Source organism: Streptomyces sp. NBC_01298 (assembly GCF_035978755.1).
GTDB lineage: Bacteria > Actinomycetota > Actinomycetes > Streptomycetales > Streptomycetaceae > Streptomyces.
The window spans coordinates 1,137,031-1,192,428 of record NZ_CP108414.1; the positions used below are offsets into that span (position 1 = coordinate 1,137,031).

At 72.1% G+C, this 55,398-nt stretch carries 52 protein-coding genes and 1 pseudogene (2 of these 53 cut by a window edge); 22 read left to right on the forward strand and 31 right to left on the reverse strand.

What is annotated here, in order from left to right; all coding sequences use genetic code 11:
• The 3 genes in view from OG730_RS05220 to OG730_RS05230 are tightly spaced (at most 1 nt apart) and all read right to left on the reverse strand, a layout consistent with a single transcriptional unit that may run on beyond the window.
• Positions 1-637: the 5' portion of a succinate dehydrogenase/fumarate reductase iron-sulfur subunit gene (locus tag OG730_RS05220; RefSeq protein WP_327303063.1), read on the reverse strand. The gene continues 110 nt to the left of window position 1, outside the view; only the first 637 of its 747 coding nucleotides appear in the window; its start codon is at positions 635-637; its stop codon lies beyond the left edge, outside the window.
• Positions 634-2,586, reverse strand: coding sequence for a fumarate reductase/succinate dehydrogenase flavoprotein subunit (locus tag OG730_RS05225; protein WP_327303064.1), 1,953 nt, complete (start codon positions 2,584-2,586; stop codon positions 634-636). The genes OG730_RS05220 and OG730_RS05225 overlap by 4 nt, the downstream gene beginning before the upstream one ends.
• Before the next feature lies 1 nt (position 2,587).
• Entirely contained in the window at positions 2,588-3,292 is a 705-nt protein-coding gene (locus tag OG730_RS05230; protein WP_327303065.1) for a succinate dehydrogenase, read from the reverse strand.
• Between the two features lie 94 nt (positions 3,293-3,386).
• Between OG730_RS05230 and OG730_RS05235 the strand changes: the two genes are divergently transcribed.
• A complete protein-coding gene (locus tag OG730_RS05235) occupies positions 3,387-4,265 on the forward strand; it encodes a LysR family transcriptional regulator (RefSeq protein ID WP_327303066.1) in 879 nt (292 codons plus the stop codon).
• Between the two features lie 35 nt (positions 4,266-4,300).
• Here OG730_RS05235 and OG730_RS05240 read toward each other — a convergent pair whose 3' ends face one another.
• Positions 4,301-4,882 carry a hypothetical protein gene (locus OG730_RS05240; RefSeq protein WP_327303067.1) on the reverse strand — a complete coding sequence of 194 codons (582 nt, stop codon included), beginning with the start codon at positions 4,880-4,882 and terminating at the stop codon, positions 4,301-4,303.
• 4 nt (positions 4,883-4,886) lie between these two features.
• Positions 4,887-5,534, reverse strand: coding sequence for a TetR family transcriptional regulator (locus OG730_RS05245; RefSeq protein WP_327303068.1), 648 nt, complete (start codon positions 5,532-5,534; stop codon positions 4,887-4,889).
• Between the two features lie 105 nt (positions 5,535-5,639).
• Here OG730_RS05245 and OG730_RS05250 point away from each other — a divergent pair, with 105 nt between their 5' ends.
• Complete coding sequence (locus OG730_RS05250) at positions 5,640-6,731, forward strand: FAD-dependent monooxygenase (protein WP_327303069.1); 1,092 nt, start codon at positions 5,640-5,642, stop codon at positions 6,729-6,731.
• A 25-nt stretch (positions 6,732-6,756) separates the two neighbouring features.
• Here the strand turns inward: OG730_RS05250 and OG730_RS05255 are convergent, their stop codons facing one another.
• Positions 6,757-8,946 (reverse strand): putative bifunctional diguanylate cyclase/phosphodiesterase, encoded by a 2,190-nt coding sequence (locus OG730_RS05255; protein WP_327303070.1) that lies wholly within the window; start codon positions 8,944-8,946, stop codon positions 6,757-6,759.
• On the reverse strand, positions 8,943-9,773 hold the full coding sequence (locus tag OG730_RS05260) for an SAM-dependent methyltransferase (RefSeq protein WP_327303071.1): 831 nt from the start codon (positions 9,771-9,773) through the stop codon (positions 8,943-8,945). The genes OG730_RS05255 and OG730_RS05260 overlap by 4 nt, the downstream gene beginning before the upstream one ends.
• 961 nt (positions 9,774-10,734) lie before the next feature.
• Here OG730_RS05260 and OG730_RS05265 point away from each other — a divergent pair.
• From OG730_RS05265 to OG730_RS05275, 3 genes are all read left to right on the forward strand, one after another.
• On the forward strand, positions 10,735-10,881 hold the full coding sequence (locus OG730_RS05265) for a hypothetical protein (protein WP_327303072.1): 147 nt from the start codon (positions 10,735-10,737) through the stop codon (positions 10,879-10,881).
• A gap of 40 nt (positions 10,882-10,921) precedes the next feature.
• Positions 10,922-11,692, forward strand: coding sequence for a bestrophin-like domain (locus tag OG730_RS05270; protein WP_327303073.1), 771 nt, complete (start codon positions 10,922-10,924; stop codon positions 11,690-11,692).
• 216 nt (positions 11,693-11,908) lie between these two features.
• Positions 11,909-12,535: a hypothetical protein gene (locus tag OG730_RS05275; RefSeq protein WP_327303074.1), complete on the forward strand. Its 627-nt coding sequence runs from the start codon at positions 11,909-11,911 to the stop codon at positions 12,533-12,535.
• A 145-nt stretch (positions 12,536-12,680) separates the two neighbouring features.
• On the opposite strand, the gene OG730_RS05280 is transcribed toward OG730_RS05275, so the two are convergent.
• On the reverse strand, positions 12,681-13,196 hold the full coding sequence (locus OG730_RS05280; RefSeq protein WP_327303075.1) for a hypothetical protein: 516 nt from the start codon (positions 13,194-13,196) through the stop codon (positions 12,681-12,683).
• A 353-nt stretch (positions 13,197-13,549) separates the two neighbouring features.
• Between OG730_RS05280 and OG730_RS05285 the strand changes: the two genes are divergently transcribed.
• A complete protein-coding gene (locus OG730_RS05285; protein WP_327303076.1) occupies positions 13,550-14,239 on the forward strand; it encodes a class F sortase in 690 nt (229 codons plus the stop codon).
• 72 nt (positions 14,240-14,311) lie between these two features.
• Here the strand turns inward: OG730_RS05285 and OG730_RS05290 are convergent, their stop codons facing one another.
• Complete coding sequence (locus OG730_RS05290; RefSeq protein WP_327303077.1) at positions 14,312-15,232, reverse strand: polysaccharide deacetylase family protein; 921 nt, start codon at positions 15,230-15,232, stop codon at positions 14,312-14,314.
• 128 nt (positions 15,233-15,360) lie between these two features.
• Positions 15,361-18,675: a bifunctional lysylphosphatidylglycerol synthetase/lysine--tRNA ligase LysX gene (gene lysX / locus OG730_RS05295; protein ID WP_327303078.1), complete on the reverse strand. Its 3,315-nt coding sequence runs from the start codon at positions 18,673-18,675 to the stop codon at positions 15,361-15,363.
• A gap of 99 nt (positions 18,676-18,774) precedes the next feature.
• Between lysX and OG730_RS05300 the strand changes: the two genes are divergently transcribed.
• Both OG730_RS05300 and OG730_RS05305 read left to right on the forward strand, forming a co-directional pair.
• Complete coding sequence (locus tag OG730_RS05300; RefSeq protein WP_442814829.1) at positions 18,775-19,269, forward strand: universal stress protein; 495 nt, start codon at positions 18,775-18,777, stop codon at positions 19,267-19,269.
• A gap of 181 nt (positions 19,270-19,450) precedes the next feature.
• On the forward strand, positions 19,451-20,176 hold the full coding sequence (locus OG730_RS05305) for a DUF4328 domain-containing protein (RefSeq protein ID WP_327303080.1): 726 nt from the start codon (positions 19,451-19,453) through the stop codon (positions 20,174-20,176).
• A 24-nt stretch (positions 20,177-20,200) separates the two neighbouring features.
• On the opposite strand, the gene OG730_RS05310 is transcribed toward OG730_RS05305, so the two are convergent.
• Positions 20,201-21,427 carry a CapA family protein gene (locus OG730_RS05310; protein ID WP_327303081.1) on the reverse strand — a complete coding sequence of 409 codons (1,227 nt, stop codon included), beginning with the start codon at positions 21,425-21,427 and terminating at the stop codon, positions 20,201-20,203.
• Between the two features lie 292 nt (positions 21,428-21,719).
• On the opposite strand from OG730_RS05310, the gene OG730_RS05315 reads away from it, so the two are divergent.
• The 4 genes from OG730_RS05315 (at position 21,720) to OG730_RS05330 (ending at position 24,909) form a co-directional block, all read left to right on the forward strand.
• The gene (locus OG730_RS05315) at positions 21,720-22,259 is read left to right on the forward strand and encodes a sigma-70 family RNA polymerase sigma factor (RefSeq protein ID WP_327303082.1); all 540 of its coding nucleotides are present in this window, start codon (positions 21,720-21,722) and stop codon (positions 22,257-22,259) included.
• Between the two features lie 57 nt (positions 22,260-22,316).
• Positions 22,317-22,979: a class I SAM-dependent methyltransferase gene (locus tag OG730_RS05320; RefSeq protein ID WP_327303083.1), complete on the forward strand. Its 663-nt coding sequence runs from the start codon at positions 22,317-22,319 to the stop codon at positions 22,977-22,979.
• Between the two features lie 261 nt (positions 22,980-23,240).
• Positions 23,241-23,705: a hypothetical protein gene (locus OG730_RS05325; protein ID WP_327309154.1), complete on the forward strand. Its 465-nt coding sequence runs from the start codon at positions 23,241-23,243 to the stop codon at positions 23,703-23,705.
• A gap of 289 nt (positions 23,706-23,994) precedes the next feature.
• Positions 23,995-24,909 (forward strand): hypothetical protein, encoded by a 915-nt coding sequence (locus OG730_RS05330; RefSeq protein ID WP_327303084.1) that lies wholly within the window; start codon positions 23,995-23,997, stop codon positions 24,907-24,909.
• Positions 24,910-24,942: 33 nt separating this feature from the next.
• Here the strand turns inward: OG730_RS05330 and OG730_RS05335 are convergent, their stop codons facing one another.
• From OG730_RS05335 to OG730_RS05355, 5 genes are all read right to left on the reverse strand, one after another.
• Positions 24,943-25,350: a hypothetical protein gene (locus OG730_RS05335; RefSeq protein ID WP_327303085.1), complete on the reverse strand. Its 408-nt coding sequence runs from the start codon at positions 25,348-25,350 to the stop codon at positions 24,943-24,945.
• Between the two features lie 68 nt (positions 25,351-25,418).
• Positions 25,419-26,279: an Fpg/Nei family DNA glycosylase gene (locus OG730_RS05340; RefSeq protein WP_327303086.1), complete on the reverse strand. Its 861-nt coding sequence runs from the start codon at positions 26,277-26,279 to the stop codon at positions 25,419-25,421.
• A gap of 45 nt (positions 26,280-26,324) precedes the next feature.
• A complete protein-coding gene (locus OG730_RS05345) occupies positions 26,325-26,630 on the reverse strand; it encodes a hypothetical protein (RefSeq protein WP_327303087.1) in 306 nt (101 codons plus the stop codon).
• Positions 26,631-26,706: 76 nt separating this feature from the next.
• On the reverse strand, positions 26,707-28,770 hold the full coding sequence (locus OG730_RS05350; protein ID WP_327303088.1) for a SpoIIE family protein phosphatase: 2,064 nt from the start codon (positions 28,768-28,770) through the stop codon (positions 26,707-26,709).
• Between the two features lie 7 nt (positions 28,771-28,777).
• The gene (locus OG730_RS05355; RefSeq protein WP_327303089.1) at positions 28,778-30,076 is read right to left on the reverse strand and encodes a DUF6777 domain-containing protein; all 1,299 of its coding nucleotides are present in this window, start codon (positions 30,074-30,076) and stop codon (positions 28,778-28,780) included.
• Positions 30,077-30,250: 174 nt separating this feature from the next.
• Between OG730_RS05355 and OG730_RS05360 the strand changes: the two genes are divergently transcribed.
• Genes OG730_RS05360 through OG730_RS05370 form a run of 3 tightly spaced genes read left to right on the forward strand, consistent with a single transcriptional unit; the run spans position 30,251 to position 33,284 of the window.
• A complete protein-coding gene (locus tag OG730_RS05360; RefSeq protein WP_327303090.1) occupies positions 30,251-31,264 on the forward strand; it encodes a YndJ family protein in 1,014 nt (337 codons plus the stop codon).
• Positions 31,261-31,863, forward strand: coding sequence for a DUF1990 domain-containing protein (locus OG730_RS05365; RefSeq protein WP_327303091.1), 603 nt, complete (start codon positions 31,261-31,263; stop codon positions 31,861-31,863). The genes OG730_RS05360 and OG730_RS05365 overlap by 4 nt, the downstream gene beginning before the upstream one ends.
• Positions 31,821-33,284, forward strand: a complete 1,464-nt coding sequence (locus OG730_RS05370) for a lipase maturation factor family protein (RefSeq protein WP_327303092.1) — start codon at positions 31,821-31,823, stop codon at positions 33,282-33,284. The genes OG730_RS05365 and OG730_RS05370 overlap by 43 nt, the downstream gene beginning before the upstream one ends.
• Here OG730_RS05370 and OG730_RS05375 read toward each other — a convergent pair.
• Positions 33,270-34,253 carry an NAD-dependent epimerase/dehydratase family protein gene (locus OG730_RS05375; RefSeq protein ID WP_327303093.1) on the reverse strand — a complete coding sequence of 328 codons (984 nt, stop codon included), beginning with the start codon at positions 34,251-34,253 and terminating at the stop codon, positions 33,270-33,272. The two genes, OG730_RS05370 and OG730_RS05375, sit on opposite strands and share 15 nt — an antisense overlap.
• A gap of 231 nt (positions 34,254-34,484) precedes the next feature.
• Complete coding sequence (locus OG730_RS05380) at positions 34,485-34,661, reverse strand: hypothetical protein (protein ID WP_327303094.1); 177 nt, start codon at positions 34,659-34,661, stop codon at positions 34,485-34,487.
• Between the two features lie 312 nt (positions 34,662-34,973).
• Here OG730_RS05380 and OG730_RS05385 point away from each other — a divergent pair, with 312 nt between their 5' ends.
• Complete coding sequence (locus OG730_RS05385) at positions 34,974-35,333, forward strand: hypothetical protein (RefSeq protein ID WP_327309155.1); 360 nt, start codon at positions 34,974-34,976, stop codon at positions 35,331-35,333.
• 72 nt (positions 35,334-35,405) lie between these two features.
• On the opposite strand, the gene OG730_RS05390 is transcribed toward OG730_RS05385, so the two are convergent.
• Complete coding sequence (locus OG730_RS05390) at positions 35,406-36,893, reverse strand: SDR family NAD(P)-dependent oxidoreductase (protein WP_327303095.1); 1,488 nt, start codon at positions 36,891-36,893, stop codon at positions 35,406-35,408.
• Between the two features lie 200 nt (positions 36,894-37,093).
• On the opposite strand from OG730_RS05390, the pseudogene OG730_RS05395 reads away from it, so the two are divergent.
• A pseudogene (locus tag OG730_RS05395) lies at positions 37,094-37,822 on the forward strand (DMT family transporter); the annotation flags it as partial.
• A gap of 231 nt (positions 37,823-38,053) precedes the next feature.
• On the opposite strand, the gene OG730_RS05400 reads toward OG730_RS05395, so the two are convergent.
• Positions 38,054-39,307 (reverse strand): transglycosylase family protein, encoded by a 1,254-nt coding sequence (locus OG730_RS05400; protein WP_327303096.1) that lies wholly within the window; start codon positions 39,305-39,307, stop codon positions 38,054-38,056.
• A 207-nt stretch (positions 39,308-39,514) separates the two neighbouring features.
• Between OG730_RS05400 and gndA the strand changes: the two genes are divergently transcribed.
• Positions 39,515-40,960: an NADP-dependent phosphogluconate dehydrogenase gene (gene gndA, locus OG730_RS05405; RefSeq protein ID WP_327303097.1), complete on the forward strand. Its 1,446-nt coding sequence runs from the start codon at positions 39,515-39,517 to the stop codon at positions 40,958-40,960.
• Between the two features lie 352 nt (positions 40,961-41,312).
• On the opposite strand, the gene OG730_RS05410 is transcribed toward gndA, so the two are convergent.
• The 6 genes from OG730_RS05410 to OG730_RS05430 all read right to left on the reverse strand — a co-directional run bounded on the left by OG730_RS05410 (position 41,313) and on the right by OG730_RS05430 (position 46,032).
• Complete coding sequence (locus OG730_RS05410; RefSeq protein WP_327303098.1) at positions 41,313-41,675, reverse strand: GNAT family N-acetyltransferase; 363 nt, start codon at positions 41,673-41,675, stop codon at positions 41,313-41,315.
• 14 nt (positions 41,676-41,689) lie between these two features.
• Positions 41,690-42,109, reverse strand: coding sequence for an aspartate 1-decarboxylase (panD, locus tag OG730_RS05415; RefSeq protein WP_327303099.1), 420 nt, complete (start codon positions 42,107-42,109; stop codon positions 41,690-41,692).
• 90 nt (positions 42,110-42,199) lie between these two features.
• Positions 42,200-42,433 (reverse strand): hypothetical protein, encoded by a 234-nt coding sequence (locus OG730_RS05420; protein WP_327303100.1) that lies wholly within the window; start codon positions 42,431-42,433, stop codon positions 42,200-42,202.
• The gene (locus tag OG730_RS44225) at positions 42,430-42,783 is read right to left on the reverse strand and encodes a serine hydrolase (RefSeq protein ID WP_442814832.1); all 354 of its coding nucleotides are present in this window, start codon (positions 42,781-42,783) and stop codon (positions 42,430-42,432) included. The genes OG730_RS05420 and OG730_RS44225 overlap by 4 nt, the downstream gene beginning before the upstream one ends.
• Before the next feature lie 87 nt (positions 42,784-42,870).
• Complete coding sequence (locus OG730_RS05425) at positions 42,871-44,454, reverse strand: alpha/beta fold hydrolase (protein WP_327303101.1); 1,584 nt, start codon at positions 44,452-44,454, stop codon at positions 42,871-42,873.
• 12 nt (positions 44,455-44,466) lie between these two features.
• A complete protein-coding gene (locus OG730_RS05430; RefSeq protein WP_327303102.1) occupies positions 44,467-46,032 on the reverse strand; it encodes an alpha/beta fold hydrolase in 1,566 nt (521 codons plus the stop codon).
• 255 nt (positions 46,033-46,287) lie between these two features.
• Here OG730_RS05430 and OG730_RS05435 point away from each other — a divergent pair, with 255 nt between their 5' ends.
• On the forward strand, positions 46,288-47,184 hold the full coding sequence (locus tag OG730_RS05435) for a DUF4436 family protein (protein WP_327303103.1): 897 nt from the start codon (positions 46,288-46,290) through the stop codon (positions 47,182-47,184).
• 34 nt (positions 47,185-47,218) lie between these two features.
• Here the strand turns inward: OG730_RS05435 and OG730_RS05440 are convergent, their stop codons facing one another.
• From OG730_RS05440 to OG730_RS05460, 5 genes are read right to left on the reverse strand one after another with little or no spacing between them, the layout of a single operon-like run.
• Complete coding sequence (locus OG730_RS05440; RefSeq protein ID WP_327303104.1) at positions 47,219-47,926, reverse strand: ABC transporter ATP-binding protein; 708 nt, start codon at positions 47,924-47,926, stop codon at positions 47,219-47,221.
• Positions 47,923-48,669, reverse strand: coding sequence for an ABC transporter ATP-binding protein (locus tag OG730_RS05445; protein ID WP_327303105.1), 747 nt, complete (start codon positions 48,667-48,669; stop codon positions 47,923-47,925). The genes OG730_RS05440 and OG730_RS05445 overlap by 4 nt, the downstream gene beginning before the upstream one ends.
• Complete coding sequence (locus OG730_RS05450; RefSeq protein ID WP_327303106.1) at positions 48,666-49,658, reverse strand: branched-chain amino acid ABC transporter permease; 993 nt, start codon at positions 49,656-49,658, stop codon at positions 48,666-48,668. The genes OG730_RS05445 and OG730_RS05450 overlap by 4 nt, the downstream gene beginning before the upstream one ends.
• Positions 49,655-50,533, reverse strand: coding sequence for a branched-chain amino acid ABC transporter permease (locus OG730_RS05455; RefSeq protein WP_327303107.1), 879 nt, complete (start codon positions 50,531-50,533; stop codon positions 49,655-49,657). The genes OG730_RS05450 and OG730_RS05455 overlap by 4 nt, the downstream gene beginning before the upstream one ends.
• A gap of 13 nt (positions 50,534-50,546) precedes the next feature.
• Positions 50,547-51,719, reverse strand: a complete 1,173-nt coding sequence (locus tag OG730_RS05460) for an ABC transporter substrate-binding protein (RefSeq protein WP_327303108.1) — start codon at positions 51,717-51,719, stop codon at positions 50,547-50,549.
• Between the two features lie 310 nt (positions 51,720-52,029).
• Between OG730_RS05460 and OG730_RS05465 the strand changes: the two genes are divergently transcribed.
• The 3 genes from OG730_RS05465 to OG730_RS05475 all read left to right on the forward strand — a co-directional run.
• A complete protein-coding gene (locus OG730_RS05465) occupies positions 52,030-53,676 on the forward strand; it encodes a carboxylesterase/lipase family protein (protein WP_327303109.1) in 1,647 nt (548 codons plus the stop codon).
• Between the two features lie 225 nt (positions 53,677-53,901).
• Positions 53,902-54,642, forward strand: coding sequence for a cyclodityrosine synthase (locus OG730_RS05470; protein WP_327303110.1), 741 nt, complete (start codon positions 53,902-53,904; stop codon positions 54,640-54,642).
• A protein-coding gene (locus OG730_RS05475) for a cytochrome P450 (protein ID WP_327303111.1) crosses the window boundary here: on the forward strand, positions 54,632-55,398 show its 5' portion. Its footprint extends 418 nt past the window's final position; the window shows 767 of its 1,185 coding nt (coding positions 1-767); the start codon lies at positions 54,632-54,634; its stop codon lies off the right edge, out of view. The genes OG730_RS05470 and OG730_RS05475 overlap by 11 nt, the downstream gene beginning before the upstream one ends.

Consider the following 55,398-nt stretch of genomic DNA (forward strand, 5'->3'; position numbering starts at 1 on the left):
ATCCTCCGAAGCCCTCGGCGTCCATGGTGGCCACCATGTCCAGCACCCGGGTCTCGCGCTCCGGCGAGCCCTGCGGGAGCACGTTCAGATGGTTGACCTTGGCGGAGGTGAAGAGCATCGCCGAGCCGTTGGGGCAGGCCGCCACGCACGCCCCGCAGCCGATGCACTCGGCGTGCTCGAAGGCGTGGTCGGCGTCCGGCTTGGGGACGGCCGTGGCGTGCGCCTCCGGCGCGGAGCCGGTCGGGGCGGTGATGTAGCCGCCGGCCTGGATGACCCGGTCGAGGGCCCCCCGGTCGACGACCAGGTCCTTGACCACGGGAAAGGCCGAGGCCCGCCAGGGTTCGACGTCGATGGTGTCGCCGTCGTCGAAGGAGCGCATGTGGAGCTGGCAGGTCGTGGTGCGCTCCGGCCCGTGGGCGTCGCCGTTGATGACGAGGCTGCACGCGCCGCAGATGCCCTCGCGGCAGTCGTGGTCGAAGGCGACGGGGTCCTCTCCGCTCAGGATGAGGTCCTCGTTGAGGGTGTCGAGCATTTCGAGGAAGGACATGCCCTCCGAGATGCCGTCGACCTCGTACGAGGCCATCGCGCCGGGGGCGTCGGCGTTCTTCTGGCGCCAGACGCGCAGGGTGAGCTTCATGCGTAGCTCCGCTGGGTGGGGTGGACGTACTCGAAGACGAGGTCTTCCTTGTGCAGGACGGGCGCGGCGCCGGTTCCGGTGTACTGCCAGGCGGCGGCGTACCCGAACTCCTCGTCCCGGCGGGCGGCTTCGCCGTCCGGGGTCTGGGACTCCTCGCGGAAGTGGCCGCCGCAGGATTCGGCGCGGTGGAGGGCGTCGAGGCACATCAGCTCGGCGAGCTCCAGGTAGTCGACGACGCGGTTGGCCTTCTCCAGCGACTGGTTGAACTCCTCGCCGCTGCCGGGCACCTTGATCCGCTTCCAGAACTCCTCGCGGATCTCCGGGATCCGGGCGAGCGCCTTGCGCAGGCCCTCCTCGGTCCGGGCCATCCCGCAGTACTCCCACATCAGTTCGCCGATCTCCCGGTGGAAGGAGTCGGGCGTGCGGTCCCCGTCGACGGCGAGCAGCTTGGCGAGGCAGTCGCGGGTCTCGCGGACGGCGGCCGCGGCCTCGGGGTGCGTGTCGTCGATGGTGTCCGGGTGCGGGTTGCGGGCCAGGTAGTCGTTGATGGTGGAGGGCAGCACGAAGTAGCCGTCGCCCAGGCCCTGCATGAGGGCGGAGGCGCCTAGGCGGTTGGCGCCGTGGTCGGAGAAGTTGGCCTCGCCGATCGCGAACAGGCCGGGGACGGTGGTCTGGAGGTCGTAGTCGACCCACAGCCCGCCCATCGTGTAGTGCACGGCGGGATAGATCCGCATGGGGACCTCGTACGGGTCCTCCGCGGTGATCCGCTCGTACATGTCGAAGAGGTTGCCGTACTTCTCGGCGACCTTCTCCTTGCCCATGCGGCGGATGGCGTCGGCGAAGTCGAGGTAGACGCCCTGGCCGCCGGGGCCCACGCCCCGCCCCTCGTCGCAGACGTTCTTGGCCGCGCGGGAGGCGATGTCGCGGGGCACGAGGTTGCCGAAGGAGGGGTAGATCCGCTCCAGGTAGTAGTCGCGCTCCGCCTCGGGGATCTCGGCGGCCGGGCGGGCGTCGCCCTTGGCCTTGGGGACCCAGATGCGGCCGTCGTTGCGCAGGGACTCGCTCATCAGCGTGAGCTTGGACTGGTGGTCGCCGGTGCGCGGGATGCAGGTGGGGTGGATCTGGGTGAAGCAGGGGTTCGCGAAGTACGCGCCGCGCCGGTGGGCCCGCCAGACGGCGGTCGCGTTGGAGTTCATGGCGTTGGTGGAGAGGTAGAAGACGTTGCCGTACCCGCCGCTCGCGAGGACGACGGCGTCCGCGTAGTACGTGTCGATCTTTCCGGTGACCAGGTCCCGGGCGACGATGCCGCGGGCCACGCCGTCGACGGTGATCAGGTCGAGCATCTCGGTGCGGGCGTGCATCTCGACGTTGCCGGCGGCGATCTGCCGCGAGAGCGCCTGGTAGGCGCCGAGCAGGAGCTGCTGCCCGGTCTGGCCGCGGGCGTAGAAGGTGCGGGAGACCTGGACGCCGCCGAAGGAACGGGTGTCGAGGAGGCCGCCGTACTCGCGGGCGAAGGGAACGCCCTGGGCCACGCACTGGTCGATGATCTCGACGGAGATCTGGGCGAGGCGGTGGACGTTGGACTCGCGGGCGCGGAAGTCGCCGCCCTTGACGGTGTCGTAGAAGAGGCGGTGTACCGAGTCGCCGTCGTTGCGGTAGTTCTTGGCCGCGTTGATGCCGCCCTGGGCCGCGATGGAGTGGGCCCGGCGCGGGGAGTCGGAGAAGCAGAACTGGACGACGTGGTAGCCCTGTTCGGCGAGGGTGGCCCCGGCCGCGCCGCCGGCCAGGCCGGTGCCGACGACGATGACCGTGTGCCCGCGCCGGTTGGCCGGGTTGACCAGCTTCGCCTCGAATCGGCGGCGGTCCCAGCGCTCGGCGATCGGGCCTTCGGGGGCCTTCGCGTCGGCGATCGGGGCCCCGGTGGTGTAGTCGGCGTAATCGTTGCTCATGTCAGCTCACCACTCCGGTCATGACGGCGACGGGCACGGACACGAAGCCCGCGAAGAGGACCAGGGCCAGGGCGTCGGCCAGGAACTTCAGCGTCCTGTCCCGCCGGGCGTTGCCCGCGCCGAGGGTCTGGGCGGCGCTCCAGAAGCCGTGGCGGACGTGCAGTGCGAGGGCGGCCATCGCCACGAGGTAGATGGTGTTGCCGTACCAGGTGGAGAAGGTGGCCAGGACGTTCTCGTACGGGTGCCCGGCCCAGGCCCGCTCGTTCACGGTGAGGGTGGTGAGGTCGAGCAGGTGCCAGACGATGAAGAGGGCGAGGATGATGCCGCCCCAGCGCATGGTGCGGGTGGCGTAGCTCGCACGGCGGCGCTTGTGGACGTACTTCACCGGGCGCGCCTTGATGTCGCGCCGGCTGAGCTGGTACGCGCAGACCCCGTGCGCGACGACGGCGGCGACCAGAGCCACGCGGAAGATCCACAGGGCCCACTCGTGGTGCAGGAAGGGCGAGCCGAGGGTGCGCAGCCAATGGGCGTAGCCGTTGAACTCGTCCGCCCCGAAGAAGATCTTGAGGTTGCCGAGCATGTGCACGACCAGGTAGCCGAGCATGATCAGGCCGGAGACGGCCATCACGGACTTCTTGCCGACGGAGGAGTCCCAGAGCGTGCGCGTGGTGGACGGCCGTCGATCCGTCCGCGTTGCCAGAGCCATGACATTGACCGTAAGGACCAAGGTCCCGAAAGGTCCAAGACATGGCAGAGCTCAAGTCAATAGGATCAGCCTATGCAGGCGCTAGCCTGGGGGCATGCAGTTCCAGCAGTTGGTCTACTTCGTCGCCGTCGCCGAGACCCGGCACTTCACGCGCGCGGCCGAACGCGAGCACGTGGCCCAGCCCTCGCTGTCGCAGCAGATCAAAGCGCTCGAACGGGAGCTGGGCGCCGAACTCTTCAGCCGGGCGCGCGGGAACATCACGCTCACGGACGCCGGCGAGACCCTGCTGCCGCTGGCCCGGCGGATCCTCGCGGACGCGGACACGGCCCGGCTGGAGGTGCAGGAGCTGGCGCAGCTCCGGCGCGGCCGGATCCGCCTGGGCGCCACCCCGAGCCTGTGCACCGGCCTGCTGCCGGGCGTGCTCCGCGCCTTCCACACCGCACATCCGGGGATCGAGCTGCTGATCGAGGAGAGCGGTTCGCTGGACCTCGTACGGGAGCTCGCGCGCGGCTCCCTGGACCTCGCGCTGATCGCCCTGCCGCTGCCCCCGTCGGCGCCGGCGCTGACCACGATGGAGCTGCTGACGGAGGACCTGGTGGTGGTCTCCTCGGCGGCCCTCCCCCCTCCGGGGGGCGGCGGTCCGCTCACGGTGTCCGCACTGCGCGACGAGCCGATGGTGATGTTCCGGCACGGCTACGACCTGCGGGACCTGACCGTGGCGGCCTGCCGCGCGGAGGGCTTCGAGCCCGCGTTCACCGTGGAGGGGGGCGAGATGGACGCCGTACTGGGCTTCGTCCGCGCGGGGCTCGGCATCGCGGTGGTCCCGGCGATGGTGGTCGGCCACGCGGGCTCCGGGCTCCGCTCCACCCCCCTGGCGGGCTCCCCCCTGCGCCGCACGATCGCCCTGGCCCACCGCACGGACGTGGCACCCCCGCGCGCGGCCCGGGAGCTGAAACGCATGCTGCTGGGCTGACCTCTTCAGATGGGGGAGGTTCGGATGCGGGATGTTCAGATGTGCGAAGTGAGGCCGGTGACCGGATCGTGGGAGATCAGCGTCGGCAGCCCCGGGTCGTAGCTGACGACCTCGCCGGTCAGCAGGACCGGGCGCTTGCCGGCCGTCCCGACCTCGACCAGGAACCGCAGCACAGCGGCCACACCTGCTCCGTCGATGACGTCATCGGGCCAGACGGAGAACTCGATCTGTTCCTCACCCCAGGGCTGCGCGAAGAACCACACGGCTCCGAACCGGGCCCGGAAGGAGAAGCCCTCCCTCTCCTCCTCGCCGTCCCCCTCGTCCACCCAGAGGCGGAAGAGGTCAGCAATCGCGGGACGCGCGGGATCCAGGTGGGGGTATGGGTGATCCACCTCGGTCTCGTCGGCTACGGCACGCAGACGTTCGAGGACCGCGGTCCACTCGACACGGGTCGTGTCGAGGACCCGGATGTCCCTCAGGCTGCCGTCGAGTTGGAAGACATCGCACATCCACGGCTCGGGCAGGCACGGCGTGCGGCGACCGTACTCACCGGCGTGGACCTCCTCGTGCGTCCACTCGACCGACTCCCCGGTCCTGTTCCCGTTCGCTCTCGCCATGCCGTCACGGCGCCTTGCGCGCGGGCAGCGCCCGGTCGAGGCCGCCGGACAGGAGGGCGAAGGCGCGCTCCGCGTCGGCCACGGCGGCGGGGTGGGCCTCGTCGGCGCTCTGGCCGGCGTCGATGCGGCGCCAGTTCTCGCGGCCGAGTTCCTGCCGGGCCGCCACCAGGTATCCGGCCGCCAGACGGGCCGTGAGCGGGTCGGCCGCTTCGGCTTCCAGTACGGCGGCGAGCAACTCCACCTCGCGGTCGGTGTAGTGGGCCAGCCGGGACTCCAGGCTGGCGGTGCTGTAGAGCAGCCCCTCGAAGGCGAGCACGTTCGGGTGGTCGCAGAGCCCCGTGATCGGGTCCCGCTCGGCCAGCGCCGCCAGGAAGTGCGCGCGCACGGCCGCCACCGGGGTCTGCCCCGCGGCCCGGTCGCGCACGACGCGCGCCGCCTCGTCCTGATGGTCGGCGAAGCGGTCGAGGACCAGGTCCTCCTTGCTCGGGAAGTAGCGGAACAGCGTGGGCTTGGAGACCTCGGCGGCGGCCGCGATGTCCGCCACCGAGACGGCGTCGAAGCCCCGTTCCAGGAAGAGTTCCAGCGCCGTGGCCGCCAGCTGTCGGCGCGTGCGGAGCTTCTTGTTCTCGCGCAGACCCCTCGTGTTCTCCATGCGTCCAGCCTAACACGAATGAGTGACCCGGTTAGTTTTGTAACTGGGTTGCATTTTCTCTCGAGAGCCGCTTTCCTTGAGATACCGACGACGAGGGGACGTCTCATGACGAACGCGGTTGATGTACTGGCAGTGGATGTACTGATCGTGGGCTCCGGCCCGACCGGCCTCACGCTCGCCTGCGACCTGGCCCGCCGCGGCATCGCGGTGCGGATCATCGAGGGCCGCCCGGGACCGCACCGCGAGTCCCGGGGCAAGGGACTCCAGCCGGACAGCCTCGCCTTCTTCGAGGAGCTCGGCGTGGCCGGCTCCTTGCGGGGCAAGGGACGCGAAGGCGTGGTGCTGCGCAAGTACTTCGACGGGGAGCCCGTCAAGGACACCACCGTGGAGCGGGGTCTGCTCATCGGGCAGTGGCAGGTGGAGCAGACCCTGCGCGACCGGCTGGCCGAGCTGGGCGTGCGGGTCGAGTACGGGTCCCGGCTCGCCGGAATCACCCAGGACGCGGACGGCGTCCGCGCACAGCTGGAGGACGGCACCGCGATCCGGGCCGGCTATCTGGCGGGGTGCGACGGCGGACACAGCACCACCCGCGGGCTCCTCGCGATCCACTTCGAGGGGAGCGGCGAGAGGGAACCGGCGATGGTTCTCGGGGATGTCAGGGCGGCGGGGCTCAGCCGCGAGTTCTGGCACCAGTGGTTCACCTCGGACGGAGGCGGGATCCTGCTCTGCCCGATGCCGGGGACGGACACCTTCCAGTTGCAGGCCGGTCCCGAGACGGACGAGCGGGGCGAGGCGCTGCCGCCCTCGCTGGAGAGCTTCCAGCGACTCTTCGACCGGCACGCCCGGGTGCCGGGGATCCGGCTCACCGAGCCCACCTGGCTCTCCTCCTGGCGGGTCAACGTCCGCATGGCCACCCGGATACGCGAGGGCCGGGCCTTCCTCGCCGGGGACGCGGCGCACGTCCACCCCATAGCCGGCGGGCTCGGCATGAACACCGGCATCCAGGACGCCGCCGCCCTCGGGCGGACGCTGGCCGCCGTCCTCTCCGGGTCAGCCGGGGAGGAAGCGCTCGACGGGTACCAGGCGGAGCGGCTGCCGGTGGCCGCCCAGGTCCTGGCCGACACGGCTCGGCGCTACGAGCGGGTGGTGGCGGCCGTCCGCGAGCCGGGCCGGGGCACGGAGGTGGGCCTGGAGTGACCCCGGCCCCGCTCTCGAACCGCGGTCAGAGGGTGGGCACCGCGTCCGACAGCGACAGGGTGTGGATGCGGTCGGCGGCCCCCGGGCGGGCGTAGTACCAGCCCTGGGCCGTATCGCAGCCGAGGGCCCGGAGCTGGGCGGCCTGGGCGCCGGTCTCCACGCCCTCGACGGTGACGGCGAGTTCGAGGCTGTGGGCCAGCGCCACTATGCCCTCCACGATCTTGACGTCGACCGGGTTGGCCGGTTCCTGCTGCATGCCCTTGGTGAAGGAGCGGTCCAGCTTCAGAACGCTCACGGGGAGGCGGCGCAGGTTGGCCAGGTTCGAGTAGCCGGTGCCGAAGTCGTCGAGGGCGATGTCCACGCCCAGGGCGGCGAGCCGGCGCAGCGGTTCGAGGAGTTCGTCGTCGGCGCCGATCAGGGCCGACTCGGTGACCTCCAGGCACAGGGTGCCCGGAGTCAGGCCGGAGGACTCCAGGACGCGGATCGTGTCGGCGACCAGACCGGGGTGGTGCAGCTGGGTCGGGGACAGGTTGACGTTGATCCGCAGGGTGGCGCCGCCCTGCTGGTGCTGCCAGGCACGGGCCTGGCGGACGGACTCCTCCAGGACCCAGCGGCCGAGCGGCACGATCAGTCCGGTGCGTTCCGCGAGGGGAATGAACCGGTCCGGGCCGAGCACCCCGTGCTGCGGGTGCGACCAGCGCACCAGCGCCTCCGCCCCGTGCACGCTGCCGTCGTGCATGTGGACCAGCGGCTGGTACTCGATGAAGAACTCGCCGCGTTCCAGCGCGGCCGGGAGGGCGTTGGTCAGCCCGTGCCGGGTGATGGCGCGCGCGTCGGCGGCGGCGTCGGCGAACTCGAACCGGTTGCCGCCGGCCGCCTTGGCCCGGTACATCGTGATGTCGGCGCTGCGCAGCACCTCCGCCGGGGTGCGCTCGCGGGCCGGGCCCTCGACGATGCCGATGCTGCCCCGGACCGTCAGCTCACGGCCCTCCAGCCGGATCGGGACGGACAGGGCGGAGAGGATCCGGACGGCGAGTTCGGTGGCCTTCTCCTCGGTGTCGGGTCCGGTGGTCAGCGCCACGAACTCGTCACCGCCGAGCCGGGCGACCACCTCGCCCGGTCCGGTCGCGCAGCTCTGCAGCCGGTCGGCGACCTCCACCAGCAGCCGGTCGCCGGCCGAGTGGCCGAGGCTGTCGTTGACGGCCTTGAAGCCGTCGAGATCGAGGTAGCACAGGCCGAAGCGGGATCCGCCGGCTCCGCTCAGGGCCTTCTCCAGGCGTTCGAAGAAGAGCGTCCGGTTGGGCAGGCCGGTCAGGGCGTCGTGGGTGGCCTCGTAGCGCAGGCGCAGGTTGAGCAGCCGGCGCTCGGTGGTGTCCTCCATCAGGGCCAGCTGGTACTGCGGCACGCCCTCGGCGTCGCGCAGCAGCGACACCGTCAGGTTGGTCCACAGCACGGTCCCGTCGTGCCGGTAGTACGGCTTCTCGACGCGGTAGCTGTCGCGTTCGCCGCGCACGAGTTCCCCGTACATCCGCCACACGTGCGGGGTGTCGTCGGGATGGCTCCACTCGCTGACATTGCGGCCGCGGACGTGCCCGTCCATACCGCCGAACATCTGCAGCAGCGCGTCGTTGATCTCCAGGACGTTGCCGTCCAGATCGGCGATGCCGATCCCGACGGCCGCTCCCTCGAAGACCGCCCGGAAGCGGGCCTCGCTCGCGTGCAGCGCCTGCTGGGCGTCGGCGCGGGCGGTCAGGGCGGAGCGGGCGATGGCCTCCTGCTCCTTGAGGGTGCGTTCGCGCAGGGCGCGGGCGAACCCGGCCGCGATGCCGTGCTGGAGCCGGGCGCAGCGGGACCGGTACTCCTCGGTCCCCTCGACGCTCTCGGCGTCGGGGCCGCCCGGACCGCAGTACAGCACCAGGTAGGACTCGACGACACCGAGCGTGCCGGCCAGGGCCTCCGGGTCGGTGCAGTGGACCGCGACGAGCTCCTCCCCGACCCGCTGGCCGACGGAGGAGTCGAAGGGCCGGGCCCGCAGGGCCTCGACGAGGGTGCGGGTGAGCGGTACGAGGTGGCGTTCGAACTCGGTACGGGTGAGCGAGGTCGCGGTGACCGGGAAGATCGCCCTTCCCCAGATGGTCGCGAACCGCCCGATCCGGTCCTCCAGACCGCCCTGCGGCGCGGCCGGGTCGTCCGCCGTCTGCGTCGGCAGTCTCACGCCTTGCGTCCCACGCCCGCGAATCCCGAGAAGGCGTAGGGGTCTTCGTCCGCGGACTCGCCCTCCTGCCCGCCGGTCGTGTCGGGCCGCCAGTCGGGCATGGACACCAACCCGGGCTCGAGCAGGCCGAAGCCGTCGAAGAAGCCGCGGATCTGCTCCGCGTCCCGCATGACGAGGGGGTTGCGGATCTCGCGGTAGACGCCGACGGTGCCGCTCGCGACCTCCTCCGAGAGCGGGATCCCCTCGTACGAGGCGTGCGTGAGGATCAGCAGGCTGCCGGGGGCCAGCGCGTCGCGCAGCTGGGCGACGGCGGCGTAGGGGTCGTCCGCGTCCTCCAGGAAGTGCAGGACGGCGACCAGCAACAGGGCGACCGGGCGGCTCAGGTCGAGCCCCTGCGCGACCTCGGGGGCGGCCAGGATGTCCTGCGGCTTGCGCAGGTCGGCGGCGACGACCCCGGTGCGCTCGGTGCCGGCCAGGACGGCCTGGCTGTGGGCGACGGCCACCGGGTCGTGGTCGACGTAGACCACGCGCGCCTCGGGGCTGGCGGCCTGGGCGATCTCGTGGACGTTGCCGAAGGTGGGGATGCCGGAGCCGATGTCGAGGAACTGCGTCACGCCCTCGGCGACGGCGTAGCGGACGGCTCGGCGCATGAATGCCCGGTTCGCCTGCATGATCTTGGGCAGACCCGGCATGAATTCCATGGCCCGACGGGCCGCCTGCCTGTCGACCTCGAAATTGTGGGAGCCGCCCAGGTAGTAATCGTAGATGCGGGACACGCTCGGCACCGATATGTCGATGCCCTGCGGGGCCCAGGCGGGGCGCTCCATCGGGGTCTCCAAGCCTTGGTCGTGCGGCGGTCCGGACGGGTCGGACTCCTGTCCGAGCCGAATGTACTGATCATTGCCCAACGGAGCGAGCGAAAGCGGAAATTGCTGATCCGTTCTTCGTCACATGCCAAAGGCCGGACGATCGACCTCCGCGGAATGATCGAAACCGACAAATACCTTTTGAGAAAAGGTCGGTGAACGATCGGAGGCGACGCGAATCTGGCTCAAACCTCCGTAGCCAAAGCCTCACCCGTTCAGGCGAACCAAGGGCAACCTTCCCGCGCGCGGGCGCGCGCGACCCCATGATCCCCGGGTGAAAAGAGCCTCTTCCAGGCGCCTGTTGGCAGTACCGGTCCTCCTGTGGGCGGCCCTGTCCGCGACACCGGCCATGGCCGATAGCAGCGCATACGCGACGATCGACCCCGGCGACGGGACGGCCGCCGTCAGGCAGGCCTTGACCACCCTGGGCGGCGCGACCGGGGGCATCCGAGGTGGCGGACGTCACGGCGAGCAGGCCGACCAGGGCGGCCGTGGCGACCACGGCAACCAGGCCGGCCGGGGTGATCGCGGCAACCGGGGCGGATCCGGTCAAGGCCACGGTCAAGGCCACGGCGGACACGGGGGCGGCCACGGTGGTGGACACGGCCACGGCCACGGTGGCCACCACGGCCACCCGCCCTGCCCGCCGCCTCCTCCCCCGCCGTGCCCGCCCAAGCCCACCCCGAAGCCCCCTCCGCCGCCCCACCCGAAGCCCACGCCCACCCCGACACCACCCCCACCACCACCCCCGCCGCCGCCCGCCCCGAAACCGGTGCCCACACCCCCCGCACCGGCCCCGCCCCCCGTGCGCCCGGCCCCCGCTCCCCCGGCCCCCGAGCCGGCCCCGAAGCCGATTCCGAAGCCGATTCCGAAACCCGTCGCGGAGCCACCGGCACCGCCGGCGCCACCCCGGGTGATCCCCGTGGCCGTGCCCAAGAAGCCGGTCGCGCGCCCCGCCTACCACGCGGCGGCCCGCAAGCCGGTAGAGCGCCACATCTCACCGGTGACCTTCACCTTGATGACCGCGGCCCCCGCGGTGCTCGCGATCGTCGCGCTGCGCCCGCGCTAGAGCCGCCGCATTCCACCCCCGTAATCGATTGGGAGTCATCTTGTCGGAATGGCTCGTCCTGTCCCTCGCGATGGCCGCCGCGTGTGCCGTGGTGCTGTCCATCGCCTTCTTCAACCAGCGCCGGATCGGTGAGGACGACGATCCCAGCGAGACCCCGGACGTCATCGAGTACATGACGATGATGATCGGCGTGATCTACGCGATCGTGCTGGGCCTGGCGATCGCCGGCGTCTGGGAGGGCCGCGGGGCCGCCCAGGAATACGTGCGCCAGGAATCGCAGGCCCTGCACGAGATCAGCGTCCGCTCCGAGGTCTACCCGGCGGACGTGCGCAAGAAGATCAGGTCAGACGTCGACGCCTACGTGACCTACGTCGTCGACACCGAATGGAAGGAGATGGCCGAGAACGGCGAGCTGACGGACCGCAGCGGGGAGCTGCTGGAACGCATCCGCCGTGATGTGACGGACTACGAACCGCAGACCGACCACGAGGGCCAGGCGTACCAGCCGCTCGTGGACCAGGTCGCCGTGGTCGACGACGCGCGCAACGCGCGCGGCCAGAGCGCCGGGGCCACCATGCCCGGAGTGGTCTGGTTCGGCCTGATCGCCGGGGCCCTGGTGACGGTGGGGCTGATCTTCACCTTGCAGATCAGGCGCTCGTTCCGGGAACTGCTGCTGGCCGGGCTGTTCAGCGCGCTGATCGCGTTCCTGCTGTTCCTCATCTGGGACTTCGACGCACCCTTCGGACGGGGCGTCGCCGCCACGGCCGAGCCGTTCCTCTCCCAGTTCCCGCATCTGGGCCTGGGCGGCTGACACCGCGCCACCCCCTGCCGGGGTCGGCAACCCGGTCGCCCAATAAACCGGGGACGGGCCTCCCGTCCCCGGTTCGGCCTACGTCCATGCCCCATTCGCCCGTTCCTGATCGCGGGCCGCCCCGCCCGGACCTAGCGTGGCGGACATCGAGGCGCACGACCCCCCACGTGCGGAAACCGTTCCGCGGCTGCTCCTCGGGGATCCGGAGAATCATCCATGGGCGCGATACCCACCTCCCCCACAGCCCTGTTGGGCGCCGCCGCGGCGGGCGCCCTCCTCTTCTGCGGCGCAGTGCCCGCACCCGCCGCGCGCGCGGCCGAGGCCGCGCCGATCACCTCCTTCGGTTTCGCCATCACCCCCTCGACGGTCGCCCCCGGCGGCCAGGTGGTGCTGTCCGTCACCGGCTGCAACGCCGCCTTCGCCACCGTCTCCTCCGGCATCTTCGACACCGTGAGCATCGACCGGGGCAAGACCGCACGGGTCACCGTGGACCGGGACGCGCGGCGCGGAGCCCAGTACTCCGTCTCCTTCACCTGCGCCGGCGAGACCGGCTCGGCCGACCTCACCATCACCGGCGGCACGGGCAGGCCCACGACCAGTTCCACCGTCGGCGCCCGAAAGACACCGAGCGCCAGCGCGAGCGCGGTCGCCGGTACGAGTACGGGTACCGGCACCGGTACGGGCGCTTCGCGCCGGGCCACCCTCGGTGTCCGCGGCGGCCTCGGCGGCAGTATCGCCGGACTCGACCCCCTGGAACTCGGCGCCGGCGCGGGGCTCGTCCTCGGCGGTCTGGTCGGCCTCGGCTACGCCCTGCGCCGCCGGGACATCCGCCGCATCCACTGATCGCGCGCCACCGCGGGGCCGCCCCCACCCGGTCTCACCCGGTCTCACCACAACCTCATCTCCCCGAAAACGCCGGTCGCCCCGTGTCCTGGCCAGGACACGGGGCGACCGGCGGTTGTCCGGGCCGACCGGGGAGGTCGGCCGGTCAGGCCCGGCCGCGGATCGGGCGCCGGCGGCGCATCACGTGGGCACCGGCACCCAGGGCCGCCGCACCGACGAGGCTCGCGCCGATGGCGGTCTCGGTGGTGGACGGGCCGAGGGATCCGCCGATGCCGCCCTGGGCGCCGCGGCCGTCCAGGATCGTGAAGCGGTGCGTGGCGACCAGGCTGTTGTCGTGGCACTTGACCGACAGGGTCTGGTGCCCGGGCGAGGCGTGGTTGAAGATCCGGACCGTCGCGAAGCCGATGGAGCCGGCGGACAGGTTCGTCTGGGGAAAGTTGCCGTGCGAGAAGACGATGCCGCCGTGGCCGCAGCCGGCCGCGCTGACCTGCATCGTGGAGCCCTGGTGCACGGAGTACGGGTTGACCGTGACATTGCTGGGTCCGCCGTTTCCTCCCGAGGGCGGACCGCCCGCGGGGTTCGCGGAGGCGAATGGGGCACTGAGGGCGATGGCGGCGCAAGTGGCCGCCGCGGTCACGGTAAGAGCGCGGAGAACACGCATGGTGGAACCTCCAGCGGGAAGCGCCCCGGAGCGGTGGCCCGGGCAGATCGACGAGAACGCCTCCCACCACGAACCCTCTGTTCGGTCCGCAACCAGCGCATGTCCAGCTTTGGGCCGCAAGGTTGAGCGACACGCCGATGCGCGGCGGCGTTCGCTGACGGATCCGCAGGTCACGACCCGTCAGGCATTTATGTGACGATTACCTGGATGGGCGCACCCCTTACGGCCCCACCACCCGTTCGCCCTTCCCCGATCGCCGTCCCGCACGCACCGGCTTAGCGTGCGTGAAGTAGGGCGTGAAGGGGTGGGACAGGAACGCGGGTCGGGACCCCCGCGTCCGGGAAGGGAGAACCATGCTCGAGGACGAGGGTGAGAGGCCACCGAGGAGGCGCTCCCCCTGGGGTGCGATCGCGCTGGTCATGCTCAGCGGCCTCGCCATGATGCGCAACGGAGCCGAGGCCGGCGACGGACCCCCGCAGCCGGCCGCGGCCGCGGCGGTCAGCGCACCGGCCGGGGCGACGGTCGGGCAGCCGGCCGATCAGGCACCCGCCGAGCTGCCCGTTCCGGCGCCGGACATGGAGGCGCTGGACCACTCGTCGGTCCAGCGCATCCGGATCCCGTCGATCAGCGTGGACGCGCCGGTGATGACGGTCGGGCTGGACGCGCAGGGATGGATCGACGCGCCGCCCCCGCAGGACAAGAACCTGGCCGGCTGGTACCTCAACGGCATCTCGCCGGGCCAGCAGGGTTCGGCGGTGATCGTGGGTCACGTGGACAACGCGCAGGGCCCCGCGGTCTTCTACGGGCTGGGCTCGGTCCAGAAGGGCAGCCGCATCGAGGTGGCGCGCTACGACGGTCGCACGGCGGTGTTCGAGGTGTACGGCGTGGAGGTCTTCTCCAAGAGCACCTTCCCCGGATCCCGGGTGTACGGGGACACCGGGCACCCGGAACTCAGGGTGATCACGTGCGGCGGCGGCTACTCGAAGGGGCGCGGCTACGACGGCAACGTCGTCGTGTTCGCGCGGATGGTGGAGGCCCGCTGACCGACTCGTGCGCGGCCGCGGCGGACGCCGCCGCGGCCGCGCACGGGGTACGGCCCCTTGCCGGTTCCGCCGTCAGCGCGGCGGCAGCTCGGGCAGCGTCATCCGAAATCCCCGTCCGAGCAGTTGCGGCAGGTAGCTCGCCAGCGCCTGCACGCTCTGCGAGCGGTTGCCGCCCGCGTCGTGGTTCAGCACGATCACGCCGGGCGCGGCCTGCTTGAGGACCCGCGACACGATCGCGGTGGTGCCCGGCTCCTTCCAGTCCAGGGTGTCCACGGTCCAGGCGAGCGGTTCCATGCCGAGCTCCGCGCCGATCTCGAAGGCGGCCCGGTTCCAGGCCCCGTAGGGCGCCCGGAACCACTGCGGAGCGGTGCCGGCGGCCTGTTGTACGACCTCGCTCGTGCGGCCGATCTCGGAGGCCATCGCCGGCCGGCTGATCTTGGTGAGCTGCGGATGGGTCCAGGTGTGGTTGCCGATGACGTGGCCCTCGGCCACCATCCTGCGCAGCAGGTCCTTGTTGTCCACCGCCATCTCCCCACAGACGAAGAACATGGCACGGACGCCGTGGCGCGCGAGCGTGTCCAGGATGCCCGGGGTGTAGCGGGGGTCGGGGCCGTCGTCGAAGGTGAGGGTCATGGCGCTCGCCGACCCACTTCCTCCTTGGGCCCCGGCGGGCAGTTCCAGGATCGGCCGGGTCCGCACGGCGGGCTGCGCCGCGGGGACGCGCTCCGGGGCCCCTTCGGAGGTCATCGGTTCGAGCCGGTACGGGGATCCGCGCGGGAACCGCGGCAGCCCGGCGGGGGCTCCGGTGAGGGGGCCGGGTCCTGCGGCGCCGCCGGGCGGCGGTCCCGCCGCGGGAGTCCCCGTACCTCCGGCGCCCGGTGTCGGCAGATCGGTTTCGCCGCCCGTCAGCAGTCCTGCGGCGGCGGCGACTCCGAGGAAGACGGCGGAGCGCAGGAGCACGCGTCGCCCTACTGTCGGCTCGTCATTTTTCATTACTACTACGTATCAACGACATCGCCGCAGATGTCGAGAGGCGCGGACGCGCCCCCGCGCGCTCACCCGCCCGGAGTAGTCCCGCTGGTCGGCGACGGCCTGTCGGCCCCGCCGTCCAGCCTCTTCCGTCAGCCCCGCCGCACCAGCGGGAACGGCAGCGTCTCCCGGATCGTCAGACCCGTGAGGAACATGACGAGCCGGTCGACCCCGATGCCCAGCCCGCCGGTCGGCGGCATCGCGTACTCCAGCGCGTCGAGGAAGTCGTTGTCGAGCTCCATCGCCTCCGGGTCCCCGCCCGCCGCCAGCAGCGACTGCGCGGTCAGCCGGCGCCGCTGTTCCACGGGGTCGGTCAGCTCCGAGTAGGCGGTGCCCAGTTCGGTGCCGAAGGCCACCAGGTCCCAGCGCTCGGCGAGCCGGGGGTCCTTGCGGTGCTGCCGGGTGAGCGGGGAGACGTCGGTGGGGAAGTCCTTGTAGAAGGTGGGCAGCTTGGTGCGCTCCTCCACGAGCCGCTCGTACATCTCCAGGACCACGTCGCCCCGGGTGTTGTCGGGCGTGTGCGGCACGGCCGCGCGGTCGCACAGCCGCCGCAGGACGTGCTCCTCGGTGTCGGCGTCGACCTCCTCGCCCAGGGCCTCGCTGATCGCCCCGTACATCGTCTTGACCGGCCAGGGCCCGGAGATGTCGTGGACGACGAGCTTTCCGTCCGGTCCGGCCTTGTGCGCGATCGGCGAGCCGAAGGCGGCCGTGGCGGCGCCCTGGATCAGCTCGCGGGTCAGGTCGAGCATCACGTCGTAGTCGGCGAAGGCCTGGTAGGCCTCCAGCATCGTGAACTCGGGGTTGTGCTTGTAGGAGACGCCCTCGTTGCGGAAGGTGCGGCCCATCTCGAAGACCTTCTCCATGCCGCCCACGCACAGCCGCTTCAGGTACAGCTCGGGCGCGATGCGCAGGTACAGGTCGAGGTCGTAGGCGTTGATGTGGGTGCGGAACGGCCGGGCGTTGGCCCCGCCGTGGATCTGCTGGAGCATCGGGGTCTCGACCTCCAGGTAGCCCCGGTCCAGCAGTCCCTGACGCAGGGCCTGGACGGCGCTGGAGCGGGCCCGTACGACGTCGCGCGCCTCGGGGCTGGCGACCAGGTCGAGGTAGCGCATGCGGACCTTCGCCTCCGGGTCGGCGAGGCCCTTGCGCTTGTCGGGCAGCGGGCGCAGGCATTTACCGGTGAGCTGCCAGGAGTCGACGACCACCGACAGTTCGCCGCTCTTGCTGGCGCCGACCTCGCCGCTCGCGACGACGTGGTCGCCGAAGTCCACCTGGGAGGTGAAGGTGTCGAGCACGGCGGCGCCCGCCTCATCGCGGGTGAACATCAGCTGGACGTCCCCGGACCAGTCCCGCAGCACCGCGAACACCACGCCGCCGAGGTCGCGCACGACCATCACGCGTCCGGCGAGGGTGACCGGCGAGCCGGTGCGGGCGCCGGGCGGGTATCCGGGGTGCGCGGCCTTCAGCTCGGCGACGGTGTGGGTGCGCTGCGGGATGCCGACGGGGTACGGGTCGGTGCCGGCGGCCCTGATCCGCTCCAGCTTGTCGTGCCGTACCCGGACCTGTTCGGGCTGCCGCTCGGCCCGTGCGGCCTCGCCGTCCTCCTCCCCTACGGACTCCAGCCCGAGGGACTCGATGGGCGGCAGGCCGGCGGTGGTGGCGGGGGCGGTGAGCCCGCGCGGGTGGCCGTTGCCCCACAGGGTGCGCATGCTCGGCACGGAGACGAACCCCTCGGCGATGCCGGAGGCGAGGCTGACCCGGGCGAGCGAGCCGGCGTCCTGGAAGCAGAGGAACCGCGGGTACCACTCGGGGCCGTACTTGACGTTCGAGCGGTACAGCGCCTCCAGCTGCCACCAGCGGGAGAAGAAGAGCAGCAGCTTGCGCCACACCTTGAGGACGGGACCGGCGCCGATCCGGCCGCCCTCCTCGAAGGCGGAGCGGAAGACGGCGAAGTTGAGGGAGACGCGGCGCACGCCCAGGCCCGGGGCGGCCGCGCAGAGCTCGGCGACCATGAACTCCATGACCCCGTTGGGGGCGGCCCGGTCGCGGCGCATCAGGTCGAGGGAGATGCCGTCCTTGCCCCAGGGCACGAAGGAGAGCAGGGCGATCAGCTCGCCCTTGTCGTCGAAGGCCTCCACGAGCAGGCAGTCGCCGTCGGCGGAGTCCCCGAGCCGGTCGAGGGCCATGGAGAAGCCGCGTTCGGTCTCGGTGTCGCGCCATTTGTCGGCCCGGTCCACGATCGTCTGCATCTCGTCCTCGGAGAGGGCGGAGTGGCGGCGGATGACCGTACTGGCCCCGGTGCGCTTGACCCGGTTGACGGCCTGGCGGGTGACGCGCATGTCGCGGCCGTCGAGGTCGAAGTGGGCGACGTGCAGGATGGCCTCGTCGCCGAGCTGAAGAGCGCCGAGTCCGGAGCGGGCGTACGCGGTCGCGCCGTCCTCGGAGGCGCCCATGACGGCGGGCTGCCAGCCGTAGCGGCGGGCGACGGCGAGCCAGGCGTCGATGGCGGGGGTCCACGCGGCGGGGTCGCCGACGGGGTCGCCGCTGCCGAGGCAGACGCCGGCCTCGACCCGGTAGGTGACGGCGGCCTTGCCGTTCGGGGCGAACACGACGGCCTTGTCCCGCCGGGTGGCGAAGTAGCCGAGGGAGTCGCCCCGTCCGTAGGCGCCCAGCAGGGCCCGGATGCGGGGCTCCTCGTCCCCGTGCAGGGCGGCGGTCAGCCGCTGGGAGCGGAAGAGGGTGGCGGCGGCGTTCAGCAGGGCGAGGGCGCCGAAGAGGCCGAGCAGGAAGTACAGGGGTCTGGCGGGGTGGCCGTCGAACTGCCGGGCGGAGAAGAGCCCGCCGAAGACCTGCTTGGCGGACCAGTCCAGCCACTGCCCCTTGGGCAGGGTTCCCGGGAAGAGCGCGACCAGGCCCCAGCCGAGGAACACGGCCGCGAGCAGGCCGAGGCCGAGCACGAGCATGGCCCGCCACAGGGCCCCCGGCCGGGAGGCGGCGTTGAACTCCTTGCGCGCGGCGATCAGGATCGCGAGGGCGGCGACCGCCAGGGCCATGGAGGAGAAGCCCACCCAGTAGTCCTCGGCGGCGATGGTCAGTACGTCGACCAGGAGCAGCAGGGCCAAATAGGTGACGACGATCCACCAGGCGACCTTCTTGCGCATGCCGAGTGCCGCGGCGAGCAGGAAGAGGAAGACGGCGTAGGCGAGGTTGGCGCTGACCGGTACGACGATGAGGTCGAGGAAGCGCACGACGGGCCGCAGCAGGCGGCGCAGCGTCGGGGAGAGCGCCAGCAGGGCGCAGAACAGCCCGAGGGTTCCGAAGAACGCTCCGAAGGCATCGGGTACCCGGTTCAGGAAGCGGCTGCGGCTGGCGCGCGTCCCGCGCGTCTCCTCCACGGTGGCACTCATGGTTCGCACTGTAGGGAGGGCCGCGCCCCTTCGCGCGGTGAGCGGGTTTAGGGCGTGTGTCGCGGATCAGGCCGGATCAGTCCGCGGCGCGGGCCCGGCATGATCCGCGACACACGCCCTAACCTCGGGAGGGTGACAGAGCATGTGAGTACGGGATTCGAGCGCGGTACGGACGGTCCGAAGGTGATCCTCGCCGGGGTGGACGGGTCGCAGTCCTCGCTCCGCGCGGCCTCCTACGCCGCGGGGCTGGCCCGGCGGCAGAACGCGCTGCTGGCGCTGGTGTACGTCCAGCCGGTGATGCCGGCCGGGGCCTCGCTGGGAGCGCCGGTGTCGGAGGCCACGGAGGAGATCGCGGAGGGGCTGGTGGCCGAGATCCGGGAGTCCGCGGAGCGGCTGAAGGGCGTCTACGACGTCCGGTGGCAGTTCCACACCTTCCGCGGGGACGCGTACGCCGGGCTGGTGAGCGCGGCGGAGGAGCTGATGGCGGACGCGGTGGTGGTCGGGGCCTCGGAGCAGGCCGGGCACCGGATCGTGGGCTCGGTGGCGATCCGTCTGGTGAAGGCGGGGCGCTGGCCGGTGACCGTGGTTCCGTAGCCGGGGCCGGCCGCCGCTCCCCCGGCATCGCCCTGCCCTGCGGTACCTGTTTGCCCACGCAACCTGATCACCGTAGACGTCGGGGCCGCGGCTGACGTATGTTCGGGCAGCTCGGACGGCCTGTGGGCCGTTCCGCTTCCCTGTCATACGTCGCACATGTTCCCGTGGGGGGTACTCCGTCATGTCCTCGATCGCGCCCGCTCCGTCACCGTCCCCCTCACCCTCTCCGCCGTCCCGGCCCGCCCAGGTCCTGCGTTCCCCGCAGGCGAGCGCGACCGCCGTGACCGTGCTGCTGTCCGTGGGAGCGGTGTTCACTCTGCTCTCGGCCTGGGGAAAGCTGTACATGTGGCAGCAGCTGGAGGAGGTGCTCTCCGATCCCTCGGGCATCATCCACGGCCAGATCGTCTCGCACGACATCCTCATCAACCTGGTCGGATTCGCCGAGAGCCTCACGATGCTGGCGACGACCGTGGTCTTCATCGTGTGGTTCCACCGGGTCCGCTGCAATGCCGAGGTGTTCCGCCCGGACGGCTTCAGCCAGTCGGCGGGCTGGGCCATCGGCGGGTGGTTCGTCCCGATCGCGAACCTCTTCTTCCCGTACCGGACGGCTCGGGAGACCTGGAACGCCAGCACGCAGAACGCGCCCGACGGCTCCTTCCGCTCCGTCTCCGGCGCCCCGGTGGTCACGTGGTGGCTGGCGTGCGTGGCCGCCTGGCTCCTCAACGGACTCGGCTCGTACAACTACAGGATGGCGGTGGGGGCCGCGGAACTCCGCGACGCCTATCCCCTCGCCATGGTCGCGGACCTGGTCATCGTCGTGGCCGCCGTGCTGGCGGTCCTCTTCGTGCGCAAGCTGACCGCGCTCCAGGGCGTCAAGGCCGCCCAGGGTCCGAACGCCGCGGCCTGACCGCCCCCTCGGACCCTTCCGCTCCTACTTCGCCATCGTCAGCCCGTCCTTGGCCGCGCCGCGGCCCAGGACCGCCTCGGCGATCTCGTCGCGCGCCTCCTCGTATTCCCGGGCGGCCTCGCGGCCGGGCGACCGGTCGAGGGCGGCGGGGAGGTTGACGACCCGGCCCGCTCCCAGGTCCATCATCTGCGGGACGAACTCGGCCTTGGTGACCTGCCAGCGCTGCCCGGGGGCGGCCGGCGGGGCGAAGGTGAAACGGCCGATGGAACCGTAGTTGCCGCGCATGTCCCGTGCGCCGCCGTAGTTGAACATCTCGCCCGCGACCTGGTCACCCATGCCGTAGACGATCCAGGTCCCGTTGACCTTCTCGTACGCCTGCGGGATGTGGGCGTGCGTGCCGAGGATCATGTCCACGTCGGGGCGCCCGCCGGTCCGCGAGGCGGTCAGCGCCTTGCCGAGCGCGAGCTGCCTCTCGTCCGGTTCGGTCTGCCATTCCGTGCCCCAGTGCAGGCTGACCAGGACCACGTCGGCGCCCGCCTTCCGGGCCGCCCGCGAGTCCGCGACGATCTTCTCCTGCTCCATCAGGTTGACCGCCCAGGGCTGGCCCTCGGGCATCGGGTAGCCGTTGGTGTCGTAGGTGTACGCGAGGTGCGCGACCTTCGCGGAGCCCGCGGTGTACATCGTCACGGTGCCCGCCTCGGCCTGCGTACGGGCCGAGCCCGCGTGTTTCAGACCGACCTTGTCGAAGCGGTCGAGGGTGCGCTTGAGACCGGCGGCGCCTGCGTCGAGGGTGTGGTTCGAGGCCGTGGAACAGCCGTCGTACCCGGTGTCCTTGAGGCCGTCGGCGACCTCGGGCGGGGACTGGAAGGCGGGGTAGCCGGTGAACGGGCCGTCCTCCGGCCCGTAGATGGTCTCCATGTGACACAGGGCCAGGTCGGCCGCCGAGACGATCGGCTTGACCGCGGAGAACATCGGCCGGAAGTCGTGGCCGTCGCCGTCCGCGTCGGAGGCGGCCCGCCGGATGACCGACTCGTGGGGCAGCACGTCGCCGCTCGCGACCAGGGTGAAGCCCCTCTGCGAGCCCGCGGCCGGGGCCGTGGTGGATCCGGGAGCGCCCGAGGCCGCCCGGGCGGAGGACGGGGAGCCGGCGAGGCGCGCGGGCGCGGGGTCACCGCCCGCCGAGCAGCCGGCGACGGCCGACAGCACCACGGCGGTCAGGAGGGCGAGGGCGTGGCGGGTACGTGCGGTCATCTGTCCCGGCTCTCCTTGGCTGGCTCGATAAATACGACTACCCGATCTTCAGTCAATCCATAGAAAGAGACGCCCGAAGTCAAGGAACGGCTCCGCCCCCGGCCACGCGCTCACCCCAATGGCCGTTCGGCGCGCCGTTCGACCGTTCACCGCCCCGCGTGGCCGCCCACCGGACGACCCGGGTGCTTGGGCGCACCGTCCGGACGGGACGGTTCCCGGGCGGCCCGGCGCAGGTCAGGGTGGATCCGTCGACCTCGACCGACCCCGCACCGACCCCCGGAAGGAGCCTCCCGTGCCCCTCGCCCCCACCCTGCGCCGCACCGACCCCGAGGCACTGGCCGAACTCCAGCGCGAACACGGACGGGCCCTGTTCGGTTTCCTGCTGGGCCTCACGGCCGGGGACGCCCAGCGCGCGGAGGACCTCGTCCAGGAGACCCTGCTGCGCCTCTGGCAGCATCCCGAGGTCCTGGGCGGCGCCTACGAGTCCCTGCGTCCCTGGCTGTTCACGGTGGCCCGGCGGCTCGCCATCGACGCCCGGCGGGCACGCCTGTCCAGGCCCATGGAGGTGGACCCGGAGGGGCTGGACCAGGCACCCGCGCCGGGGGACGCGGTGGCGGGCTCGGTGACGGCCATAGACGTACGGCGGGCCGTGGGCTCCCTGGGGCCGGAGCACCGCGACGTCCTGGTGCAGGTCTACTTCCAGGACCGCTCGGTGGCCGAGGCCGCGGCCGAGCTCGGCATTCCGGCGGGAACGGTCAAGTCCCGTACGTACTACGCCCTGCGCGCCCTGCGGAAGGACCTCCAGGGCTACGGATACGGACTCGGCGCCTGAGGGCGGGCCGGCCGGTGTCCACCGGGCGTTGTCAGTGCCGGCTGCGAGACTCGCGGGATGCCGAACTCCACGAACACCGCAGAGATCTCCGCCTACTGGGACACGGCCGCTCCCCGGTTCGACGAGGAGCCGGACCACGGCCTGCGGGCCCCGGAAACCCGCGACGCGTGGGCCGACCTCATCCGCTCCTGGCTGCCGGCCGGACCGCTCGACGTCCTCGACGTGGGCTGCGGCACCGGTTCGCTGTCCCTGCTGGCCGCCGAGGCCGGGCACCGGGTCACCGGGGTGGACCTCTCGCCGCGGATGGTCGGGCGGGCCCGGGCGAAACTGGCCGCCGCCGGACTGCCGGGCCGGTTCCTGGTCGGCGACGCCGCCGCACCGCCCACCGGCGACCAGCGGTTCGACGTCCTGCTCTCCCGCCACCTGGTGTGGACCCTGCCCGCCCCGGAGGCCGCGCTCGGCGACTGGATCGGCCGACTGCGCCCGGGCGGCACCCTGGTGCTGGTCGAGGGCCGCTGGCGCGAGGCCGACGCGAGCGCCCCGCCGTACGTTCCCGGAGCCGAGACCCTGCCCTGGGCGGGCGGCGTCGGCGCCGGCCAACTCGCCGCCGCCGTAAGGCCGCTCGTCACCGCCCTGCGCGTCGAGCCCCTCGGCGACAACGCGGCCCTGTGGGGACGGGCGGTGACCGACGAACGCTACGCCGTGATCGCCACGGTCTGACCGGTCCCGCACCCGCGAGAGGCCCATCGGCCCGAGGCGCGGCGAACGCGTCAAAGAATGGCCTGAACACCCGCGAACCGGACACGAACCGCATCGAAACCGGCATCGGACCGTTCAAGTTGAGTAAACATCCCCCGCATCGCGAGCCGCGCAAGGAAGGCTCGGCGCTGACGGCGGGAAGACGCGACGCATGCGGGAGAAGGTGGAACGGTGCAGCCCGAGGGTACGAACGGCACCAGTGACGGTGGGCTCGCGGTGCCCATGGCATGGCTCTACGCGGAGTACATCGCCGACGAACTGCTGCGCACGGGCCGGCTGATCCCGGTCAGCACCCTGGAGTTCCGCGCCGGACGCGACACGCTCGCGCTGACCATCTACCTCTCGGACGCCGCCGGCGAACTCTCCGGGATCAGGGTCGTCTCACAGCTCGACGAGTGGATGTCGCTGACGGCGTACGGTCACCCCTGGCGCGACTGGGTCCACACCCGGTTCCTCGCGCTGGGCGAGGAGGCCCGCGAGCGCGGGCAGGGCGAGGACCCCGACCTGCAACTGGCCCGGGCCGCCTGGCGCTGGCTGGACCACACGGAGCTGTTCGCCACGAACCTCGACCCGGGACGCCACGGCCACGCCGACACCCCGCCGGGGCTGGACGAGAACGCCCGGGTCTGGACCCCGGCCTGGCAACTCGGTCTCCCGCTCGGCCATTTGGCCATGCACCTGTTCTGAGCGGGCCCTCGGGGAGGACGGGCACCGTACGCGACGCGCTGCCCCGCCCCCGGCCCGCCCCGAGCGGGCCGCTTCGACCGGTCCGTCGAGATCGGGTGCAACCTTTCGACCGTGGGCGTTGTCATGTTCAGTGCACCGGTCTGCGAAGGCACTTGGGACGTGAGAGGTCTACCGAATGAAGATGCGCCGCGCTCTGACGGCCGCCGCGACGGCTGTGGCAGCAGTTGCAGTGATCGCCCCCCACCGCCCCTGCCGCCTTCGCGACGGGGGCGCGTGGACGGCCTTCTCGATGACGCTCACGAACACCACCGACAAGGCCCTGGAGAAGGTGCAGCCCTTCTTGGCCGTGGCCTCCGCGGAAAACGTCGAAGGGCCGTTGCTGGAGCTGGAGACCGAGTACTACGACGCCAAGGCGGTGCGGTGGACGACGTTCCGGGAAACGACGCCCGACGAGCTCTTCGGTTCCCTGGCGATCGGTCCGCGCACCACGGTCACGCTCAAACTGCGCACCCGCGTGGTCAAGAACGCCGAACCCGGCGCCGGATACGCACTCGCCGCCGCGGACTACCGCAACAGCGACGGTTCCTGTGGTTCGGCCAAGGAGACCTGGCACGACTTCACCATGCTCCCGGCGGGCAAGACGTCGATGCCGTCCCCGGCCCCCGCACCGGCCGCGCCGGCCGCCCAGGCGGCGTCCGCCGCGACGCTCCCGACGTGTCGCGACCTCGACACCGCCTACGGGGAGTACCACCCCAACATCTTCGCGGGCCGCGTGTTCGGCATACCCAAGTCGATCCCCCTGGGTACCCGCTGGACGACCTACACCGCCACGCTCACCAACGCTTCGCCGAAGGAACTGAAGTCGTTCCGACTCGGCGCCGTGTTGGAGAGTTACCTCTACAACGAAGGTGAGCGCGACCTGAGCCCGTACGGCGACCTGCAGTACTGGGACACCTCCCGGCGGGCCTGGAAGACGCTGCGCCGGGCCGGTGGGAATGCCGGCGGCTCCGTCCCCGCCGCCACGACACTGAAGCCCCGTGAGTCCGTCCACGTCCAGCTGCGGTTCAGGGTGGGCGAGGACCTGCCCCGCGGCCAGGCGTACGACGCGTCCACCGGCATCACCGGCACCTTCACCGACCGCTACCGCGGCATGAACTGCACGAGCGACGGACTGGCCATCGGCTACTTCTACCCCCGCAGGTGACGGGTCCCACCGCCACCGGGCGAGCGGCCGCCGCTACTCCGGCCGCCGCGGCCCCGGCGGCGGCTCCGTCGGGTCGGTGACGAGCCCGGTGAAATCGGCCTCGTTGCGCTCGGCCCGGATCACGTACGCGCGGGCGACGCACCACAGCACCGGATACACCAGCACCCCGAGCACGATCCAGACCAGCGGCCCGGACGCGACCCGGGGCAGCAGGAACAGCAGCGGCAGCAGGCCCACCAGGAGGACGAGCGCGGCCAGGGCGGCGAGTCCGGCGCGCAGCTGGCTGCGCATGAGGGCCCGTACGTAGGTGGCGCCCAGAGTGGTCTGCTCGGAGATCTCGGACCGGGCCGGCGTATGCGCGGGCGCCCTCCCGCGGCTGCCGCGCGCAACCCCGGTGACGACCTCCCGCCGGGGCGGCTGCGGCTGCTGCTCCTCGGCCATGGGCCGGAGTCTAGCCCGCGGCGGTCCGGCCGTGACCCTCCCGGGAGAGTTCCCCGGGACCCCGGCCGCTACTTCAGCAGCTTCGACAGTCTGCGGTCGGCGAGGGGTTTGCCGCCCGTCTGGCAGGTGGGGCAGTACTGGAGCGAGGAGTCGGCGAAGGAGACCGAGCGGACGGTGTCCCCGCACACCGGGCAGGGCTCGCCCGTGCGGCCGTGGACCCGCATCCCGCTCTTCTTCTCGGCCTTGAGCCGTCCGGCGGCCACCCCGTGGGCCCGGTCGACGGCAGTGCGCAGGGTCTCCTCGACGGCCTCGTACAACTGGTCCACCTGCGCCTCGTCGAAGGAGGCGGCCAGTTTGAAGGGCGAGACCCGGGCCTGGTGGAGGATCTCGTCGCTGTAGGCGTTGCCGATCCCCGCGATGACGCTCTGGTCGCGCAGCACGCCCTTGATCTGCCGCCGTTCCCCGGCGAGCAGCGCGCCGAAGGCCTCGCGGTCGAAGGCCTCGGCGAGCGGGTCCGGGCCCAGCCGGGCGATGCCGGGGACCTCCTGCGGATCATGGACCACGTACACGGCGAGCCGCTTCTGGGTCCCGGCCTCGGTGAGGTCGAACCCGCCGCCGCCCTCCAGGACGAGGCGCAGCGCGAGCGGCCCCTTGCCGGGGCGCGGCGGCCGGTCGGGGACGGTGTCGATCCAGCGCAGCCAGCCGGCCCGGGCGAGGTGGGTGACGAGGTGCAGTTCGCCGATGCGCAGGGCGAGGAACTTGCCGTACCGGGCGGTGGTCCCGGCCCGCTGCCCTTCGAGTGCGGTCAGCGGCGGGTCGTAGGTCTTGAGCACGCTCACGGCGAGCGGGAGGACGCGCTCGACCACCCGCCCGGCCAGGTGCTCGTCGAGGAACCCCCTCAGGGCCTCGACTTCGGGCAGTTCGGGCATGCCCCCAGCCTGCCGTGGCCGCGGGCCGGGCGCGAGCCGGGCGGCCTAGCTCATGTCGGTGGCGGTACGGGTCTTCACCTCGCGGTGGGCCCGGACGTCGCGGACGGCCTTCCAGAGGATCACCGGGCCGAGCAGGATCAGCGCGCCGAAGGCGACGCCCGGGTGGTCGCCGCCCGTGGCGAGGGTCGCGATCAGCACCGTGCCCAGCGCGTGGTCGAGGGCGTCGAGACCGGGACCGGTCCGTCGGCCCCGCCCGGCCCGGCGCATGCGGTGCAGCGCCCTCAGTGCGAAGAAGAGGTTCAGGCCGGCGCAGGCGAGCAGGGCCCAGCGGACCGCCACGGGTATGTTCACGGGGTGACTCTAGGCGCTTGATCCGGCGATGACGGCCCCGGCCGCACGCGAGGGCCGGCGAGGGCCGCGTACGGGGTCACGGCATCGTGAACTCGCACCACACGCACTTGCCGTTCCCCCGCGATTCCACGCCCCAGACGTCGGCCAGCCGGTCCACCAGCATCAGGCCTCGTCCCGAGACCCCGGAGTCGCCCGCCTCCCGTCGGCGCGGCAGGGCGCTGGAGCGGTCCTCGACCTCCACGCGGAGCCGGCGTTCGGGGCCGGTCAGGACCCGCAGCGTCACGATGGCGGGGCCGTCGGTGTGCATGAGGGCGTTGACGATGAGCTCGTCGGCGATCAGCTCGATCTCGTCCGCCCGGTCCCGCGCGCCCCACGCCCGCACCGCCGCGCCGATCATGTGGCGGGCCGATACGAGGGCCTCCGGATCGCCGGGGGCCACGTGCTGCTGGAGCCGCCCGCCCGCCTGTTGGACCTCCTCGGCCTCGCGGCGCAGCAGCAGGAGCGCCATGTCGTCGGCGCCACCCCGGTCGTCGACGACCTCGCACAGCCGGTCCGCGAGCAGGGCCAGGTCGGACGGTCCGGTCCGCACGAGGGAGGTGAGGAGCCGGACGCCGTCGTCGAGGTCGGCTCCGGGCTGTTCCACCAGGCCGTCCGTGCACAGCAGAAGCGTTTCCCCCGGCCCCAGTTCGACCGTGGTCACCGGATACTCCAGCAGCCCGAACTCCGCCGACAGCCCCAGCGGCATCCCGCCCTCCAGGGCGAGGCGCTCGCAGTCCCCGTCGCGGGTGCGCAGCAGGGGGTCGATGTGGCCGGCCCGGACCAGTTGCAGCACCCCGGTCGACAGGTCTGCCTCGGCGTACGTGCAGGTGGCGAAGCGGTCGGTGTCCAGCTCGTGCAGGAAGACGGAGGCCCGGGCCATGACGGTGGCCGGCGAGTGCCCTTCGGCCGCGTAGGCGCGGAGCACGATCCGCAGCTGGCCCATGACCGCCGCCGCGTGGGTGTCGTGGCCCTGGACGTCCCCGATGACCGCGCCGACCCGGCCGCCGGGCAGCGGGATGACGTCGTACCAGTCGCCGCCGATGTCCTGGCCCATCTTGGCCGAGCGGTACCGCACGGCGATCTCGGCGCCGGGCACCGAGGGGATCCGGCGCGGCAGCATCGCCTGCTGGAGCCCTTCCGCCAGATCGTGCTCCTGTTCCAGCAGCATCGCCCGCTGGAGGCTCTGCGCGATGCTGCTGCCGAGCGCGACGAGGAGGTTGCGCTCCTCCTGGGAGAAGCCGTCCTTGTCCTGGTAGAGCAGGCCGATCGCGCCGATCGGGCGGGCCTGGGCGATCAGCGGAAGATAGGCGGCCGCCGAGATGTGCATCGAGGAGATCTTCGCCCAGAGCCCGGGGTACCCGGCGGCGAACTCGGCCGCGGAGTCCAGGAAGCGCGGCTGGAGCGAGCGGACCACCTCGCTCATCGGGTACGGCTCGTCGATGCGCGTGTAGCGGGTGCCGGGGACGAAGCTGCCGGCGGGGCCCTCGGCGACGAGGTGGATCCGGCCGGCCTCGACCAGTCCCATCACCATCCCCATGGACCCGAGCCGTTCCAGGCCGTGGGCATCGCCGAGGGCGTCGATGACGTCCTGGACGGTACGGGCGTGCGCGAGCGCGGCGGTGGTGGACTCGACCACGGACGTCTGGCGGCGCCGCTCCTCGTCCAGCCCGAGGCGTTCCGCCGAATGACTCAGTTCCTCGGTGGCGTCGCGGACGATGCCGATGATGCGGTACGGGCGGCCTTCCGGGCCGCGCATGACCCGGCCCTGGGTGTGCGTCCAGCGCAGCGTGCCGTCGTGGCAGCGGATGCGGAAGTAGGCGCCGTAGCTGTCCACCCCGCTCTTGAGGGCCGAGGAGACCAGTGCGTCGAGCCGGGCGCCCTCGGCGGGCGGGACGCGCGGCGAGAGGGACCCGGGCCTGCCGTCGTACTCCGCGGCGGTGGTGTCGAAGACCTCCAGGGCGGCCGAGTCCATGTGCATGAGACCGGTGACCAGGTCCCAGTCGAAACTGCCCATGCGGTTCAGCGAGAGCGAGCGGTCCGGGTGTGCGGGCCAGTCCTCCGGCAGCGATACGGCGATCGGCACCGGTCCACCATGACACACGGGCCGGTCAGGCGCTCTCCAGGTACTGGCCGTCGTACGGGGCCGAGGGCTGCTGCTCGGGGACGGAGTACGGGTCGGAGTACGGGTCGGCGTAGGGGTCCGCGTACGGGTCCGCGTACGGGTCGCTCGGCTGCGGCGACGCCCCGTCGGGGCCCACCAGGGTCCCGGGGTCGCCCGGGGTCTGCCCGGGCAGGTCGGAGGGGATGTCGCCCGGCTGGTCGGTGGCGGGCGGCGGGGCGGTGGGCGGGCCCGTGGGCACGCCGGACGAGGGCTGGTCGGGGGCCGTCGGGGTGTTCGGGCCGGTCGGGTCGCCGGGGGTGCTGGGAGCCGTCTGCGGGGGGCTCGGCGGGCAGTCGGGCACGTTCGGGGCGGCGCTGGCGCCGGGGCTCGGCGGGCCGGTGGGCGGCGGCTCGGTACGGGCGAGGCTGTTGCTGTCGGGGGTCCGGCACGGTTCGGCCGGCGAAGTGCCGGGCGGGGTGGCGGGCCCGGCGGGGATCCCGTCGGCCGGGTCGTACGGGGGCGGCGTCTGCGGGGCGCGGTCCTGGGCTCCGTCGTCGCCGGCCGTGCGCTCGATCCAGGTGTTGTCGGCGACGTTGACGATGACCAGGTTGTTGATCACCTGAATGGTGGGCTCGATGACCACGACCTGGGCGGGCTGGTAGCCGCTCCAGGGCTCCCCCTTGAGCACCGGTGCGCCCTTGGCGGCGCGCGGCGAGAGCAGCGGGTTGCCGCAGGCGCAGCGGACGCGGGGCATTCCGTGGTTGTCCACGAGGACGGCGGTGCCGGCCTGGAGCACGGACTGGAAGGCGTCCGGCTTGCCGCCGACGAAGCCGTGGTTGGTCACCCGGGTGTCGGCGCGCAGCACGACCGGGGTGAGGCCGCGCAGGAAGTCGGGGATCTGCTCCTGCGCCACCTGGGAGGCCTCGGCGAAGGCGCGGGCCTTGGCGTCGTCGGCGGTCAGGGACTGGACCTGCGCCTCCACGTCGCAGCTGCCGAGGCGCTGGGTTCCGCCGTACAGGCCGGGGGTGGCCGCGTTGACGGTACGGATGCCCTGGCCGGTCGCGTTGGGCAGCGGGGGCTGGACGGGGGCCGATTCGCCGGTGGCGGAGGAGGCGGTGAAGGGGTCCGGACCGGCCGAGGCCACGGGCTGGAGGTGGACGTCCTGGCTCTCGGCGGCGGGGCCCTTGGTCCGTCCCTCGTCGGCGGAGGCGCCGCAGGCCGCGGCGAGGAGTCCGAGGACGGTGAAGAGGGCCGCACGGGCCGGTGCGTGACGACGCGGCGCCTGACGAGGTGTCGGTGCGTGCACGTTGGATCTCCCTTTTCGCCCCGGTTGCTCCCTCTTGTCTGCCGTATGTACGAGGAGCCCGCAACCGGAGATCGCACATCCGACCCTGTCTTGAACATGTTCAAGACAGGGTCTAGGCTCACGATCGTGAGTTGAACGCGTTCAAGGCGTTCGTTCCGAGGAGGGGGATCCGCGGTGACCGTGCTGGTGAATCTGATCGTCACGCTGGGCATGCTCTACGTCGTCCCGGCCGGCCTGCGCCTGATCGATCCGGTCCGGTTCGCGCGGACGGCCCGGCTCTGGCCGCTGTTCGCGGCTCCCGGAGCGGTGTGCCTGTGGCTGCCCCGGGGAGCCCCGGCCACGGCCCTCGCCGCGGTCTACGCGGCGGCGACGCTGGCCCTGGCGGTACGGGGCCTGGCCCTGGCGGTACGGGGCCTGGCCCTGGCGGTACGGGGCCTGGCCTTGGCGGTACGGGCCGCGCCCGGGCGGGGCCCCGGACCCGGATCGGCACCCGGCCCCGGCACCGGACCCGGCCCCGGCCCCGCCGAGGTGGCCGTGCTCACCGCGCTCGTGGCGCCCTCGGTCGCCGGGACCGCCCTGGTCGCCGAACGCGCCGGGTACCGGCTCTTCGGCTTCGACCTCGACATCCTGGCCCTGACCGTGCCGCACTTTCACTTCGCCGGTTTCACCGCGGCCCTGGTCGCCGGGCTCGTGTGCCGGGCCTGCGCCGCCGGAGCCCTCGCCCGCTGGGCGGCGTACAGCGTCCCGGCCGGGACCGGGCTCGTGCTCCTCGGCTACTTCATCGACGACTGGGCCGAGCTGGTGGGCGCGGTGACGCTGACCGGCGGCATGTGGGCGGTGGCCCTGCTGACCTGGCGGGAGGTCCGCACCGGGGCCGGGGCCCGCGACCGGACCACCGGCGCGCTGCTCGCGGGCTCGGCGGCCGTTCTGGTGGCCACCATGCTGCTCGCCCTGTGGTGGGCGCTCGGCGAGGCCACCGGGATCGTGCACCCCACCCTGACCTGGATGGCCGCCACCCACGGCCTCGGCAACGCCCTCGGCTTCGGCCTGTGCTCGCTGCTCGCCTGGCGTCGCCTGACCGCCGGCCGGGCAGCCCCGACCGCTCCGGCCGGGCAGCCGGAACCACCTGAACTTCCCCGAGCGGCCGCCCCGGCCGCCCGGCCCGCCCGAACGGAGATTCCGGCATGACCCGCCTGACCAGCGAAGGCCGCAGCACCTTCAACTACCCCGACCGGGGCGCCACGGCCCGGCGGCCGCTGCCCGCCGGATACGACATCACCCACCACCGCACCCGGATCGGGCAGGGGCAGGCCGCTTTCGACGCCGCCGGGGCGGCCGTCACCACCTTCCGCGCGCACCGCGCCTCGGGCATGCTCGTCACGGCCGGAGGGTCCCCCGTCCGCCCCGGTGACCGGGCCGTGGTCGGGATCGGGATCGGCCCGCTGCGGATCGACGCCCCGTGCGAGGTGATCTGGACCGCGTACGAGCCCCGCCGGACCGGTTTCGCCTACGGCACGCTCGCCGGGCATCCCGAGTGCGGCGAGGAGTCCTTCGTGGTGGACATGGAGCCGGACGGCTCGGTGTGGTTCGAGGTGAACGCCTTCAGCCGCCCGGCAAGCTGGTACACCCGTCTCGCGGGCCCGGTCGTCCCCTTCTTGCAGCAGGCCTACGTCCGCCGGCTCGGGCGGTACGTGCGGCGCCTCGCCACGGGCGCCCGGCCCGCGCCGGCCGGATACTGGAGGCGATGGACTGGTTCACGGCGCCCGGATACTGGCTGGGGCGGCTGATCTTCCAGCGGGCCCTGGCCGGTGTCTACCTCCTCGCCTTCGCCGGGGCCGCCCTGCAGTTCCGGGCACTGATCGGGGCGCACGGCATGCTGCCCGTGCCGCACCACCTGCGGTACGTGCCCTTCCGCCGCGCCCCGAGCCTGTTCCACCTGCACTACTCCGACCGGTTCTTCGCCCTCTGCGCCTGGACCGGGGCCGCTCTGGCGGCGGCGCTCGCCGCGGGGGCCGGGGACGCGGTGCCCCTGGGCGCGGCCATGGCGATGTGGGCGCTGCTGTGGCTGCTGTACCTGTCGATCGTGAACGTGGGGCAGACCTGGTACTCCTTCGGCTGGGAGTCGCTGCTGCTGGAGGTCGGCTTCCTGGCCGTGTTCCTCGGCAACGCGCGGGCCGGGCCACCGGTGCTGGTGCTGTGGCTGCTGCGCTGGGTGGTCTTCCGGGTGGAGTTCGGCGCGGGGCTCATCAAGATGCGCGGCGACCCCTGCTGGCGCCGGCTCACCTGCCTGTACTTCCATCACGAGACGCAGCCGATGCCCGGCCCGCTGAGCTGGTTCTTCCACCACCTGCCGAAGCCGCTGCACCGGGTGGAGTGCGCCGCCAACCACGTGACCCAACTGCTGGTGCCCGTCCTGCTGTTCACTCCGCAGCCGGTGGCCTCGTACGCCGCCGCGGTCATCGTGGCGACCCAGCTGTGGCTGGTGGTCTCGGGGAACTTCGCCTGGCTGAACTGGATCACGATCACGGTGGCCCTGCCGGCCTTCGACTTCGGCACGCTCGCTGGCGCACCGCCGCCGGCCGCCTCCCGGCAGGGGCCGCTCTGGTATGTGGTGCTGGTGTGCGCGGCGACCGCGCTGGTGCTCGTACTGAGCCGGCACCCGGTGGCCAACATGGTTTCGCGCGGCCAGGTCATGAACCGGTCCTTCGACCCGCTCCACCTGGTGAACACCTACGGGGCGTTCGGCACCGTGGGCCGGATCCGCGAGGAGGTGGTGGTGGAGGGCACCGCGGACCGGCAGCCGCGGGAGGACGGCGCGTGGCGGGAGTACGGGTTCCGGGGCAAGCCGGGTGACGTGCGCCGGATCCCGCGCCAGTTCGCCCCGTACCACCTGCGCCTCGACTGGCTCATGTGGTTCGCGGCGCTCTCCCCCGGCTATGCCCGCGACTGGTTCGGGCCGTTCGTGGAGCGGCTCCTGGCCGGCGACCGGGACACCCTGAAGCTGCTCCGGCACAACCCCTTCCCGGACGCGCCGCCGCGGTACGTCCGGGCGCGGCTGTACCGCTACCGGTTCACGACCTGGCGGGAGCTGCGCGAGACCGGGGCGTGGTGGCACCGCACGCTGGTGCGCGAGTACCTGCCGCCGACCCGGCTCGCGGAGGCGGCCTGGTCGGAGCCCCGGCCGAAGCCTCGCTCAGAGCCCGAGTAGCGCGGACTCCTGCTCGGCGCTCATCCCCGGAGCCGGACGGTCGGGGCGCTGCGGGGCCACCCCGCCCAGCTCCTGGAGCCAGCTCCAGGTGTCGGCGACGGTCTCCTCGACCGGGCGGCACTTCAGGCCCGCCGCGAGCGCCTTGGTGACGTCAGCGCCGTACATGTGGTCGTGCATCTCGCCCTCGGGCATCCAGGCGGGCAGATCCGTCCAGGGCTGCACGCCCGCCTCCTCGATCCGGGCCGGATCGATCCAGCGGAGCTCGGCCCCGCCGCCGGTCGCCTTCGCGCAGGCCTCCAGGAGGCGGCCCATCGTGGCGTGGCCGGTCGGGGAGACCAGGTTGTAGGGACCGCCGTGCCCGGCTTCGGCGGCGTCCAGGGTCCAGTGCGCGAGATCGCGCACGTCCACGTACTGGAGCGGGAGCTCGCGCGGCCCGGGGGCGGGCAGCGGGCCGCCGCGCGCCGCACGGTTGAGCCACCAGGGCAGCCGGCCCACGTTCTCGTACGGGCCGAGGATGAGCCCGGCGCGGACCAGCAGGGCGCGGTCGCCGAAGGCGTCCACGGCGGCCATCTCGGCGCCGCGCTTGTCCTCGGCGTAGGCGACGGAGTCCGCGTCGGGCGAGCCGTCGACGAGCGGGCCGTCCTCGCCCGCGCCCGCCGGGGCGGGGTAGGAGTGCACCGAGCGGCTGGATATGTACGCGTACCGGCCGACCCGGCCGGCCAGCAGGCGGGCGCTGTCGCGGACGGCCGTGGGGGCGCCGCCCCAGGTGTCTACGACGAGGTCCCACTCCCCCTCGGCGAGGGCGTCCAGGCCTCCGGGGGCGGTGCGGTCCCCGTGCAGGGCCGTGGTCCCCGGCGGGGGCGCGTGGTGCCCGCGGTGGAAGACGGTGACGTCCCACCCGCGTCTCAGGGCGTCTTCGGTGATCGCGCGCCCGACGAATTCGGTTCCACCCAGCATCAGCAGCTTCATGCAGGTCAGCCTGCCCGGCACCGGGGGTGCGCGGAACCCTTGATCGCCCAGAGCGATGACGCCCACGGCGTACGCGCACCGGGAACTTCCGGGCGCCGTTCGGCATTGCGGCGACACGGGGCGGACAGCCGCCACAGGCCGCCGCCCGTCGTCCCGGGCCCTGACTCCGGGACGACGGGCGGACCGCGCCGTACGCGCCTGTCGGACCGCTCGCGGTCCGCGCCCGCGCGATTAGTCGATGCCGGGCAGGATGTGCGGCTCCGCGAGGTCGTCCTCGTAGCCGGCCAGGCGGATGGGAGCGGACCGGGCCCAGACCTCCAGGTTGCCGAGGGTCTCGGGGCGCTTGCTGCTCCGCGACCCCGTCCGTTCCCTGGTGGCCTGCTCCGTCGTCGTCAGTTCTGGTGTCACCGCGCACTCCTTTGTGTCGCGTAACCCGGCGGGCGAACCGCGCGCCGGTGCGGATTGAAAAGTGTTTCCGGACGCGGTGGCGCCTTGGTGGAGCGAGGGCCGGTGTGGGGCTCTCTTGGCGATCAGAGTACACATATGAGCGCACCCCCGCTCGATAGAATAGTAAAATCCACTCCGGAAAGCTTGTTTTCGCCACGAGTTCATCACCTCGCACGGCGGCGCGTCGCGTAGGACTGATCTGCTCGACGGCGCCATACGGGTGATACGCGGTCGGCGACGGAGGGAACGACAGTGGCGAAGTCCGAGGTGCCGGTGGTCGTCGGGAGCGTCGGGGAGCTGATGGAACTGCTGCGCGGGCACGGCGACGGGCATGGGCTGCGGGTCGCCGCGCTGCTGCGCCGTTCCCACCCCTCCGACAAGGAACTGCAGGTCGCGGGGCTACTGATCCACCACCCCGCGGAGGCGATCCGCCCCCTGCTGGGCGAGCGGGTGGCCCGGCTCGTACGGGACCACGGACCGGGGGCACCGGATCCCTGGGCCGACCCCGACACGGAGTCCCTCGGGGACGCGGCGGAGGCGGGCCGCTCCGCGGGCCTGGACGCGGGTGTGCTGGAGGACTGGCGCCCGGTCCTGGAACTGGTCGCGGCGGGGGCCTACGGCCGTACCGCCTGAACGGCGAGCGCCCCCGGCCCCTCTCGCGAGGAGAGGGACCGGGGGCGCTCGGATGAGTCGGGGTGGGCGGGCCTACCAGTTGGCGGGCGCGTAGTCCTTGAGGAAGACCCCGAACAGGTCCTCGCCGAGCTCGCCGCGGACGATCGGGTCGTAGACCCGGGCCGCGCCGTCGACCAGGTCGAGGGGGGCGTGGAAGCCCTCCTCGGCGAGGCGGAGCTTGTCGAAGTGCGGGCGCTCGTCCGTGATCCAGCCGGTGTCGACCGAGGTCATCAGGATCCGGTCGGTCTGGAACATCTCCTGGCCGCTCGTCCGGGTCACCATGTTCATCGCGGCCTTGGCGGCGTTGGTGTTCGGGTGCCCCGCGCCCTTGTAGCCGCGACTGAAGACGCCCTCCATCGCCGAGACGTTCACGACGTACGCCCGTCCACCCGCCGCCTTTCGGGCGGCCTCGGCCATGGCCGGCCTGAGCGCACTGATCAGGATGAACGGCGACGTGTAGTTGCACAGCTGGGTCTCGAGCAGCTCCACCGGGGAGATCTGGTCGATGGTCTGCACCCACGTGTTGCTGTCGACGACGTCGGGCAGCAGGCCGCCCGCGTCGATGGCGGTGCCGGCCAGGTGTCGCTCCAGGCTGGCATTGCCCGCGACCAGCGCGAGGTCGGCGACCTTCTGCGCCTCGAGCCCGCTCACGCCGATGGGCAGCGCCGCCAGACCGTCGACCGCGCCGGAGTTGAAGGCCCCGATGACGTGGTGGGCCGGGAGCTCGCCGGCCGGAAGCGGGGCGCTCTCCCCCTCGACCAGCGCCGCGTAGGCGCTGGGCAGGCGACGAACGGTCTGCGTCGCGTTGTTGATCAGGATGTCGAGCGGGCCGGCCGCGGCCACCTGCTCGGCGAGGGCCACCGACTGGGCCGGGTCGCGCAGGTCGATGCCGACGACCTCCAGCCGGTGCATCCAGTCCGCCGAGTCGTCCATCGCCTTGAAGCGGCGGATGGCGTCCTTGGGGAAACGGGTGGTGATCGTGGTGTGCGCGCCGTCGCGCAGCAGCCTCAGCGCGATGTACATGCCGATCTTGGCCCGGCCGCCGGTGAGCAGCGCGCGCTTGCCGGCGAGGTCGGCACGGGCTTCCCGCTTGGTCCGGTTCTCGACGGCGCAGCCCGGGCAGAGCTGGTGGTAGAAGTAGTCGACCTCGACGTAACGCGCCTTGCAGACGTAGCAGGAGCGCGGGCGCTGGAGGATTCCGGCGATCCGGCCGGTCTCCGTGACCGAGGAGGGCAGCAGGCCCTCGGTCTCGTCGTCGATGCGCTCGGCGGAGCCGGTCGCGGTCGCCTCGGTGACGGCCTTGTCGTTGGCGGTCTTGGCGGCGCGGCGGTCCTGGCGCCGGCGCTGCTTGACCGTCCGGTACAGACCGGCGGTGGCGCGGCGCACGGTGATCGCGTCCGGGTGGTCGACGTCGAGCTTGTCGAGCTCGTCGAGCACGCTGAGGCAGAGGGCCAGGCGGTCGGGGTCGATGCCCGGCCCGAAGGCGTGGCCCTGCTCCTGGCTGTCTTCGGTCACCGTCATACCCGCTGCGTTCCTTGATCAGTCGTCCGCGTCCGCCGGATGCGGAAGTCCCCAAAAGGGCTAGTGTACGGATCCCCCACGCGCGAAGACAAACGCACTCTCCCGCTCCCGGCTACTGCGTTCGGAGTACACCCAAGGGCGTACCCGTACCCGCCTTCAGGGGGAGGAATAGCTCTCCCGACTCGGGCATTGTGACTTTTATGAGCGCCCTAGCCTTTTCGGTCCTGCTGTGCCTGGTGTCCGCCGTGGCGTACGCGGCCGGGGCGATCGTCCAGGAGCGGGTCGCGGCCGCCTCCACCGGCCGGTCGTACGCGCCGGTGCGCCGGCCCGCCTGGTACGGCGCGATCGCGCTGAACGGCCTCGGGGCCCTGCTGCACGTGGTGGCGCTCGCCTACGGGCCGCTGAGCCTCGTGCAGCCGCTGGGCGCCCTCACCATCGTCTTCGCGCTCCCGATGGCGGCCGTGTTCGTACGCCGGCGGGCGGGAGCCGCCGCCTGGCGCGGGGCGGTCCTGGCGACGGCCGGGCTGGCCGGGCTGCTGGCCCTGACGGGCGGCGGCGGGCGGGCCGAGCAGTCCCTGTCGGGCGGGGAGCAGAGCCTGCTCCTGACCGCGACCGGGGCCCTGGTGTCCGTACTGTTCCTGGCCGCGCGCCGGGTGCGGCGGGTCACCGCCCACAGCGTGCTGCTGGCCACGGCCGCCGGAGCCGCCTTCGGGATGGCCTCGGTGTTCACGAAGTCGGTGGCCGAGAGCTTCGCACCGGACGCGCTGGTCACGCTGTGGCCGGAGCTGACCGCGATCGCCGCACTGGCCGCCGCCGGACTGCTGCTGTCGCAGGCGGCCTACCGCGGCGCCGGGCTGACGGCCCCGCTGGCCACCGTGACGGTGGCCAACCCGGTGGTCGCGGCGGCGGTCGGCATCGCGCTGTTCGACGAGGGCTTCCGCTACGGGGCGGCCGGCGTCGCCGCGGCGCTGGTGAGCGCGGCGGCGGCGGCGACCGGGCTCGTCCTGCTCACCGTCGCACCCCGGGAGGCGCGGGTGCCCGTACCGTCGGGACCCGCACCGTCGGGACCCGCTCCGGTCCCGGCTCCGTCGGTGGCCGGGACGCTGTCGGTGGCCGGGACGCCTCCAGTGGGCGGGACCCCGGCTTCAGCGGCCCCGGCTTCAGATGCTGACTCCGTGGGACCGCAGGTACCGCAGCGGGTCGATGTCGGAGCCGTAGCCGGGTCCCGTGCGCATCTCGAAGTGCAGGTGCGGCCCGGTCACGTTCCCCGTCGCCCCGGAACGGCCGATGCGCTGCCCGCCGGAGACCGCCGAGCCGGCTTTGACCGAGACCGCCGAGAGGTGCGCGTACTGGGAGTACCGGCCGTCGGTGTGCCGGATGACGACCTGGTATCCGTACGCACCGGCCCAGCCCGCTGAGACGATCTGCCCGCTGCTGACGGCCTTGACGGTGGTGCCGGTGGCCACCGGGAAGTCGATTCCGGTGTGGTAGCCGCTGGACCAGGACGAACCCGCGACGTGGTAGCCGGTGCCGAGGCCCGCGTCGACCGGGGCGCTGAAGGCTCCGGAGGGGGTCTGCGGCTTCTCCGCGGGCTTCTCGGCAGGCTTTTCGGCGGGCTTCGCCGGCTTCGAACCGGCCTGCTCCGCGGGCTTCGCCGGTGCCACGGGCTTCACCGGCTCGGCCGTGCGCGGCGGCTTCTGCGGATTCTGCGCGGGCGGCGCGGCCGTGACGCGCAGGGTGAGCCGCTGCCCGGGGAAGATCAGGTCCGGATCGCCGCCCACGACGGCCCGGTTGGTCGCGTACAGGGACTGCCAGCCGCCGTCGACGTGCTGCTCGGTGGCGATCGCCGACAGCGAGTCGCCGGGAGCGACGACGTAGGGGTTGGGCAGGACGGAACCCCCGGGCGGGCGGGGCGTCGCGGCTTGGGGAGCGGCCTTCGGAGTGGCCTTCGGCGCGGCCGGCGCCGCGACCTTCGGAGCCGTGGCCTTCCCCGGGCCCGTCACCTTGCCCTGGGCGCCGAGCGCGGGCGCCGGGCCGCTGCGGCTCAGTCCGGCCTGCTTCCCGCAGACCGGCCAGGCCTGTGGCCCCTGACCCTTCAGCACCTTCTCCGCGACGGCGATCTGCTGTGCCTTGGTGGCCAGATCGGCGCGGGCGGCGTACGCGGTTCCGCCGAAGGCGCGCCAGGTGCTCTGGCTGAACTGCAGTCCGCCGTAGTAGCCGTTGCCGGTGTTGATGTGCCAGTTGCTCGTGGACTCGCAGGCGGCGACCTTGCTCCACGTGTCCAGCGATGCGGCGTGCCCCGTGCCGGCTCCGATCAGGGGCAGCGCTATCCCGGCTCCGCCGGCGGTGACGACGAGCGAAGCACGGTTGATGCTGCTCGGCTGATACCGGCGGTGCCGGCCCCGTACACCCATGGGAGCCCCCATCGAAGACATCAGGAACCTCGCAACCTAACGCCACGACCGGGGCATGACAAGGCGCACAACACAACGCGCTCGAAGGGAAGTTGATTTAACGCCGAATGTAAGACGCCGGTAAGGATCACCGTCGGGGTAGCGTCGGTGTTCCTGCATTCCTCCGCACATCGAATGCACTGTCGACGCACTCAGGAGCGCACGCACATGACCAGCAGCACGGCCCAGATCGGCGTCACCGGACTCGCGGTGATGGGCAGCAACCTCGCCCGCAACTTCGCCCGCAACGGGTTCACCGTCGCCGTCCACAACCGCACCACCGCCAAGACCACGGCGCTCGTGGAGGAGTTCGGCCACGAGGGCTCCTTCGTGGCCGCCGGGAGCGCGAAGGAGTTCGTGGACGCGCTGGAGCGCCCGCGCCGTCTCATCATCATGGTGAAGGCCGGCGAGCCGACCGACGCGGTGATCCGCGAGTTCGCCCCGCTGCTGGAGCCGGGCGACGTGATCATCGATGGCGGGAACGCCCACTTCGAGGACACCCGCCGCCGCGAGAAGGAGCTGCGCGAGCAGGGCCTGCACTTCGTGGGCGTCGGGATCTCGGGTGGTGAGGAGGGCGCGCTGCTCGGCCCGAGCATCATGCCCGGCGGATCGGAGGAGTCCTGGGCCTCGCTCGGCCCGATGCTGGAGAAGATCTCCGCCAAGGCCGCCGACGGCACGCCCTGCACCTCGCACGTGGGCCCCGACGGCGCCGGGCACTTCGTGAAGATGGTGCACAACGGCATCGAGTACGCCGACATGCAGCTGATCGCGGAGGCCTACCACCTGCTGCGCGAGGTGGCCGGGTACTCCCCCGCGAAGATCGCCGAGACCTTCCGCGCCTGGAACAGGGGCCGGCTGGACTCGTACCTGATCGAGATCACCGCCGAGGTCCTCGCGCACACGGACGCCGCGACCGGCCGGCCGTTCGTGGACGTGGTCGCCGACGCCGCCGAGCAGAAGGGCACCGGCCGCTGGACCGTGCAGATCGCGCTCGACCTGGGCGTGCCGGTGTCCGGCATCGCCGAGGCCGTCTTCGCCCGCGCGGTTTCGGGCCACGGCGAGCTGCGTACGGCCGCCCGCGGCCTGGCCGGCCCGAAGCCCCGGCCGCTCTCCGCGGAGGCCGCCGACGCCTTCGCGGCCCAGGTGGAGCAGGCCCTGTACGCCTCGAAGATCGTCTCGTACACGCAGGGCTTCCACCAGATCCAGGCCGGCAGCGAGGAGTACGGCTGGGGCGTGGACCCGGGCGCCGTGGCCTCGCTGTGGCGCGGCGGCTGCATCATCCGCGCCGCGTTCCTGGACCGGATCCGGGCCGCGTACGACGCCCGTCCGGAGCTGCCGAGCCTGCTGGCGGACGCCGGCTTCGCCGATGAGATCGGCGCCGCGCAGGAGGACTGGCGCGAGGCGCTGGTGGCGGCGGTCCGCCAGGGCATCCCGGTACCGGCCTTCGCGGCCTCGCTGGCGTACTACGACGCCCTGCGCTCGGAGCGGCTCCCGGCGGCCCTGACCCAGGGCCAGCGCGACTTCTTCGGGGCGCACACCTACCGGCGCACCGACCGCGAGGGCTCGTACCACACGCTGTGGAGCGGCGACCGCTCCGAAGTCCGTACCGACTGACGCCCACGCCCTTGCGCGCCGGCCCGGCTCAGCTCAGCGGCTCCGGCGCGGGCGGCGGCGCGGGGCCGGGCGGCGGCGGGACCGGGTCGGGTTCGGGCACCGGACCCGGTGTCGGCGGCTCGGGCCGGGGCAGCGGCCCCGGATCCGGGAACGGGTTCGGCACCGGGGCCGGGCCGGGAACGGGAGGCTGTGTCATACCTCCAGCCTCCCCCGGTCCGGGTTCCGGCGCACGCTCTGGTCCCCCGGATCGGCGAGCGGCGGCGACACCGGACGCGGGGCCGGCCAGGACCGGCCCGGCGGTGGTGGCCGGCGGCCGCCCACCGACCATGGATACCTGCCGGGGACTACGACGTCACCAGAGGTCGGAGTCCGAGTCGAGCTGCGCCTTGGCCGCGGCCACCACCCCGGCCGGTGCCTCGGGCGCCTGCTCGGGGTGTTTGGCGGCCCAGCTCGCGGCATACGGGCAAAGCGGGACCACGGGCACGCCCTCGTCGGCCGCGATCCCGTAGAAGGCCTTCACCAGGTTCCCCGCGATCCCGCGGCCCTCCTGCCCCGGCTCGACGACGGTGTGCACCGCCACGAGGGCGTGGGGCGCCTCGGCGAGCACGAAGTAGGCGATGGTTCCGACCACCGCCCCGTCCTCGACGGCCAGCAGCCGCCCGGACGGACGGTCGTCCACGATCTTGATCGATTCGCTCGACCCGCTCTGCGCCATCGCCCCTGCTCCCCTCAGACAGCCACCGCGTGGGGGCTGCGCTCCTGGTCCGTTCCGGGAACCGGGGCGGACGGATCCACACCCAGTTCGATGATGCGATTGTCCCCGTCGACGTGGACGACACGCGGCTCGAACACGCGCGCCTCGGCGTCGTCCATCTGCCCGTAGCTGATGAGGATGACCAGGTCACCGGGGTGCACGAGGTGCGCGGCGGCACCGTTGATCCCGATGACCCCGGATCCGCGCTCGCCCTTGATGACGTACGTCTCCAGCCGCGCCCCGTTGGTGATGTCCACGATGTGCACGAGCTCGCCGGGCAGCAGGTCCGCCGCGTCGAGGAGATCGGCATCGATGGTCACGGACCCGACATAGTGCAGGTCGGCCTGGGTGACGGTGGCCCGGTGGATCTTGGACTTGAACATGGTGCGAATCATGAAGAAGCTCCCGAAATGTCTGCTCCCTGCCCGCTCATCGCAGGTCAAGGGCCGTATCCGGAGCCTACAACGCTCCGGCGTTGGTCATACCTACGTCTTCTTCCAGATGTCGAGCAGGTGGTTCGCCGCACGGAAATGATCGGGTGAATCCACGTTGCACACGACGGAGACGGCCGTGTCGCGGTCCGGGGACACCTTGAAGGTGCTGTGGAAGCCTTCCCAGTCGCCGCGATGGGCCAGGCTCTCGTCGGGGAGGAGGAGGATGCCGGCCCCGTACTTCCCTTCCGCGATGCCGCGTTGGCGCAGGACGTCGCCCACGCTCACCGCTTGCGCCGTGACCCCTGCGAGCAGTTCCGCTCCACCGATGCGACCGGTGCGGTAGTTGTCGGCCCAGCGGACGAATTCTCCGGGGGTGCTTTGAACAGACCCGTCTCCGTGAAGTCGGAGAGGGGTTCGCTCAGGGCCAGTTGGTGCCGGCCGGACAGCAAGAGGACCGCGTCCGCGGTGAATTGCTTGGAGTTGGATGCCATGTCGAAGACGGTCTGCGGGGTGATGGAGCGCCCGGTCGTCAGATCGGCCTTCCCTCTCCCCGCCTCCCAGACGACGTGTCCCCACTCGCCGACGGCTGCCGCACAGCCCGGGCCGTCGGGAGAAGGCACCAGCCGCTGGAGCACCTCCGCGCTCCGCTTCTCACGGTCGTCGCCGCCCGTCGCGTAGGCCCGAGGGTGGTCACCACCCTCTCCCCGCTTCCTTTGCCCGAATCAGGTGGGGTCGGGGGCGATCTCGAAGGCCGGGGGCTTGAGGTCCTTGAGGCAGTCGGTGTTCGGCGCCATGGGAGTGTCGAAGAAGGAAACGGTGATGTCCTGCGCGCACTTCGACGTCGCGAAGACCACGTGGGCCTCGTAGGGGATCGTGACGACGGTGGCGTTGGGCAGGGTGCGGGCCACGTACGCCCCGTTGGACGCCGCGGTCTGGCCGTCGAACCCGCCGGAGATGGCGAGGGTGGGGATGTCGCTCCGCGTGACGTCCCGGATCGAGGCGGGCGCCGCGGGGACGTCCCAGACGTCGCAGTCAGGACGGAGGAAAGTCAGCAGCGGGGCCTGGGCCTGTACCGATTCGGGGAACGACGGGTAGGTCTTCTGGCCCGCGCGAAGTGCTTCGGCCTGGGTCTCGTACGGGGTCCACTCGCTGCAGAAGACGCCGTAGACGAGCCCGTGGGAGAGCCGGCCGATGGCCTGGGGGCTGTACTTGCCGCCCGCCCACTGCTCGGCGATCCGCTGGGGCTTGCCGTTGGCCAGTTCGTCGAGGGCCATCGGTACCTGGGGGGCTATGTGGGTGGCGGCGGTCATCCAGTTCACCAGGGCTCCGCCGTCCAGGGTGACCTTCACCCGCTTCTGGCTGTCGGGGAGCGTCACGGTGGTGGTGACGGGCTTGGCTTCGAGTTCTCGGACGAGCCGTTCGAAGGTGGCCGACAGGTTCGGGTAGCGATGGTCGCACTCGGGCTGCTCCGCGCAGGCCTTGAACACGCCGTCGAAACCCTGCCTGGCCGCGGCCCAGGTGATGGCCGAACCTCCTGTGGACGGCGGCAGGATGCCGTCGATGCCCACGGACCGGATTCCCTCGGGGTGCAGGCGCATGGTGACGAGCGCCAGCTGGGTGCCGTAGGAGATGCCGTACAGGTTCCATTCCTCGAGGCCCAGCGTGGTCCGCAGGGCCGCGTAGTCGGCGGCGCTCTCGATGTCGTTGTAGGCACTGAGGTCGGCCCCGGTCGCGGCCAGTTCGTCGCGGCAGGCCTTGGTGGCCGCGACGTGCTCGCGCTCGGTGGACGGCGCGTCGGAGACCAGACCGGTCGCGCGCGCGTTGAACTCGTCGACGTTGCGGCAGGTGAGTGCCGGGTCGGCCGAGTACGTGCCGCGCTGGGACATGAAGATCACGTCGCGGTCGCGGTTCAGGCCGCCGCCGATCGCCATCTTCGCCTCCCCGACCGCGTCGTCACCGGGTCCGCCGGCGAGCCACACGATCGGATCGGGTTTCGGTTCGGCGGCCTCGGCGGCCACGATCGCGACACCGAGGGTGATCTTTCGACCGTCCGGCTTCGTGCGGTTCTCCGGCACGGTGAGCGTGCCGCAGCGGGCTCCGTCGAGTTCGGCGACCGGTTCCGCCGTCTTGGGGCAGGGACCCGGCTCATAGGCGGCGTCGCCCACGGTGCGGGCGACCGTGCCGGTGGCTCCTGAAGGCGTCTCCTCCCGCGCGCTCGCCGGCGCCGCGTACAGACCGGCGATCAGCATCCCGGCGGCCGCCGCGGCCGACCCGGTGCGCAGGCGTCCTGCGTGTGACCGTGCCATCATTCCTCCCCGTCACTCCGGGGTGATCGTGAACGGTTCCCACCTCAGCCCCGCCACGCAGCCGGTGTCGGGCGCGGTCGGATCAGCGAGGAAGGACGCCAGCACCTTCTGGGCGCAGGGCGATTGCGGGACCACCCAGTGCCCGATCCCGGGCACCTGCACGGTGGTCGAATTCGACAGCGTACGGGCCGTCTTGGGGGCCCAACTGGCGCCGGTCTTCATGTCGAAGGTCCCGTTGACGAAGAGGACCGGTACCGAGCTGACGGTGGGCACCCGTACGCCGGCGGTGCGGTCGGGGACGTTCCAGATCCGGCACAGCTCGTCCTGGAAGGGCAGTTGGGGTGCCTGCGCCTGAGCCGACTCGGGCCATGCGGGGAATGCTTCGCGGCCCGCCTTCAGCACGTCGGAGGTCGAGTGGCCCGGCACCCATTCGCCGCACACCACCGACTGGGTCAGGCCGTGTGCGGTCTGGCCGTCCACCTCGACCGAGCCGGCGGCGCGGGCCTTGGCCAGGCGCTCGGGGTTTCCGCGGGCGAGTTCGTCGATCGCGGCCGGGAAGTCGGCGAACGGAATCGCCTTGGCGACCAGCAGGTTCACCAGCGCGCCGCCGTCGAGGACGACCTTCACCGGGGCTCCGCCCTGCGGTGGGCGGACGTTCAGCGTCAGTGGCTTCGCTTCCAGCTTCCGCACCTGCTCGTTCAGGGTGCGTTCGAGGTCCGGGTAGCGGCTCTCGCAGCGGGGCTCGGCCTCGCAGGCCTTGAAGACGTTGTCGAGCCCCTCCCGGGCGTTGGCCCAGGCGAAGGGCAGGGAGACGAACTGCGCCGGGGCGGCCGAGTCGAGGGCCACCGCGCGGATCCCCTGGGGGTGCAGGCGCAGGTACGTCAGGGCCAGGTTGCTGCCGTAGGAGTGGCCGTAGACGTTCCACTGCTTGTAGCCCAGTGCCGTGCGCAGGTCGGCGAAGTCGGCCGCGTTCTCGGTGCTGTTGTAGGCGCTGAGGTCGGTCCCGTCGGCCGTCAGGCGGTCCCGGCACCGCTTCACCGCGTCGGCCATGAGCCTTTCCGTCTGCGGCGCGTACGAGGGCAGGCCCACGGACCGGGCGTAGAAGTGGTCCAGTTCCGGGCAGGCGAGGTTGGGTTGGTCGTAGAGATTGCCGCGCTGGGCCATGACGATGAGATCTCGGTCCTTGTTCAAGCCGGAGGAGACCAGGAACGGGATGTCGTCGAACACATCGCCACCGGGGCCGCCCGCCATGAACACCACGGGGTCCGGGGCGGGTTTCGCCGAGACCGACGGGATGACCGCCACGGCCAGCCGGATGGTGCGGCCGTCGGGACGGTCACGGTTCTCGGGGACCTCCAGGACGCCGCACCGGGCGGTGGTCAGCGCTTCGATGGGCTCGGGCGGCTCGGGGCAGGGGCCCGGCACGAACCGCGACGCGGCGGCGGCGCTGGGCCCGGTGACTCCCGTGGTGTCGGCGGGTGGTGGTGCGGCAACCGCCGCGGTCGGACCGAGGGCTGCCAGGAGGGCCATGGTGACGCCCGCTACCGGCACGGCGATGTGGGAACTCTGCTCAGCCATGTGATCCCGTTCCTCTGCCGGTCTACGGCTGTCCCACCGGGCGATACCCCGGCGATCCGGGCGGAACGCACATATTCACGATAACGGGTGCTCTGAGGGCGCACAACGATGGGAGCCTCCGGCTCCGATCGGCGGCGACACGCTCGGCCGGATGCGGTGGATCTCCGGCCCGGTCGGCGAGGATCGCACCGCGGCCGCCGCCCCGGCCGGACGAGCCCCTCCCCGCTCCCCCTCCCCCCTCTCGCCGGAGTCACCATGGCCCCCACGGCCCCACCCCCGGACCCCGCCCGCCCACGCCGCTCCGGGGCGTCGATGCTGCCCGTCCTGCTTCCCATCGCGTTCCTGATCCTGGCCGCGGTGGCCGTGGGATCGTGGCTGCAGTTCCACGAGCGGCAGGTGATCGACACGGTCCACACGGTCGGCTCCACGGCTCGCGACCGGGTGGACGTGCAGGCCTCCGTCCAACGCGTCGACGCCTCGGCCAGAGAACTGGTCCTCCGGGTCCGGGTCATCCCGCGCGGGGCCCTCGGTGAGGAGGGCGGCGCCGCTCCGGTGGCCGATCTGGGCCTCCAGACCTCCGAGGCGACCCTCGGTGACCTGGAGTTCAAGGCGCACGAGCGGATCACGACCAAGGATCTCCAGGTCGCGGTCACGGACGGATCGATCGGCGACTACCCGTTCGACTCCTACGTGACCGACATCGGCTTCTGGGCACAACTCGGCGGGAAGGAGGTGCCGGTGCGGCTGCTGTTCTCCAACAACGACACGCTCTTCTCCGTCTCCGCGACACCCACGGGCTCCAGCCAAGAGGCCCTCGTGGGGGTGAAGTTGTCCCGATCGGCCAGCCTGCTCGTCTTCACCTCCTTCATGATGATCGTGATGTGGGCGCTGGCGGCGTCCGTGCTGCTGGCGACCTGGTACCTGACGACGCGCCGCCAGGGCCTGGTCTGGCCGGCCCTCGGGTGGATGGCCGCCACCCTCTTCGCCCTGTCGGCGTTCCGCAACACCGCTCCCGGCACGCCCCCGATCGGCTGCGTGCTGGACTGGTTCGCCTTCCTGTGGGCCGAGACCATCATCGCCCTCTGCCTGATCACCGTGGTCGTCACCGGCGTCCGCACCGCCCTCCGGGAAGACGACGCCCCCCGGGCCTAAGACGTCTCCTTCGGGTCCTGCCGGGCCCGCGGGGTCAGTCGATGCCCAGCAGGCGGCGCAGGTCCTCGGGGTGGGAGGCGCATGCCGCGCCGGTGGACCGGTGGACGATGACTCCCTTGCGCATGACCGCCACGGCCTGGGCGACGGAGAGGGCGAGGCCCAGGTTCTGTTCGACGAGGATCACCGACATGCCCTGCGCGCTCACCTCGCGGATCACCTCGCCCACCTGGGAGACGATCGCCGGGGCGAGGCCGTCGGAGGGCTCGTCGAGGAGCAGGAGGCGCGGATTGCCGAGGAGGGCCCGGGCGATCGCGAGCGTCTGCTGTTCCCCGCCGGAGAGCTGGTCGCCCCGGTGCCCGAGCCGTTCGCCCAGCCGTGGCAGCAGGTCCAGGACGCGGGCCCTGTTCCAGGGGCCGGGCGCCGGGCGCCGTGTGGCGATCGTCAGGTGTTCGTCCACGGTCAGCGGGGCGAACACCCGGCGGCCCTGGGGAACGACCCCGACGCCGGCCCGGGCGATGACGTCGACACGGGCTCCGGCCAGTTCCCGTCCGTCGAGGAGGACGCTGCCCCCGTAGGGGCGGAGGAGTCCCATCACGGTCGAGATGAGGGTGGTCTTCCCGACCCCGTTCCGGCCGAGGAGGGCGAGGGTCCCGCCCTCCTCGAGGTCCAGGTCTACACCGTCGAGGACGACGCCCCCGGCGTAGCCGGAGCGCAGCCCGCGCATGCGGAAGAGCGGGTTCACGGGGTGACCTCCATGCTGGTGCCCAGGTAGGCGGTCCGGACCTCGGCGGAGGCGCGCACCTCGTCCGGGGAGCCGGTCTTCAGGTGTCTGCCGAGGTGCATGACCGTCACCGTGTCGGCTAGTTCGAAGACCATGTCGAGGTCGTGTTCGATGAGGAGCACGGTGATCTCCCCGGGCAGGGCGGCGATCAGTTCGGTGAGCCGCGCCGTCTCCGCCGGCGACATGCCGGCGGCCGGTTCGTCCAGGAGGAGCAGTCGGGGTTCGGTCCCGAGCGCCACGGCGACCTCCAGCTGGCGCCGCTCCCCGTGCGAGAGGGCGGCGGCCATGAGGTCGTGCCGGGCGGGCAGACCCACCCGGTCGAGCAGTTCGCGCGCCCGCGCGATCGCCGCGTCGCGGGAGCCGGACCGGGTGTGGGGCCTTCGGTTCACCGCGAGCAGTACGTTCTCCAGCACCGTCTCGCGCAGGAAGAGACTGGAGTGCTGGAACGTGGCCGCCACCCCGAGTCCGACCCGGCGGTGCACGGGCAGCCGGGTCACGTCCCGTCCGTCGACGAGGATGGTTCCGGCGGTGGTCCGCAGGGTGCCGGAGATCAGGCCGAAGAGCGTGGACTTGCCCGCGCCGTTCGGGCCGATGATCGCGTGCCGGGCTCCCGGACGCACCGTCAGATCGACCTCGTCCAAGGCCCGGAAGGAGCCGAAGTGCCGGGACACCCGGCGCAGTTGAAGTACATCGTGAGCTGTCACGCCGTCCTCTTCCGGGTGAGCCTGTGCGGGATCCGTACGCCGGCCAGCCCTCGGGGCAGCGCGTAGACGGCGATGACGAAGAGCAGTCCGAGCAGCAGCGGACCGCGGCCCGCGATGGCTTCGAGGTTGCCGAGGTAGTCGCGGGTGAGCCAGACCAGCGCGGCGCCGGCGCAGGCCCCCCACATCGAGCCGGACCCTCCGATGACCACGGCCAGCAGGGCCAGCGCGGCGATCTCGAAGCCCGCGTCGCCGGGCGAGACGAACCGCTGGACCGAGACCCACAGGGCCCCGGCGACTCCGGCCAGCGCCCCGGCGCCGCTGTAGACGGCCAGGGCGTACCGCTGGGTGGGGTAGCCGATCGCCCGCATGCGGGGCTCGTTGTCGCGGATGCCGCGCAGGGCGAGGGCGAACGAGGTCGAGCCCAGGCGGGAGAGCGCCGCGAAGAGCGGCAGGAACACGGCCAGGACGTAGAAGTAGACCAGCCCGTCGAGTTCCAGGGCGGGCATGCCCGGCAGCGGTACGACGGGAGGAATGCCCGACATCCCGTCGGTGCCGTTCGTGACGGACTTCCAGTTGACGGCGGCGCTGTAGACGATCTCCCCGATGGCCAGCGTGAGCATCAGGAAGACCACGCCCCGGGCTCGTACGGCGAGCCAGCCGGTCCCGGCCGCCACCAGGGCTGAGACGCCCGCGGCGACGAGGAGTTGGAGCGGTCCGATGTCGGTGATCCGCGTCGCCACGATCGCCGCCGTGTAGGCGCCGACACCGAAGTAGGCGGACTGGCCGAGGGTCGGCAGACCGGTCAGGCCGGTGAGGAGGTTCACGCTGAGCGCGAGGAGGGCGAACACCAGGATCCGCGACAGGGTGCCGACGGCGTACGGGCCGAGCACGAAGGGGGCCAGGGCGAGGGCGAGGGCGACCAGGGCCGCCGGCAGCCGGCGGGTGGCGGGGAGGGCGGTTGCGGGGCCGGCGGTTGCGGAGGGACTCATGCGCGGACCGCCGGTGCTACGAGGCCCTGCGGGCGGACCACGAGGACGAGGAGCATGGTGCCGAAGAGGAGGAAGGGGGCGTACTCCGGGAGCAGCGCCACCCCGAGCGTCTGCACCTGGCCGATCAGGAGCGCTCCGGCGAGCGCGCCGCGCACCGATCCGAGGCCTCCCACGACCACGACGACGAGGGAGAGCACGAGCACGGTCTCGTCGACGCCCGGCCCGGGGCCGAGGATGGGGGCCCCGAGGACTCCGCCGGCCGTCGCCAGGGCGGCGCCGGCCGCGAAGACCCCGTAGAGCACTTTGCGGATGTCGACGCCGAGTGCGCGGACCATGTCCCGGTCGGCGACGGTGGCCCGGACGAGGGCTCCGAGCGAGCTGCGCTCGAAGACGAGGTACACCAGGAGCGCGAGGCCGGCCGCGACGGCGATGAACACCAGCCGGTAGACCGGGTAGGAGTGGCCGAGGAGGCCGACCGTCCCGCGCAGGGCCGTGGGCGGGTCGGTGGGCAGGACGTCTCCGCCGAAGGCGGCGGCGAGGAGGTCCGCCACGATGAAGGTGATGCCGAGCGTCAGCACGGCTTGGTCCAGGTGCCCGCGGTGGGCCAGGGGCTGGGTGAGGAAGGTCAGCGCGGCCCCGCCCGCGGTGCCCACCAGGACGCCCGCCAGCAGCGCGAGGAGGAGACCCGTCACGGTCCCGTCGGACAGGGCGTAGGCGACGTAGGCCCCGGCGAGGTAGAGGGTGCCGTGCGCGAGGTTGAGCACGTCCATCATGCCGAAGACCAGGGAGAGTCCGACCGCGATCGTGAAGAGCAGCAGACCGAAGGCGACCCCGTCGACGACGCTGACGAAGTTGCCGTCCAGCCATCGGGACATGTCGGCCGCCATGTCAGCCGCCCAGTCTGACGAGCTCGGAACTCACGGTGTTGGCGCCCTGCTTGACCTCGCGCAGGTACCAGGGCTGGACGGGGGTACCGCCGCCGTTGAACCGCCAGGTGCCGCGCGGGCTGTCGATGTCCCCGACCTGGGCGATGGCCTTGTTGACCGACTCCGAAGTCACCGTGGAACCGGCTGCCTTGACCGCTTTGTCGAGGACCTGCGCCGCGTCCCATGACGCCATCGCGTAGGTGGTCGGGGCCGAACCGTAGGCGGCCGTGTAGGCCGGTGCGAACTCCTTGTTGGCGGCATTGTCCAGGTCGGCGCTGTAGTTGAGTGCCGTGAGGATGCCGTCGGCCGCGTCTCCCTGCCCCTTGAGCACGCCGCCCTCGGTGAGGAACCCGGGCGCGTAGAGCGGGATCTTGTCTGCCAGTCCGAAGTCCCGGTACTGCTTGACGAAGTCGACGGCCGCACCGCCGGCGTAGAAGCAGAAGACGGCCCTCGCACCGGACTTCTCGATCTGCGCGAGGTACGGCTGGAAGTTCTTGGTCCCCGGGAACGGCGTGTAGACCTCCCGCCCCGCCACCTTGCCGCCCGCCGGGAGGAAGGTGGACTTGAAGCCCTCCACCTCGTCCTTGCCCGCCTGGTATCCCGCGGCGATCAGGAAGACGGGGCCGCCCGCCCGTTCGGCCACGTACGTGCCGAGCGCCTTGCCCGGCTCGTCGTTGACGTACGAGGTGCGCCAGATGTACTCGGTCCCGGTCAGTGTCGTGGGCGAGGCGTTCGAGCCGACGAGCGGGACCTTGCCGGTCTCGAAGAGGTCCTTGACCCCGTTGATGGTGGCCGAGCTGACCACTCCGCTGACCGCGATCACCCGGTCCTGCTTGACCAGCTTCTCGGCCGCGGCCTTGCCCGAGTCGGCCGTCTCCCCCTCGTCCGCGACCACGATCTCCACCTCGCGGCCGCCGAGCTTGCCGCCGTGCCGCGCGACGTAGAGCTCGAAGCCCTGCTTCATGTCGTCGCCCAGCGCCTTGTAGGTCCCCGACCGCGGGACGAGGAGCCCGATCTTCACGGGCCCGCTCCGCTCGTCCTCGCCGGTCCCGAGGCTCGCACCACCACATGCCGTGGCCAGCAGGAGCGCCGTCGATGCGGCGACCAGACCAACGGGACGAATACGACCTGCCATGGGAACTCCGTACGTAGTCAACCAGCCCTGACGGGGCGGATGTTGCTGATGAGGGTCGCCTTGGGGAGTCCCAGGCGCAGAGGATCCGGCACAGAGGGTCCGGGGCTCGGGGACGGCCCGGCCTCCGGTCGAAGTGACACGTGTCTATCGCGCATTTGTGACGCTCGTCAAGACTGCGCGAGATATGTGACGACAGCTGCCCGCCACCCCTTGACCCGTACACCGTGCATCGAGCAATACTGACCCTCGTCAAATTGCCGCTATAGCAATTCCGGCGACGGGCACACGATCAGTCAGGGAGTGAAGCACCATGACCGACGATCCCTCACGGCGCAAAGTCCTCAAGAACAGCGGGGCGTTGACGGGCGCCGCACTGCTCTCCGGGGTGGCGGGCGGGCACGCGGCCCAGGCCGCCCCGCGCACGACCCCGTCCACCCAGCCCCCACCCGTCGTGGTCCTGCCCTCGGGCCGGCTGCTCGGGAGCGCCGAAGGGGGGCTCGCCGTGTTCAAGGGCGTGCCCTACGCGGCGCCGCCGGTCGGCGCACTCCGCTGGCGGGCGGCCCGGCCCCACCCCGGCTGGCAGGGCACGCACGACGCGACCGCCTTCGGCCCGAGCGCCCCGCAGCCCTACCGGGAGGGCGGCGACCAGGTGCTCGGCACCCACGGCTCGCCGCCCTTCGGCGAGGACTGCCTCACGCTCAACGTCTGGACTCCCGCAACCGACGACGCCAAACGGCCGGTCCTGGTGTGGATCCACGGCGGCGGCTTCATCTCCGGATCCGGCTCGATGCCGAACTACTCCGGCGAGACCTTCGCGCGCGACGGCGACCTCGTCGTCGTGACCGTCAACTACCGCCTCGGACCGCTTGGTTACCTCTACTTCGGCGAGGACGGCGCCGGCGGGAACTTCTGGCTCACCGACCAGCTCGCCGCCCTGCGCTGGGTACGCGAGAACATCGCCTCGTTCGGCGGCGACCCCGACGACATCACCCTCGCCGGCCAGTCGGGCGGCGCGCTGTCGGTCGCGGCGCTGGCCGGCGCCCGCGGCGCCGGACGACCGGGTCGCCCGCCGTTCCGGCGCGCCATCCTGCAGAGCCCCCCGCTCGGGCTGAAGATCCCCACCCGGGCCGAATCCCTGGAGCGCACCGCCGCCTTCCTGGACATCCTGGGGGCCGCGAACGTGACGGAACTGCGGGCCGCGCCCTGGCAGCGCCTGATCGCCGCCACCTTCGAGATGTTCGGGCGCACCGGACGGTGGGGCTACTGGTCGACCCCGTTCCTGCCGGTGCTCGACGACATCACCCTGGACCGCGACCCCGGCGAGCTGCTGCTCGGCGGAGCCGGGGCGGACATCGACGTCCTGATCGGCTGGACCAGGGAGGAGGCCAACTTCGCCTTCGGGCTGAGCGAGCCGTACGCCGCCGCGACCAGGGAGCAGGTGGTCGCCCGGGCACGGGACACCTTCGGGGCCCGCGCCGAACAGGCCTACACCGCCTACGAGGAGGCCCGGCCGGGCGCCCGCCCCGTGGACGTACTGATGGATCTGATCACCGACGATCTGTTCCGCATGCCCGCCGTCGAACTGGCCGAACGGCGGGCGGCCCGCGGACGTCCCGTCTGGGCGTACCAGTTCAACCTGCCGACGCCCGCGCACGGCGGCCGGCTCGCGGCCGCGCACTGCCTGGAACTGCCCTTCGCCTTCGACAACTTCGACAAGTGGTCGCAGGCGCCGTTCCTGGCGGGGCTGAACCCCAGGGTCCGCGACGGGCTCGCCTCGACGATGCACGCGGCCTGGATCTCCTTCATCCGCACGGGCGTTCCCCACCACGGCGCCATGCCGCGATGGGGCCGCTACGACCAGGACTCCCGCACGACGATGGCCCTCGACTCCGTCACCAGTGCCGTCGGCGACCTGGCGGGCCACTGGCGGCGCCTGCACCATCCCGAAGGGCGGTAACCGGTCACTCTCGGGGGTCACCTCCGAGCGGCAGGTGACCTCCCGCAGGCGCCGCGGCCCCGGGGCGGCGAGCGCTCTTCCAGGGGCCGCAGGCCCGCCACCTGCTCGTAGCCCCGGGCAACCGTGCTGTCCAGCAGGTGAGTTACTGGCCGGAAGGAGTAGGACGGTGCGCGCACGTCCGGTACCTTTCCGTCACGTCGCCGCCACACCAGGGCACAGGGCCCCATGGGACTTGCGGCGCGAAGGACCCGACACCTGTTGACGACATTGACCGAAGTCTTCACAGTCCGGCCGTACACCCCCCACTGCCAGGTAATCAATGCCGAAGGCGATCACGCCGTGATCGGCATCTCACCCGGAAACAGCTACTTCTCCGCCCAGCGCGTTCTCGACCTCGCCCAGTGGGGCATGCGTCATTTCGCGCAGGTCGATCTCATCTACACCGACCTGCACGTGGCCGAGATGTACGAGGCGCTCGGCTACGACGCCGACGAAGCCCGGCGCAAGGCGGTCAAGAACCTGCGGGGCGTCCGCGCCAAGGTCAACAACGCCGCGGCGGAGGCCGACCCCAGCGGCGAGCGTCTGCGTGCGCGGCCCATGTCGGCCCTCACGGACATTCCCGCGTACCGCGCGCTCCACGCCCACCTGTACAACCTGCTCGACACCGACCCGGAGTTCCGCAGGACCTGCAATTCCCTGGTCGATTCCTTCCTCTCCTCCAAGGTGCTGGGCGGCAAGACCGCCACCACCCGGCAGCGCGAAGTCTGCCTGGAGTACGTCTGCGCCGAGGCGCCGCTCTTCCTGGACACCCCCGCGATCCTCGGGGTTCCGTCCTCCCTCAACTGCTACCACCAGCTCCTGCCGATGGCGGAACTGCTCTACTCACGCGGCTCCGGTCTGCGCGCCTCGCGCAACCAGGGACACGCCGTCATCACCCCCGCCGAAGGAGCACCCGATGTCCACTGAGACCCTTCTCGACTTCCCGTTCTCCGCGCGCGGCGACCAGCTGCCCCCCGAGGTCGAGGAGTTGCGCGACGAGCCGGTCAAGCGGGTCCGCACGATCGCCGGTGACGAAGCCTGGCTCGTCTCCTCCTACGAGCTGTGCAAGCAGGTCCTGGAAGACCCCAGGTTCAGCCTGAAGGACACCTCGGCCCCCGGGGTGCCCCGCCAGTACGCGCTGACGATCCCGCCCGAGGTCGTCAACAACATGGGCAACATCACCGGGGCCGGTCTGCGCAAGGCCGTCCTCAAGGCGATCAACCCCAAGACCGACGGCCTCACCGACTGGATGCGCGCCGAGGCCTCCACCCTCGTCGACGGCCTCCTCACCCACGGGGCCCCGGTCGACCTGCGCAGCCAGTTCACCAACCCGTACGCCGAGAACCTGCACTGCCGCATCCTCGGCATACCGCAGGCCGACGCCCCGCGCCTGGCGTCCAGCCTCGACATCGCGTTCATGAACTCGGCCTGCCCCGTCACCGGTGCCAAGCTCAACTGGGACCGGGACATGGCCTATATGGTCGAGCGCCTGGACGACCCCACCACCACCGGGCTCGTCTCCGAGCTGGCGGCCCTGCGCACGGACCCCCAGTACGCCCACCTCACCGACGAGATGCTCGCCACGGTCGGGGTCACCCTGTTCGGTGCCGGGGTCATCTCCACCATGGGCTTCCTGACGATGGCGGTCTTCTCCCTGCTCCAGAACCCGGACGTGTGGGAGCA

Excerpts from the sequence above, each read along its gene's own strand:
- OG730_RS05465 (WP_327303109.1), top strand. The coding sequence starts at position 52,030 with ATGACCGACGATCCCTCACGGCGCAAAGTCCTCAAGAACAGCGGGGCG.
- OG730_RS05230 (WP_327303065.1), bottom strand. The coding sequence starts at position 3,292 with ATGGCTCTGGCAACGCGGACGGATCGACGGCCGTCCACCACGCGCACG.
- OG730_RS05285 (WP_327303076.1), top strand. The coding sequence starts at position 13,550 with ATGCTCGAGGACGAGGGTGAGAGGCCACCGAGGAGGCGCTCCCCCTGG.
- OG730_RS05250 (WP_327303069.1), top strand. The coding sequence starts at position 5,640 with ATGACGAACGCGGTTGATGTACTGGCAGTGGATGTACTGATCGTGGGC.
- OG730_RS05460 (WP_327303108.1), bottom strand. The coding sequence starts at position 51,719 with ATGGCAGGTCGTATTCGTCCCGTTGGTCTGGTCGCCGCATCGACGGCG.
- OG730_RS05280 (WP_327303075.1), bottom strand. The coding sequence starts at position 13,196 with ATGCGTGTTCTCCGCGCTCTTACCGTGACCGCGGCGGCCACTTGCGCC.
- OG730_RS05300 (WP_442814829.1), top strand. The coding sequence starts at position 18,775 with ATGATCCGCGACACACGCCCTAACCTCGGGAGGGTGACAGAGCATGTG.
- OG730_RS05245 (WP_327303068.1), bottom strand. The coding sequence starts at position 5,534 with ATGGAGAACACGAGGGGTCTGCGCGAGAACAAGAAGCTCCGCACGCGC.
- OG730_RS05425 (WP_327303101.1), bottom strand. The coding sequence starts at position 44,454 with ATGGCACGGTCACACGCAGGACGCCTGCGCACCGGGTCGGCCGCGGCG.
- OG730_RS05260 (WP_327303071.1), bottom strand. The coding sequence starts at position 9,773 with ATGGAGCGCCCCGCCTGGGCCCCGCAGGGCATCGACATATCGGTGCCG.
- OG730_RS05390 (WP_327303095.1), bottom strand. The coding sequence starts at position 36,893 with ATGACGGTGACCGAAGACAGCCAGGAGCAGGGCCACGCCTTCGGGCCG.
- OG730_RS05320 (WP_327303083.1), top strand. The coding sequence starts at position 22,317 with ATGCCGAACTCCACGAACACCGCAGAGATCTCCGCCTACTGGGACACG.
- OG730_RS05325 (WP_327309154.1), top strand. The coding sequence starts at position 23,241 with ATGGCATGGCTCTACGCGGAGTACATCGCCGACGAACTGCTGCGCACG.
- OG730_RS05340 (WP_327303086.1), bottom strand. The coding sequence starts at position 26,279 with ATGCCCGAACTGCCCGAAGTCGAGGCCCTGAGGGGGTTCCTCGACGAG.
- OG730_RS05365 (WP_327303091.1), top strand. The coding sequence starts at position 31,261 with ATGACCCGCCTGACCAGCGAAGGCCGCAGCACCTTCAACTACCCCGAC.
- OG730_RS05330 (WP_327303084.1), top strand. The coding sequence starts at position 23,995 with ATGACGCTCACGAACACCACCGACAAGGCCCTGGAGAAGGTGCAGCCC.
- OG730_RS05375 (WP_327303093.1), bottom strand. The coding sequence starts at position 34,253 with ATGAAGCTGCTGATGCTGGGTGGAACCGAATTCGTCGGGCGCGCGATC.
- OG730_RS05455 (WP_327303107.1), bottom strand. The coding sequence starts at position 50,533 with ATGTCCCGATGGCTGGACGGCAACTTCGTCAGCGTCGTCGACGGGGTC.
- OG730_RS05335 (WP_327303085.1), bottom strand. The coding sequence starts at position 25,350 with ATGGCCGAGGAGCAGCAGCCGCAGCCGCCCCGGCGGGAGGTCGTCACC.
- OG730_RS05410 (WP_327303098.1), bottom strand. The coding sequence starts at position 41,675 with ATGGCGCAGAGCGGGTCGAGCGAATCGATCAAGATCGTGGACGACCGT.
- panD (WP_327303099.1), bottom strand. The coding sequence starts at position 42,109 with ATGATTCGCACCATGTTCAAGTCCAAGATCCACCGGGCCACCGTCACC.
- OG730_RS05370 (WP_327303092.1), top strand. The coding sequence starts at position 31,821 with ATGGACTGGTTCACGGCGCCCGGATACTGGCTGGGGCGGCTGATCTTC.
- OG730_RS05470 (WP_327303110.1), top strand. The coding sequence starts at position 53,902 with ATGGGACTTGCGGCGCGAAGGACCCGACACCTGTTGACGACATTGACC.
- gndA (WP_327303097.1), top strand. The coding sequence starts at position 39,515 with ATGACCAGCAGCACGGCCCAGATCGGCGTCACCGGACTCGCGGTGATG.
- OG730_RS05400 (WP_327303096.1), bottom strand. The coding sequence starts at position 39,307 with ATGGGTGTACGGGGCCGGCACCGCCGGTATCAGCCGAGCAGCATCAAC.
- lysX (WP_327303078.1), bottom strand. The coding sequence starts at position 18,675 with ATGAGTGCCACCGTGGAGGAGACGCGCGGGACGCGCGCCAGCCGCAGC.
- OG730_RS05430 (WP_327303102.1), bottom strand. The coding sequence starts at position 46,032 with ATGGCTGAGCAGAGTTCCCACATCGCCGTGCCGGTAGCGGGCGTCACC.
- OG730_RS05290 (WP_327303077.1), bottom strand. The coding sequence starts at position 15,232 with ATGAAAAATGACGAGCCGACAGTAGGGCGACGCGTGCTCCTGCGCTCC.
- OG730_RS05310 (WP_327303081.1), bottom strand. The coding sequence starts at position 21,427 with ATGACCGCACGTACCCGCCACGCCCTCGCCCTCCTGACCGCCGTGGTG.
- OG730_RS05305 (WP_327303080.1), top strand. The coding sequence starts at position 19,451 with ATGTCCTCGATCGCGCCCGCTCCGTCACCGTCCCCCTCACCCTCTCCG.
- OG730_RS05225 (WP_327303064.1), bottom strand. The coding sequence starts at position 2,586 with ATGAGCAACGATTACGCCGACTACACCACCGGGGCCCCGATCGCCGAC.
- OG730_RS05450 (WP_327303106.1), bottom strand. The coding sequence starts at position 49,658 with ATGAGTCCCTCCGCAACCGCCGGCCCCGCAACCGCCCTCCCCGCCACC.
- OG730_RS05235 (WP_327303066.1), top strand. The coding sequence starts at position 3,387 with ATGCAGTTCCAGCAGTTGGTCTACTTCGTCGCCGTCGCCGAGACCCGG.
- OG730_RS05240 (WP_327303067.1), bottom strand. The coding sequence starts at position 4,882 with ATGGCGAGAGCGAACGGGAACAGGACCGGGGAGTCGGTCGAGTGGACG.
- OG730_RS05435 (WP_327303103.1), top strand. The coding sequence starts at position 46,288 with ATGGCCCCCACGGCCCCACCCCCGGACCCCGCCCGCCCACGCCGCTCC.
- OG730_RS05275 (WP_327303074.1), top strand. The coding sequence starts at position 11,909 with ATGGGCGCGATACCCACCTCCCCCACAGCCCTGTTGGGCGCCGCCGCG.